General features: G+C 60.9%; 45 protein-coding genes and 2 tRNA genes (1 of these 47 cut by a window edge). 12 read left to right on the top strand and 35 right to left on the bottom strand.

All coding sequences use genetic code 11. The features are described from left to right. The 3 genes from BBJ66_RS03230 to BBJ66_RS03220 form a co-directional block, all read right to left on the bottom strand. Positions 1-356, bottom strand: a 356-nt coding sequence (locus BBJ66_RS03230; RefSeq protein WP_116429605.1) for an FAD-dependent oxidoreductase, incomplete at its 3' end; no start/stop codon positions are given. A gap of 40 nt (positions 357-396) precedes the next feature. After that, positions 397-1,284 carry a 3-hydroxybutyryl-CoA dehydrogenase gene (locus BBJ66_RS03225; RefSeq protein WP_049732901.1) on the bottom strand — a complete coding sequence of 296 codons (888 nt, stop codon included), beginning with the start codon at positions 1,282-1,284 and terminating at the stop codon, positions 397-399. 59 nt (positions 1,285-1,343) lie between these two features. Beyond that, on the bottom strand, positions 1,344-2,528 hold the full coding sequence (locus tag BBJ66_RS03220; protein WP_071084909.1) for an acyl-CoA dehydrogenase: 1,185 nt from the start codon (positions 2,526-2,528) through the stop codon (positions 1,344-1,346). Between the two features lie 107 nt (positions 2,529-2,635). On the opposite strand from BBJ66_RS03220, the gene BBJ66_RS03215 reads away from it, so the two are divergent. From BBJ66_RS03215 to BBJ66_RS03200, 4 genes are all read left to right on the top strand, one after another. Further along, the gene (locus BBJ66_RS03215) at positions 2,636-3,550 is read left to right on the top strand and encodes a LysR family transcriptional regulator (protein WP_071084907.1); all 915 of its coding nucleotides are present in this window, start codon (positions 2,636-2,638) and stop codon (positions 3,548-3,550) included. A 131-nt stretch (positions 3,551-3,681) separates the two neighbouring features. Continuing rightward, on the top strand, positions 3,682-6,465 hold the full coding sequence (gene ppc / locus BBJ66_RS03210) for a phosphoenolpyruvate carboxylase (protein ID WP_244511616.1): 2,784 nt from the start codon (positions 3,682-3,684) through the stop codon (positions 6,463-6,465). 88 nt (positions 6,466-6,553) lie between these two features. Next, positions 6,554-7,516 carry a C-terminal binding protein gene (locus BBJ66_RS03205; RefSeq protein WP_049732898.1) on the top strand — a complete coding sequence of 321 codons (963 nt, stop codon included), beginning with the start codon at positions 6,554-6,556 and terminating at the stop codon, positions 7,514-7,516. 21 nt (positions 7,517-7,537) lie between these two features. Continuing rightward, positions 7,538-8,533 carry a phosphotransferase family protein gene (locus BBJ66_RS03200; protein WP_071084905.1) on the top strand — a complete coding sequence of 332 codons (996 nt, stop codon included), beginning with the start codon at positions 7,538-7,540 and terminating at the stop codon, positions 8,531-8,533. Positions 8,534-8,755: 222 nt separating this feature from the next. On the opposite strand, the gene BBJ66_RS03195 is transcribed toward BBJ66_RS03200, so the two are convergent. After that, positions 8,756-9,793, bottom strand: a complete 1,038-nt coding sequence (locus BBJ66_RS03195) for a class I SAM-dependent methyltransferase (protein ID WP_071084903.1) — start codon at positions 9,791-9,793, stop codon at positions 8,756-8,758. A gap of 230 nt (positions 9,794-10,023) precedes the next feature. Between BBJ66_RS03195 and BBJ66_RS03190 the strand changes: the two genes are divergently transcribed. Then, positions 10,024-11,970 carry a putative bifunctional diguanylate cyclase/phosphodiesterase gene (locus tag BBJ66_RS03190; protein WP_071084901.1) on the top strand — a complete coding sequence of 649 codons (1,947 nt, stop codon included), beginning with the start codon at positions 10,024-10,026 and terminating at the stop codon, positions 11,968-11,970. Between the two features lie 119 nt (positions 11,971-12,089). On the opposite strand, the gene BBJ66_RS03185 is transcribed toward BBJ66_RS03190, so the two are convergent. The 9 genes from BBJ66_RS03185 to BBJ66_RS03145 form a co-directional block, all read right to left on the bottom strand. Next, on the bottom strand, positions 12,090-12,641 hold the full coding sequence (locus BBJ66_RS03185; protein ID WP_071084899.1) for an NADPH-dependent FMN reductase: 552 nt from the start codon (positions 12,639-12,641) through the stop codon (positions 12,090-12,092). A gap of 53 nt (positions 12,642-12,694) precedes the next feature. Beyond that, on the bottom strand, positions 12,695-13,813 hold the full coding sequence (locus BBJ66_RS03180; RefSeq protein ID WP_190238022.1) for an alcohol dehydrogenase catalytic domain-containing protein: 1,119 nt from the start codon (positions 13,811-13,813) through the stop codon (positions 12,695-12,697). Between the two features lie 105 nt (positions 13,814-13,918). After that, complete coding sequence (locus tag BBJ66_RS03175) at positions 13,919-15,133, bottom strand: amino acid ABC transporter substrate-binding protein (RefSeq protein ID WP_190238017.1); 1,215 nt, start codon at positions 15,131-15,133, stop codon at positions 13,919-13,921. Positions 15,134-15,223: 90 nt separating this feature from the next. Beyond that, positions 15,224-16,225, bottom strand: coding sequence for a VOC family protein (locus BBJ66_RS03170; RefSeq protein WP_049732892.1), 1,002 nt, complete (start codon positions 16,223-16,225; stop codon positions 15,224-15,226). Between the two features lie 97 nt (positions 16,226-16,322). Beyond that, positions 16,323-17,639 carry a phosphopyruvate hydratase gene (eno, locus tag BBJ66_RS03165; RefSeq protein WP_071085009.1) on the bottom strand — a complete coding sequence of 439 codons (1,317 nt, stop codon included), beginning with the start codon at positions 17,637-17,639 and terminating at the stop codon, positions 16,323-16,325. 63 nt (positions 17,640-17,702) lie between these two features. Next, positions 17,703-18,281: a cupin domain-containing protein gene (locus tag BBJ66_RS03160; protein WP_049732890.1), complete on the bottom strand. Its 579-nt coding sequence runs from the start codon at positions 18,279-18,281 to the stop codon at positions 17,703-17,705. Further along, positions 18,271-18,978, bottom strand: a complete 708-nt coding sequence (locus tag BBJ66_RS03155; RefSeq protein WP_071084897.1) for an ABC transporter ATP-binding protein — start codon at positions 18,976-18,978, stop codon at positions 18,271-18,273. Before BBJ66_RS03155 ends, BBJ66_RS03160 begins: the two co-directional genes overlap by 11 nt. Continuing rightward, a complete protein-coding gene (locus BBJ66_RS03150; RefSeq protein WP_071084893.1) occupies positions 18,968-20,710 on the bottom strand; it encodes a branched-chain amino acid ABC transporter ATP-binding protein/permease in 1,743 nt (580 codons plus the stop codon). Before BBJ66_RS03150 ends, BBJ66_RS03155 begins: the two co-directional genes overlap by 11 nt. Before the next feature lie 2 nt (positions 20,711-20,712). Continuing rightward, entirely contained in the window at positions 20,713-21,558 is an 846-nt protein-coding gene (locus BBJ66_RS03145) for a branched-chain amino acid ABC transporter permease (protein ID WP_190238018.1), read from the bottom strand. Between the two features lie 364 nt (positions 21,559-21,922). On the opposite strand from BBJ66_RS03145, the gene BBJ66_RS03140 reads away from it, so the two are divergent. Then, positions 21,923-22,924: a LacI family DNA-binding transcriptional regulator gene (locus BBJ66_RS03140; protein ID WP_049732887.1), complete on the top strand. Its 1,002-nt coding sequence runs from the start codon at positions 21,923-21,925 to the stop codon at positions 22,922-22,924. Between the two features lie 185 nt (positions 22,925-23,109). On the opposite strand, the gene BBJ66_RS03135 is transcribed toward BBJ66_RS03140, so the two are convergent. The 13 genes from BBJ66_RS03135 to BBJ66_RS03075 all read right to left on the bottom strand — a co-directional run bounded on the left by BBJ66_RS03135 (position 23,110) and on the right by BBJ66_RS03075 (position 31,638). Beyond that, a complete protein-coding gene (locus BBJ66_RS03135; protein ID WP_244471273.1) occupies positions 23,110-23,610 on the bottom strand; it encodes a carboxymuconolactone decarboxylase family protein in 501 nt (166 codons plus the stop codon). Between the two features lie 172 nt (positions 23,611-23,782). Continuing rightward, positions 23,783-24,562, bottom strand: a complete 780-nt coding sequence (locus BBJ66_RS03130) for a fumarylacetoacetate hydrolase family protein (RefSeq protein WP_071084891.1) — start codon at positions 24,560-24,562, stop codon at positions 23,783-23,785. Positions 24,563-24,723: 161 nt separating this feature from the next. After that, on the bottom strand, positions 24,724-25,059 hold the full coding sequence (locus BBJ66_RS03125) for a hypothetical protein (protein ID WP_190238019.1): 336 nt from the start codon (positions 25,057-25,059) through the stop codon (positions 24,724-24,726). Between the two features lie 463 nt (positions 25,060-25,522). Next, positions 25,523-25,598, bottom strand: a tRNA-Phe gene (locus BBJ66_RS03120). A gap of 281 nt (positions 25,599-25,879) precedes the next feature. Beyond that, positions 25,880-26,092 carry a DNA gyrase inhibitor YacG gene (gene yacG, locus BBJ66_RS03115; RefSeq protein ID WP_049732883.1) on the bottom strand — a complete coding sequence of 71 codons (213 nt, stop codon included), beginning with the start codon at positions 26,090-26,092 and terminating at the stop codon, positions 25,880-25,882. Between the two features lie 33 nt (positions 26,093-26,125). After that, the gene (locus BBJ66_RS03110; RefSeq protein ID WP_010028866.1) at positions 26,126-26,746 is read right to left on the bottom strand and encodes a Maf-like protein; all 621 of its coding nucleotides are present in this window, start codon (positions 26,744-26,746) and stop codon (positions 26,126-26,128) included. A 55-nt stretch (positions 26,747-26,801) separates the two neighbouring features. After that, positions 26,802-27,020: a translation initiation factor IF-1 gene (infA, locus tag BBJ66_RS03105; RefSeq protein ID WP_003545338.1), complete on the bottom strand. Its 219-nt coding sequence runs from the start codon at positions 27,018-27,020 to the stop codon at positions 26,802-26,804. 123 nt (positions 27,021-27,143) lie between these two features. Beyond that, entirely contained in the window at positions 27,144-27,629 is a 486-nt protein-coding gene (locus BBJ66_RS03100; protein ID WP_184343762.1) for an arsenate-mycothiol transferase ArsC, read from the bottom strand. Beyond that, positions 27,626-28,099: a UPF0262 family protein gene (locus BBJ66_RS03095; RefSeq protein WP_049732881.1), complete on the bottom strand. Its 474-nt coding sequence runs from the start codon at positions 28,097-28,099 to the stop codon at positions 27,626-27,628. Before BBJ66_RS03095 ends, BBJ66_RS03100 begins: the two co-directional genes overlap by 4 nt. A 4-nt stretch (positions 28,100-28,103) precedes the next feature. Beyond that, a complete protein-coding gene (gene hisD / locus BBJ66_RS03090; RefSeq protein WP_049732880.1) occupies positions 28,104-29,402 on the bottom strand; it encodes a histidinol dehydrogenase in 1,299 nt (432 codons plus the stop codon). A 115-nt stretch (positions 29,403-29,517) separates the two neighbouring features. Further along, positions 29,518-29,949, bottom strand: a complete 432-nt coding sequence (locus BBJ66_RS03085; protein WP_071084885.1) for a DUF2948 family protein — start codon at positions 29,947-29,949, stop codon at positions 29,518-29,520. 96 nt (positions 29,950-30,045) lie between these two features. Next, entirely contained in the window at positions 30,046-31,338 is a 1,293-nt protein-coding gene (gene murA, locus BBJ66_RS03080; protein ID WP_071084883.1) for a UDP-N-acetylglucosamine 1-carboxyvinyltransferase, read from the bottom strand. A gap of 105 nt (positions 31,339-31,443) precedes the next feature. Next, positions 31,444-31,638 carry a hypothetical protein gene (locus BBJ66_RS03075; RefSeq protein ID WP_049732877.1) on the bottom strand — a complete coding sequence of 65 codons (195 nt, stop codon included), beginning with the start codon at positions 31,636-31,638 and terminating at the stop codon, positions 31,444-31,446. Between the two features lie 156 nt (positions 31,639-31,794). On the opposite strand from BBJ66_RS03075, the gene BBJ66_RS03070 reads away from it, so the two are divergent. Next, positions 31,795-31,869, top strand: a tRNA-Thr gene (locus tag BBJ66_RS03070). Positions 31,870-32,912: 1,043 nt separating this feature from the next. Beyond that, positions 32,913-33,155 (top strand): DUF982 domain-containing protein, encoded by a 243-nt coding sequence (locus tag BBJ66_RS03065; RefSeq protein WP_049732818.1) that lies wholly within the window; start codon positions 32,913-32,915, stop codon positions 33,153-33,155. 369 nt (positions 33,156-33,524) lie between these two features. Here BBJ66_RS03065 and BBJ66_RS03060 read toward each other — a convergent pair whose 3' ends face one another. Both BBJ66_RS03060 and BBJ66_RS03055 read right to left on the bottom strand, forming a co-directional pair. Further along, positions 33,525-33,785 (bottom strand): hypothetical protein, encoded by a 261-nt coding sequence (locus tag BBJ66_RS03060; RefSeq protein ID WP_049732817.1) that lies wholly within the window; start codon positions 33,783-33,785, stop codon positions 33,525-33,527. A 57-nt stretch (positions 33,786-33,842) separates the two neighbouring features. Continuing rightward, positions 33,843-34,103 (bottom strand): BON domain-containing protein, encoded by a 261-nt coding sequence (locus BBJ66_RS03055; RefSeq protein ID WP_049732816.1) that lies wholly within the window; start codon positions 34,101-34,103, stop codon positions 33,843-33,845. 174 nt (positions 34,104-34,277) lie between these two features. Between BBJ66_RS03055 and BBJ66_RS03050 the strand changes: the two genes are divergently transcribed. Continuing rightward, on the top strand, positions 34,278-34,559 hold the full coding sequence (locus tag BBJ66_RS03050; protein ID WP_071084881.1) for a hypothetical protein: 282 nt from the start codon (positions 34,278-34,280) through the stop codon (positions 34,557-34,559). Between the two features lie 101 nt (positions 34,560-34,660). After that, positions 34,661-36,721 carry an ATP-dependent helicase gene (locus BBJ66_RS03045; protein ID WP_071084879.1) on the top strand — a complete coding sequence of 687 codons (2,061 nt, stop codon included), beginning with the start codon at positions 34,661-34,663 and terminating at the stop codon, positions 36,719-36,721. A gap of 13 nt (positions 36,722-36,734) precedes the next feature. Here the strand turns inward: BBJ66_RS03045 and BBJ66_RS03040 are convergent, their stop codons facing one another. The 5 genes from BBJ66_RS03040 to mscL form a co-directional block, all read right to left on the bottom strand. Further along, positions 36,735-37,787 (bottom strand): enoyl-CoA hydratase/isomerase family protein, encoded by a 1,053-nt coding sequence (locus BBJ66_RS03040; RefSeq protein ID WP_071084877.1) that lies wholly within the window; start codon positions 37,785-37,787, stop codon positions 36,735-36,737. Positions 37,788-37,856: 69 nt separating this feature from the next. After that, positions 37,857-39,815, bottom strand: coding sequence for a putative bifunctional diguanylate cyclase/phosphodiesterase (locus BBJ66_RS03035; RefSeq protein WP_049732813.1), 1,959 nt, complete (start codon positions 39,813-39,815; stop codon positions 37,857-37,859). 125 nt (positions 39,816-39,940) lie between these two features. Beyond that, positions 39,941-40,975 (bottom strand): UDP-glucose 4-epimerase GalE, encoded by a 1,035-nt coding sequence (galE, locus tag BBJ66_RS03030; RefSeq protein ID WP_049732812.1) that lies wholly within the window; start codon positions 40,973-40,975, stop codon positions 39,941-39,943. Between the two features lie 193 nt (positions 40,976-41,168). Then, on the bottom strand, positions 41,169-42,335 hold the full coding sequence (locus BBJ66_RS03025) for a pyridoxal phosphate-dependent aminotransferase (RefSeq protein WP_071084875.1): 1,167 nt from the start codon (positions 42,333-42,335) through the stop codon (positions 41,169-41,171). A 397-nt stretch (positions 42,336-42,732) separates the two neighbouring features. Further along, entirely contained in the window at positions 42,733-43,170 is a 438-nt protein-coding gene (gene mscL / locus BBJ66_RS03020; RefSeq protein WP_049732903.1) for a large conductance mechanosensitive channel protein MscL, read from the bottom strand. 221 nt (positions 43,171-43,391) lie between these two features. Here mscL and BBJ66_RS03015 point away from each other — a divergent pair, with 221 nt between their 5' ends. Next, entirely contained in the window at positions 43,392-46,895 is a 3,504-nt protein-coding gene (locus BBJ66_RS03015) for a PAS domain-containing hybrid sensor histidine kinase/response regulator (protein ID WP_071084873.1), read from the top strand. A gap of 9 nt (positions 46,896-46,904) precedes the next feature. Here the strand turns inward: BBJ66_RS03015 and BBJ66_RS03010 are convergent, their stop codons facing one another. Further along, on the bottom strand, positions 46,905-47,462 hold the full coding sequence (locus tag BBJ66_RS03010; RefSeq protein ID WP_071084871.1) for a TetR/AcrR family transcriptional regulator: 558 nt from the start codon (positions 47,460-47,462) through the stop codon (positions 46,905-46,907). Between the two features lie 130 nt (positions 47,463-47,592). Here BBJ66_RS03010 and BBJ66_RS03005 point away from each other — a divergent pair, with 130 nt between their 5' ends. After that, positions 47,593-48,786: an MFS transporter gene (locus BBJ66_RS03005; RefSeq protein ID WP_071084869.1), complete on the top strand. Its 1,194-nt coding sequence runs from the start codon at positions 47,593-47,595 to the stop codon at positions 48,784-48,786. A gap of 43 nt (positions 48,787-48,829) precedes the next feature. Here BBJ66_RS03005 and BBJ66_RS03000 read toward each other — a convergent pair whose 3' ends face one another. Continuing rightward, positions 48,830-48,917, bottom strand: the end of a protein-coding gene (locus BBJ66_RS03000) for a methyl-accepting chemotaxis protein (RefSeq protein ID WP_071084867.1). It continues 2,270 nt past the right edge of the window; only the last 88 of its 2,358 coding nucleotides appear in the window; the start codon falls outside the window, past its right edge — the gene reads right to left on this strand; its stop codon occupies positions 48,830-48,832.

The raw sequence follows: 48,917 nt of genomic DNA, 5'->3' as shown, positions 1-48,917 counted from the left end.
GAGACGATGTAGTTGCCGTGATTGTTCATCAGCGGCGGCATCAGCATGTTCGGCAGGCGGATCGAGCCGGCCGGGCCGAGCAGCAGGAAGTGGTCGGCGGTGACTTCGGTCTTGAAGGGATGCTCACCCTCTTCGCGCCAGCCGGGCAACAGCCGGTCGATACCAACAGGATCGACGACCGCACCCGACAGGATATGGGCGCCGACCTCAGCCCCCTTCTCCAGGACGACGACCGACAATTCCGGATTGACCTGCTTCAGCCGGATCGCCGCAGAAAGACCGGCCGGACCACCGCCGACGATCACCACGTCGAATTCCATGCTCTCGCGGCTCTCGTCTGCGTGTTCTTCGGTCATGATAAATGCCTGATAATCTCGATGTTGGAATGCGATGGGGTCAGCGAGTTGGCCGAGCCGGCGTGTAGCTGTAGTCATAGAACCCGCGTTGCGCCTTGCGACCGAGCCAGCCGGCCTCGACATATTTGACCAGCAGCGGGCACGGGCGGTATTTGCTATCGGCCAGCCCTTCGTGAAGGACCTGCATGATGGAAAGGCATGTGTCCAAACCGATGAAGTCGGCCAGTTCAAGCGGCCCCATCGGATGATTGGCGCCGAGTTTCATGCCGGTGTCTATGGCTTCCACGTTTCCGACCCCCTCATACAGGGTGTAGATCGCTTCGTTGATCATAGGGATGAGGACGCGGTTTACGATGAAAGCCGGAAAATCCTCGGAGACGGTGACGGTCTTGCCGATGGATTCGGCGAAATCCCTGGCGATGGCAAACGTCTCTTGATCCGTTCCGATGCCGCGAACCAGCTCGACCAGCTTCATAACCGGTACCGGATTCATGAAGTGTATCCCTATAAAGCGATGGGGCCTGTCGGTCGACGCGGCGAGCCGCGTTATGGAGAGCGACGATGTGTTCGTCGCCAGGATCGCCTCGGGCTTCAGGACGGGGCAGACGCCCGTAAAGACTTTCCTCTTGACGTCTTCATTCTCGCTGACCGCTTCGACGACCAAATCGGCGCTCGCCAGATCCGAGAGCGAGAATGCTCCCTTTATTCGGGAGATCGCCTGCGCAGCCGCCTCGCCCGGCATTTTGCCGGATTCGACCTGCCGTTCGAAATATCCGGCACTTGCTTCGATGCTCGCGCGAACCCGATTGCCATCGAGGTCGTAGACCATTGCCTCGTACCCGTGTTTCGCCACGACTTCCGCGATGCCAGTCCCCATCTGGCCGGCGCCGATGACGGCGACGGTAGATATCTTATTCGCTATAGGCATGCTGCCTCTCGTTGATCCGGAGATTGAAGGACGATCTCTGCCAAACAGTTTATGGGGAATTAGAAGAACGCCTGGAGGCCCGTCTGGGCCCGCCCAAGGATCAGGGCGTGGACGTCGTGGGTGCCTTCATATGTGTTGACCGTTTCCAAATTCTGCGCATGGCGCATGACATGGTATTCGATCTGAATACCGTTGCCGCCATGCATATCCCGGGCCTGCCGCGCGATATCCAGCGCCTTCCCGCAGTTGTTGCGCTTGACGAGCGACACCATTTCCGGGGCCATCTTGTGCTCATCCGTCAGGCGGCCAACCCGAAGCGAACCCTGCAGTCCGAGCGTGATCTCGGTCATCATATCGGCGAGCTTCTTTTGATAGAGCTGCATCCCTGCAAGCGGCTTGCCGAACTGCTTGCGGTCCAGACCGTATTGACGAGCGCGGAACCAGCAGTCCTCGGCCGCTCCCATGACGCCCCAGGAGATGCCGTAACGGGCGCGGTTGAGGCAGCCGAACGGCCCCTTGAGGCCGGAAACGCCGGGCAGGAGCGCATCCTCGGTAACCTCGACACTGTCCATCACGATTTCGCCTGTGATCGAGGCACGCAGCGAAAGCTTGCCGCCGATCTTCGGAGCCGAAAGTCCCTTCATGCCCTTTTCGAGAACGAAGCCGCGTATTTCATTGTTGTGGGCCTCGGACTTTGCCCAGACGACGAAGACATCGGCAATCGGCGAGTTCGAGATCCACATCTTCGAGCCGCGCAATCGGTAGCCGCCTTCAATTTTCTCAGCGCGGGTTTTCATGCCACCGGGATCAGAGCCGGCATCAGGCTCGGTCAGGCCGAAACAGCCGATCAGCTCACCCGAGACGAGGCCCGGCAGGTACTTCTTCTTCTGCTCGTCGGAGCCGTAGGCGAAGATCGGGTAGATGACCAGCGAGGATTGCACGCTCATCATCGAGCGATATCCGGAGTCGATACGTTCGACCTCGCGAGCGACAAGGCCGTAAGCGACGTATGATGCGTTCGCGGCCCCGTATTCTTCCGGCAGCGTTATACCGAGAAGACCAGTCTGCCCCATCAACCTGAACAGCTCCGGGTCGGTCGTTTCGTCGAGATAGGCGTCGTGGACGCGCGGCAAGAGTTCGGATTCAGCGAAAGCCGCGGCGGACTCGCGGATCATCCGTTCATCTTCGGTCAGCTGGTCATCGAGCAGAAAGGGGTCATTCCAAGAAAAGGCCAAGATCGTCATCCTCCCGTTGAGGTTTTTGGCAGTTCGATTTGGTGGAATGAAAGCCGTTTTTCCGGCATTGCGAAAGCGAGGTTTACTCATTGGCCCATGAGCTATAGTAATAGCCTATGGCAAACCTTTCGCGACGACTGCTTCCCTCGACCTCCGCTCTGGCGGCCTTCGATTCCGTCGCACGGCTGAGCACCTTCTCCGCGGCGGCCGCGGAGCTTTCCCTGACGCAGGGCGCCATCAGCCGGCAGATTGCTACGCTGGAAGAACAGCTGGGCGTTTTGCTGTTCGAGCGCACCAGCCGCGGCGTCATTCTCACAGAGGCCGGCACCGATTATGCGCGGGCTATTGCCAGCGCTCTGGCGGAAATCCGCTCCGCTTCATTGCATGCCATGACCAAACAGCATAACGATCAGCTCAATCTCGCCATCTTGCCAACATTCGGCACCCGCTGGCTGATGCCGCGCATTCCGCAGTTTGTCGCCAGACATCCGGAGATCACATTGAACTTCGCGACGCGCATAGGAGTGTTCGATTTCGACCGCGACGACATCGATATGGCCATCCATATCGGCCAGCCTGACTGGCCGGGTGCGGAAAGCACATTTCTCATGGAGGAAATGGTGGCACCGGTCGCCTCCCCGTCTTTTCTCAGTTCGCATCCCATCTTGAAGGCCGAAGATCTGCTTCGCCTGCCGCTACTGCAGATGGCGTCCCGTCCGGGGGCCTGGGGCCATTTTTTCGAGAGCCTCCAGGTCAGCGGCACCCCATCGCAGGCCATGCGGTTCGAACAGTTCAGCAACGTGGCCCAGGCATGCATCGCCGGACTGGGGCTCGCGTTGATGCCGCTTTTCCTCGTCGACTCCGAACTCGCGAATGGCCAGCTCGTTCAAGCCTTTCCGCATCAGGTCAAAAGCCCCAGCGCCTATTATGCGGTTGCGCCACTCAGCAGGAAGGACTTCCGTCCTGTCGTGGCGTTCCGTGCATGGCTTCTGGAAGAGGCAGCGCGTTATCAGAAAGACGTTGCCGGCTGATGTGGATTGGTTGCAATAGCGGCCGGTAATCCGGGCCTATTGGACCGCTACCCAAGTTCGATTGCGAGCGTTCTTGACTCATCGGCCAAATCCTGCCAGTTTATGCTAACGTTAGCACAAGGAATGCGCATTTGCACCTTCAGTTGAAGAAAGCAAGCCTGCAGGGCAGACACCTTTCGGCCAGCAGAGCCCTGGTGAAGGACGTTCGGCTCCTTGGCCGCCTGTTGTGCGACGCTATTGAAGCAAGCGACGGCAAGGAGGCCCGCGAGATCGTGGAACAGGTCCGCACGCTCTCGGTGACCGGCCACAGAAAGACCAGCCCGCGGTTGAGCGACAAGCTCGCCCCGTTTTGCGCGGACATGCCTCCCCGCACCCTCAAGCGCGTGATCCGCGCCTTCAGCCAGTTCTCTCAGTTGGTGAACATCGCCGAAGACGCTCATCAAGCCAGAGTGCAGCGCTTCGGCATCGTCGATGGCGAACCTGCCATGTCGGGAACGATTGCCAGATCGCTTTCCGTTCTGGCCGCCGCCGGGGTAGAGGCGGAAGATATCCGCAAGCTGCTGTCTGAAGCGGTCGTCTCGCCTGTTTTCACGGCACACCCGACCGAGGTTCGGCGCAAGAGCGTTATCGACATCGAGCAGGAGCTTGCCCGATGCTTGGGCCGGCTCGATCAGGCCGGCCTGACTGCAAAGGAGGCGGATCGATATCAGGAGGATTTGGAAAGAGCGACGACAACGCTTTGGCAAACGAACAGCTTGCGAGGTCGGCGACTGCAGGTCGTGGATGAAATCCTCAATGGCTTGTCCTATTACGACAGCACCATTTTCCGCGTTATTCCGGAAGTTTATGAAGCTCTCGAAAATCAACTTCGCGCTTCGTCTTGGAGCCTCGGTCAAGGGGCGCTGCCGCCGTTCCTGCGCATGGGTTCGTGGATCGGCGGCGACCGCGATGGCAACCCCTATGTCAACGGCGAGACCCTGAGGGAGGCGCTCCGGCTGCAGAGTGAGAGGGTTTTCTCTTTCTATCTCGGCGAACTGCACAGCCTCGGAGCGGAACTTTCCCTGGATGATCGGTATGTGAAGGTCTCGCGGGACCTTCAGCGCCTAGCGACCGACTCTCCCGATCGATCGGAGCAGCGCCGGCACGAGCCATATCGCCTGGCGATCTCGGGTATCTATGCTCGCCTGGCGGCCACAGCCCGTAAGTTTGGCAGCACGGAATTGGTGCGCGAACCCGTGGCGATTGCCCCTTCCTACCCGTGCCCTGCTGAGTTCGCCGACGACCTGGCGACGATCAGCAAATCCCTGACAGCCAATGGCGCAGAGAAGATCGCTGCTGGAAAATTGCGCAGGCTGCAACGCGCCGTGGACGTCTTCGGATTTCACCTTGTCAGCCTCGACCTGAGACAGAATTCCGAGGTCCATCAGCGGGTTGTTCACGAGCTTTTCGAGAAGGTGCGACCTGGCACCGGCTACGAGGCGCTCACCGAGGGTGACAAGATGCGCCTGCTCACCGAGGAGCTCCGCTCATCTCAGCTGCTGATTACACCGCTCAAGACCTATTCGGCCGAGATGATGTCGGAGCTTTCGGTGCTGCGTGAAGCCGCCGAAGCCCACCAGCATTATGGCCGCGCCAGCATCCCGAATTACATCATTTCGAAGGCCGCAAGCCCTTCCGACCTTTTGGAGGTCATGGTCTTGTTCCGCGAGGTGGGGCTGTTCCGGCCCGATGAGCCTGACGCGGCGTCAGTCAACATCATACCGCTTTTCGAGACAATCTCGGATCTTTCAAGGTCGCATGACGTGATGCAGACAGTTTTGGCCAGCGAGGCCTATCGGCCATACCTGGAAGCGCTCGGCGGCAAACAGGAAATCATGCTCGGCTATTCCGACAGCAACAAGGATGGCGGTTATCTGACGTCGGGATGGGAGCTTTATAAGGCAGAGATGGCCTTCATTCAGCTCTTCGAGCGTGAACGCATTCGCCTCAGCCTGTTTCACGGCCGCGGCGGTTCCGTCGGACGCGGCGGCGGTCCAAGCTATGAAGCCATCACTGCCCTGCCTCCCGGCGCGGTTGCCGGATCGATCCGGCTGACGGAGCAAGGTGAAGTCATTGCAGCGAAATATTCCAATCCGGCACTCGGTCGCCGAAATCTCGAACTTCTTATCGCCGCGACGCTGGAAGCGTCCTTGCTGCCTTCCGACGCACAAGAGCCGGATCCCCGCTATCTTGATGCCATGGAGGAGCTGTCCGGCCTGGCTTTTGCCGCCTATCGCTCTTTGGTTTACGAAACCGAGGGATTCGAACGGTTCTTCTGGGAAGCCACGATCATCGGCGAAATCGCCAAGCTGAATATTGGCAGCCGCCCAGCCTCACGCAGTTCGTCACGCCGCATCGAAGACCTTCGTGCAATACCCTGGGTGTTCGGCTGGTCACAGAGCCGTATCATGTTGCCGGGCTGGTTTGGATTTGGCTCGGCCGTCAGACAGTGGCTGGCCAGACATCCCGATGGATTGCAAACCCTCCAAAGGATGCATCGGGACTGGCCTTTCTTCCAGACGCTGATTGCGAACATGGAGATGGTGCTGGCCAAAACCAACATGGCGATCGCGGCCCGGTACGTGGACCTTGCCCCCGACGCTGCCGGCCATGAGAAAATCTTCGCGCGCATAAAAGACGAATGGGAAGCGACGACGGCCGCGCTCTTCGGCATCACGGATCAGGCCTCGCTGCTGGAGAACAATCCGGCGCTGAAACAGTCGATCCATCACCGCTTTCCCTGCCTCGATCCGCTGAACCACATGCAGATCGACCTTCTTCGCCGTCACAGAGCCGGCGAACGCGACCAGGATACGGAAGAGGCGCTGCATCTGACCATCAACGGAATTGCCGCCGGGCTGCGAAACAGCGGCTAGCGAGCCGCCAATGCGGATGGCGTAAGCCTATTTTTCTTGACCTCGGCAAAAATATTGCGCTAACGTTTGCACAAACTGGGAGGAAATCATGACACGGACCGTGCTGTTGACGGACTACGCCTGGCCGGATGACAAGGTGGAGCGCGAAGTGATCGAGGGGGCCGGTTTCACCCTCGTCAGCGGCCCTGCCGAGCCGTCTTCGTCTGCTGAGATCGACGCTTTGGCGGCAGAGCATCGGCCGGACGCCATCCTGACCTGCTGGGCTCAGGTCAGCGAGAGGGCGATCGATGCGTCCCCCAATCTGAAGATCGTCGCTCGCCTCGGAGTCGGCCTGGACAATATCGCTGTCGATGCGGCGACCGAGCGGGGGATTTGGGTCACCAACGTTCCCGACTATTGCGTCGCAGAAGTGTCCGACCATGCCGTCGGTTTTGCAATTGCCTGGGCCCGCGGCCTGATCCACTTCGATCGCGACGTTCGCAAGGGCCGCTGGGACCCTGCTTCGGCAAATCTCCGCAGGCTTTCGGAGCTGACCTGCGGCATCGTCGGCTTTGGTCGCATCGGCCGTGCGACGGCGGCAAAAATGCAGGCACTCGGTTGCCGGGTGGTTGCACACGATCCCCATGCCTCGAATATCCCTGCCGATGTGGAGCTTGCCGACTTCGACACGCTTCTGGCCAGGAGCGATATCGTCATTGTCCATGCGCCGCTTTCGCCTGCGACGCGTCATCTGATCAACAAGGACGCCATCTCTAGGATGCGTCGTGGAAGCCTGCTGATCAACGTTAGCCGAGGCGGCGTCGTCGACACTGCCGCGGTGATCGAAGGCTTGGACTCCGGCATTCTGAGCGGCGTCGGCCTGGATGTCCTCGAGGATGAGCCACGCGTTCCACCGGAGCTGATCGCTCACCCCGGAGCGATGATCACCCCACACGTCGCCTTCTCCTCGGATGCCTCGCTGATCGAGCTGCGTCGCCGGGCAGCGGAGGAGGTCGTCAGGGTTCTCTGCGGAGAGATGCCTGAACAAGCCCGCAACAGCCCCCGCCGCTAACGCCGCAAGGACACTCTATTCATGTCTGTAGCCGAGACGACGATTTTCGACGATTTCTTGCTGAAGAGCGGCTTGAAGAGCGCTTCCGAGGAAGCGATCTACAAGCCCCTGACGGGTGGTGTTTCCTCGGATATCTACCGTGTGGAGCTTCCCGGCCGGCTCATCTGCGTGAAACGCGCACTTGCCAAGCTTAAGGTCTCTGCCGATTGGCAAGCGCCGGTGTCGAGAAATGTTTACGAATGGAACTGGATCTCCTTCGTCGCGCAGCATTTCCCTTCTGCCGTTCCGAAGCCTCTCGCGCACGACGCGTCCTCCGGTGTTTTCGCAATGGAGTTTCTTGCCGGCGACGAGTATCCGCTTTGGAAGACCGCCCTGCTCCACGGGAGCGTTGACCGAAAGGCGGCAGAGGCGACGGGCCAGCGGATGGGACAGATCCATTCCGTCAGTGCCCGGACATCTGGATTGCCGCAAAAGTTCGACTCCGGACCGAACTTCTACGCTCTCCGGCTTGAGCCATACCTGGTGGCGACTGCCGTCAAACACCCTTTCGTCAGCGATCGCCTTGCGGAGCTGGTTCGGCGCACGGCCGAAACAAGGCTGGCGCTGGTCCACGGCGACGTCAGCCCGAAGAACATCCTGCTGGGGAAGAACGGCCCCGTGTTCCTGGATGCCGAATGCGCCTGGTTCGGCGATCCGGCTTTCGATTTGGCATTCTGCCTCAACCATCTGCTGTTGAAGAAGATCGTTGTTGGAAAGGCGGCATCCCAGCTCGCATCGTCATTCGCGGCTTTGACGGCAGCCTACATGGATCAGGTCGACTGGGAGGATCGGGACGCTCTCGAGGCGCGGGCCGCAAGCTTATTGCCCGCCCTCTTTCTCGCCCGGGTCGACGGCAAATCGCCCGTCGAATACATCACCGACGAATGTCAGCGCGAAACGGTTCGCAAAGCCGCTATCCCGCTGATCGTGTCGCCTCGGCAAAAGCTGGTTGACGTGGCACAAGCCTGGTTTCCATAACGGAAGCCACTCCTCAGGCAGCGGCATTATTTCTTTGCCGCTGAATATCTCCGGCTCTGCTCATAGCCGTTGACGATAGCGGTGAGCGTGGCACGCGCCATTGCAGGTCGGCCCACGTACGGCCAAAAGCGCGTCGTGATCTCTGGGATTCGCTCCTCGCGCTTTAGCTCTTTGTTTTTGCGCATGTCGCGCAAAACCGCTGCGCACTTTTGCGCGACATGCTTAGGGCTGTCGTTCAATTTCACAGTAGACAACGCTGCGGTTCGCGCCGGGCCAAACAGACACCTTCACATCCGCCCCAGTCACGCTCTCGTTGGCGATCACGCCCATCTCGCGTTCTGACCGCAACAGCAGCGCCCAGTTCATAAATGTCTCCATATAACCATCGACGTCCGTCTCCGGGGAGAAGTTGGCGAACAGGAAGATGCCGCCAGGCTTAAGCATACTGACGCACTTCTTGGTCAGCTTCACGGCCACCGCGTCCGGCAGATAGTCATAGAGACCCGCGGCATAGACGAAATCGAACATTCCCAGCGCATGCCTTCCGCCGAGCAGCGATTTGACCGACCCGTTGACCGCCTCGACGGATGTGCCGGCGAAATCGCGGGCTACGGTTCCAACGCTCACCGGGTCCTGATCCAAAGCCACCCAGCGTTTGATCGCGCCGGCGCCGAGCGCGCGCGACAAGGGCCCCTCCCGAAGATGCCCCGACGCGATGGCCAGGACTTCGGTGGAACCAGGCCGAGCCGAAGCGATTTCGTCTACGCGGCGCGCCAGAATGTCCCGACGCTCCCTTACCGCGACGGATGACGAAGCATTTCGAGTATAGGCGTAGATCGAACGTCCCAAGGTGCTCGACGATGCCACGGCGTCCTCGACCTCAGGCCTGCCGTAGATGAAGTCGAGAAGACGTGCATCGCCGGAATAGCCGCGCGGCTTTTCAAACGACCAGCGGGTCAAAGGATCTTGATGCAGATAGTGAGCAACTGGATGAGATTGCGCGATCGGAACGATGACGTCCCACACCTGCGGATGAAAGCGACGCCGTAACTGATGCAAGGCTTCAGCCAGACGCTCGATTATCGCATTAGGCGCAACGCCGGATTTGAACTGACGGGCTGACACGTCCAGGCTGATGGCAAGCTCCGCCTTCGCGACAACAAGGTCGCTGGGATTTGGCGCAGCAAACCTCCTTGCGGCCTTACGCATTTCACCGGGCACAACAAGACTTTCACCATCCAAGACAAGATTTCGTGCCATATCGAGACCTCGTTGACATCGCGTTAAGCATAATCAACCTCGAAATGGGATGCGACTGGAATCTACACGGGATAGGAGTAATTCTACTATTGCGGGCGGGAACCTGCTCCTCTACGAATGTTAAGTAATAAGACAAACCAGTCGCAGGTTGCCGAATGACATTTTGGAGGGCGCCGAAGCATGGGTTACTTTTTACCTTCTTTAGATCGTAACCAGGCTGGTATCGTTGCATGAACGCGTCTTACGCTCCTGTGCAGCGCGATGAATCAACCGGCGGCTTTTCCTTTTCCGAGGCTTGCAAGTCTCTAGAAGCTGAAAATGATGCTGTCCAAAGGCAAAGCTCACGGCATGGTCTTTGGATCGCGGTCGCCGTTTACGTGTCCTTCGCCGTTCCCGACCAATGGCTTATTCCTGACGTTGCGCCTGTGACGATCGCCGCGCGATTCGTGGTTGCGACGATCGCGCTGTTGGTTTTCGAAGCCTTGCGACTGGCAAAAGCGAAAACCGTCTGGCTGGACGTCACATGCGCCTCTGCACTGCTTGTGGGTTATGTGGGCTGGCTTTACCCGGCGATCGGCACCCGTGACGTCACGGCCATGTCATACTACATGATTTTTGGCGCCATCTTCATGATGGGCGCCAACCTGTTTTTCACTTTTCCGTTTCGGCTGTCGGTGATTACCTCCAGCTTCGTGCTCTGCGCATTTTTCATTACGATCGAGGTGGTTTTTCCTTCGAGCCAGACCTACAAGCTTGCTTTTGGAATGTTCTACATTTCTTGCTTTGTCTTCACGACTTCGATCAATTGGCGATTGAATATCGAGCGTCGAAACGTTTTGCTGAACGCGGCGGAGGCTCGCTATCAGCACTGGGAAGCGTCCGAGCGTGGCCGGTCGCTGCTCGAGCTTTCAAATACCGATTACCTGACGGGCATCAGCAACCGACGCGCGCTGGATCGGCGACTCGACGAATGCTGGGCCGCCTGGAAGGACGAACGCCGCGACTTCGTGGTGTTCCTCATCGACGTCGATTTTTTCAAACGCTTCAATGATCGCTACGGGCATCAGGAAGGAGACCGATGCCTGACTGTCATCGCCAATGCGCTGAAGGCGGTTGTAGAATCGTCCGGCGGCATGATCGGCAGGTATGGCGGCGAGGAGTTCATCGTGGTCATGCCGGCTGGGATTCCCAAGTTCGCGATGAACCTGGCCGAAAAGATCAGAATGGAAGTCGAGCTTCTTGCGATTGCGCACGACGGGCGTCCGGATGATAGCCCGATCGTAACCGTCAGCATTGGCGTCGCCTTCACCCGCGAGAAGGTGGGGGAGAAAGTCGAACGACTAGTGCGTGAGGCCGATCTTGCTCTCTACAATGCCAAAGCAAGTGGCCGAAACTGCATTCGCAGGTTTGATCCGTTGCTGCCCCGCCCTGACGACAATGCCGGTAAACTCGTCCCGTTGCTGACGGCCGCCATTGATCGCAAACTGGTTTCTCTCGTTTACCAACCAATCTTCGACGTGACCAACGACAAAGCAAGAGCCGTCGAGGCTTTGATGCGGCTTCGGATGCCGGACGGCACCGCGGTCTCGCCGAAGACATTCATTCCGGTTGCGGAGCGTACGGGGGCAATCCTCGAATTGGGTAAATGGGCGATCGAGACGGCATGCCGCGATATACTGATGACCGATCGCATGGCGACCGTCAGCGTCAATGTGTCGCCCATACAGCTGCGTTCTCCCGGCTTTGCTGCGAGTGTTGCCGATATTCTTGCCCGGTGCGGGGTCTGCGGGTCGCGGCTGGCCTTAGAAGTCACCGAGGGCCTTGATATGGATATGCAGTCGGAGGTGCTTAAATGCATTGCAGATCTGCGGGCTCTCGGCGTCGAAATCTGGCTTGATGATTTCGGCTCCGGCTTCGCGGGCCTCTCGTGGCTGAGGGCGATCGAGTTTCAGACGGTCAAGGTCGACCGAACCTTCCTGCACGACTGCTCCAACCCGCGCGGGTTGACGATGCTTCAGGACATGATTGCCCTCATCCGTAATCGTGGCAATACGATCCTGGTGGAAGGCGTCGAAACGGCAGCACAATTGTCCCTGCTCAAGGATCTTCGCATTGACCGCGTCCAGGGCTTTCATATGGGAATGCCGGTTAGCGCTGAACTTCTGAGCGCGGCATAACTCGATCCTCAGGGGCCTCGAAGACGGTTGATTGCAGATGCGACGTCGCCCGCGATCTTGAGTAAAAGCCATCGCGCTGTTTTCCGCGATGGCAATTGCGACTTCGCCTCTGGCTCGGCTCAGAACCGAGCGACCCAGCTTTCGAATGCAACGAGGAAGCTTTCAATGAATTTCTGGGTTCCTTCGTTGAGGAATACACCATAATCACCGACCAATTTGTCGGCCGTGCTGAGGTAAACTTCAGGCTGAGGCATGGTCGGCACGTTGATGTTGGTCAGCATAAGCCTAAGCTGAAGTGCGGCGGCGGCGCCACCAATGAGGCCCGGAGAAGCCCCGGCCACCGCACCGGGCTTGTGATCCCACACGCTTTTCCCGAACGGCCGGGAACCGACTTCGATCGCATTCTTCAAGGCCGCGGGTACGGATCTATTGTATTCCGGCGTCACGAAGATTGCGCCATCGCAAGCCTTGATGCGCTCACGGAAGGACGTCCACTCCGTCGGCGGCGTGTCCGTCTCCAGGTCCTGATTATAGAGCGGAAGATCACCGATCGGTACGATTTCCAGATTCAGTCCGTCGGGCGCCACTTTCTGCATTGCACGGGCAAGCTTCAGGTTGATCGAAGCCTGACGAAGGCTTCCGACCAGGACCGCGATATCTTTCATGGACATGTTCTCTCTTCTCGCGTGAGGTAGGCGCCGGCTATCGCCGGCGCCGGTCATTGTTACTGACAGGAGGCAGGGATCGGCGGGACGACCACGTAGTTGCTGAAGCCGCCATCGCGCTCGCCAATGCCGGAGATGGCTTCGTTCACTCGCTCGAGCGGATAGATCTTGTGCTCGAGATACGACAGGTCGAGCGCGCCGGTGCGGACCATGTCGGCCATTTCCTGCCCCTGGGCAGCGCTGAACCAGTTCGAGCCGATGAGCTGAACCTGCTCGTCCATCAGCCACTTCACATCGACCGGAACATCTTCCGCGACGCCGCCAACGACAACCACACGGCCGCCGCGACGCACGCCGCGCATCGAGTCGACGACGGTCGCGGCGGGGGCTCTGGCACCCAGCGCACTGATAACGAAATCCACTCCCTCGCCGCCGGTCTGGGCCTTCGCCCATTCTCCAGTCGAGCCTTCGCCGAGCATGATCGTGTCGATGCGGTCGGGAGCGATCGCCTTGATACGGTCCATCAGCTCCTTGTTTCTGCCGGTGCCCAGAATTTTGGAGAGGCCCATTGCAAGAGCGAGCTTGGTGGCCGCGACGCCGAGCGTGCCGGTGATCCCGTCGATCAGGCAGACCTGGCCGGGTCCGGCCTGTGCATTCTTCAGGGCGCCGTAGGATGTCCCGAGGTAACCGAAGCGACCGGCCTGTTCGAAGCTGAGATTGTCCGGCAGGCATACGAGTGAGTATTCCGGGGCCGTCATGTACTGGCTGAAGCCGCCGTAGGGATAAAGATCAAAGATTCTTTGACCGTCGCGGCTGGTGCTGAAGTACCCATTCAAGGTGTAGTAGCGGCATTGACTGCGGTTGCCTGAGCGGCACGCCTTGCAGGAACCGCAGGATCTCAGAGGGCTGACATAGACACGGTCGCCAATTTTGACATTGGTGACCGCTTCGCCGACTTCGGCGACGACCCCGGCCGGGTCCAGGCCAAACACCGCCGGAAACTTCGGCAGCGGCTGGTGGGGAAACCAGGTCGGCCAATTGTTGATGACGTTGGCCATGTTGGGCACGATACCGCAGGCCCTGACCTGCACCAGGACGTCGTTGGGCCGGGGCGTGGGAACCGGAATCTCATCCAGCGACATCGGCTGATGCAGAGCATGCAGCCGAGCGGCGATCATAGTCTTAACCATTAACTCCTCCATAGGGACATCGGTCGGACCTTGCCCGACCGAATGCATTTTTTCAGTTTCAGACAGGTGCGCGGCAGTGCCGTGCGGCTTTCGTCAGAGGGCCAGAAACTCCTTCCCAGCCGGTCGGAAATCCGCAGGCCAGACAGTCACCCAATCCTTCCCTTGAACTTGCTTGACCTTCGTCGAAGGCTTGCCGGCATTAAACTTGCCGTCGAAAGTCCTTGGACCGACGACCGTCTCGACGGTGTTTGCGCGCAACCACGCAGCCATCGCGGCATCGTCCAACGTCCCTGCCCCTTCTGCCGCCGCTGCAAGGATTTGCCACGCGGCATATTCGACAGCGGCCTGATACTCGGCGTGCGGATACGGGAAGCCCGCCGCCGCCGCCTTGCTGTCATAAGCGGTTACGAATTCCTGAGCGCCGTGATTTTTGAGGAACGGCTCGTGCTCTTCGAACCAGGTCAGCGAGGTCAAGCCGTTGGCTTTGGGGTGCGCTGCGGTCGGGCCGGGTGCCGGGAACAGGTAGAATTGATTCCGTGGCTGGTATTCGATCCGGCTCATGGCATCGAGAAGCTGCACGGCCTCCATGCCGATCGCACCGGACCACAACAGATCCGGATCTGCCGCCTTGATGCGGTTGGCGATGGCGCCGAAGTCCTTGGTGCCGAACTCGTATTCAAGCTCCAGCACGTTCTTGATGCCACGCTTCTCGGCGACCTGTTGGCCGCCCTTGGCGATCGTCAGAGCCGACGGGAATTTGCTGGTGATGAACGCGATCGTCTTCGGCGGAGTCGGCAGGCTGGCATAGGCATCGAGAACGACCTCAGTGTCGGTCAACTGCGGCTCGGCCCCGATCGGAAGAGACGGGAACTGCAGCGGATAGGGTGCGAGACTCGGGTCCCCGAGGCTGCTTTGAACAAGCATCTTCTTGAACCGGGCGGCGACGCCCATGGCTGCGATAATCGAGGATGTGCCATACGGCCCCATCAGCAGGTCTACCTTATCGGCCGTCACCAGGCGCTCATAGAGCGTTCGAGCATTGGCGGGAAGCGATTGGTCGTCGAGAAGGACGAACTCCACCTTTCGTCCGAGAATACCGCCTTTGGCGTTGATCTGTTCGACGAACAGTTCTGCCGCGAGCTTATGGATGGCGCCGACGCCCGCAAGCGGTCCTGTCAACGGCAGCGTTCCTCCGACTCGGATCGGCCCTGCTTGCGCGAAAGCCCTCGGCATCGAGCCGAAAGCTGCCACGGCGGCGGCAGATCCGAGAAATGCACGTCTGTTCAATATAATGGAGTTCGTACTCATCTCATCCTCCCAAGTGCTTCCAGCATGTCATCGTGCTCACGACTGTCGCAGCACGTCAGTCTCCTGCCATCCGCGATACGGCAGCAGGTCTCAGCTCTTCGCCAGCTCTTCTGCGTAGCGTTCCAGCGTCATAGGGTTCGGCATTTTGTCGGGGTGCTTCAGCGGTACTCCGGTAAATTCGCTGGCCTCGAAGAACCACTTCGACACCGCCGGCATCCCCCAATGCACATTGGTGCTCAGGGATGCCGCGTCCCAACGAATGGGCTCCAATTCCGCGTCAATCGTGGTGTAGTGGCTGTTGAAGAACTCCACCCGATGTCCATCCGGATCGCGCAGATAGACGAACAGGACTCCCGATGGTCCATGGCGCCCGGGGCCGCGCTCGACACTGTCTCCATATCCATAACGGCTGGCAAAGTCGCACACCGCGAAGATATCGCTGCTTTCCCCAACCGTGTAGGCAAAATGATGCAACTGCGGGCCGATGCCGGGCACCAATGCCAGATCGAGGCAGACACCTTTGCGATACATGAAGTTCGCGATGAGATTGTCTCCCGCCGCGATATATTCAGACGTCCGGAAACCGAGTTCGCCGTAGAACGCGCTTAGACCGAGCGGATCGGCAACCATGACCTGGCAATGGTCCAGGCCCTGGGCCTTGGCGCCACGATGTTCATGCACCTCGAGAAACTTGCGGGGATGGACGCTCATGCTGGAGCAAAGCTCGATGCGAGCGCCCGACGGATCGCTGACCAGCAACGTGCGTCCCTGATTTCGAACTTCGACCCATTCCGCCGGCAGCCCTTTCTCGTCAAAGAAGACCTTGGCCTTGTCGAGGTCCTCCTCCAGAAATACCCGATACCCGATCCGCCTGCATGTCGGCCGCCCGCCGGCAGGCGCCAGGACGAGGCTGTGATGGCAGGCTTCGGACAATCCGCGGAGATATGAAACACCATCCGCGAATTCCGTTTCAACCAGGCCGCCGACATTCACGTAGAAATCGCGGCTAAGCTCCACATCGTTGACTTCAAGCACGACGTGGCTGAAGCGCGTGATGTTGAAGGGAGGTTTCAAATTAACAGCCGGAAGCATGTTGTCCTCATCTGCGTTGCTAACGTTAGCATAAAATGGCCGATTGTTTTGTCAACGTCCGTTTTTGAGCGAGACCCGCAACCGGCCCATCCAAATCCTAACCTACCGCGGCAACCGCGGCCGGCTTTTCAGCCAAGTCCAGCGCCGACCAGCCGGCGAATGAAGCCTCTTTTCCAAGCGCCTCCTCGATCCGGAGAACCTCGTTCCACTTGGCCATCCGTTCGGACCGGGAGAACGATCCGACCTTGAGCTGCCTGGCATCCCAGCCGACCGACAGATGGGCGATCGTCACATCTTCCGTCTCACCGGATCTCGCCGAAACGATTGTCCGAAAACCCGCCTTTTTGGCAACCGAGAGCGCGTCGAACGTCTCTGTGATCGTGCCCGCCTGGTTCGGTTTGATCAGAACCGCATTGGCGCTTTTATCCTTGATCGCTCCGGTCACCCGCGCCGCATTCGTGACGAAGAAGTCGTCGCCGATGATCTGGCAGTTGGAGCCGTAACGGGCGGTAAATTCCTTGAAACCATCAGGATCGTCCTCGGCGAGCGGATCCTCGATCGAGACGATCGGGTAGGCCTTCAACCAGCCGCCAAGCATGTCGATCATCTTGGCCGTATCGAGCTGCCGATCTTCCAGCGCCAGCGAATACTTGCCCTTACGGCCGAATTCGGAAGCCGCAATGTCAAGCGATATCGCAACCTCGGCGCCTGGCTTCAGCCCCGCGGCCTCGATCGAGCGCACCAGGGCATCGAGAGCCTCTTCGTTGCTGGTGAAGGCTGGCCAGTAACCTCCCTCGTCCGCCACGCCCTGGAGCTTGCCGGCACGTTTCATAATCTCACCCGCAGCGCGGTAGACTTCTGCGGTCCACTCCAAAGCCTCCGAGAATGTCGAGGCGGCGGGGCACATGATCATGAAATCCTGGACGTCGACCCGGCGCGCCGCGTGTGCTCCACCGCCGAAAATCTGGATTTCCGGCAGCGGCATGGTAATTCCCTTGTCGGAGCCTGCAAGATATCGCCAGATCGGTTGATCGGCCGCCGCCGCTGCGGCGTGAAGCAGCGCCATCGATGTTGCCACCGATGCATTTCCACCCAGCCTGCTCCGGTTCTTAGTGCCGTCAAGCTCGATGATGGCGTGGTCCAGCTCGGCTTGATCCCTGGCATCCCGGCCAACCAGCAGCTTGGCGATCTCGCCGTTGACGGCAGTCAGGGCCTTGTTGATGCCCAGGCCGGCAAAGGCGCTGCCGCCGTCACGAAGGTCGAGAGCTTCGCCGGTACCGGTCGATGCGCCGGCGGGTGCGATGGCCCGACCGATGGCACCGGAGGCCAGCTCGATTTCTACCTCGACGGTGGGCCTGCCACGAGAATCCCAGACGCGGCGGCCCTGCACTTTTCGGATTTCGGTGTTGGTCATGTTCAGTTGGTCCACATGGTCAGATTGAAATTTTGGCTCATCGAGGCCTCGGAGGCCGTCCTCTTAATCCGTCGTATCGGCGGTCCGTGCGCCAACCAGCACCACGGCGATGGTTGCCGGTCCGTCGCTTTTGTTTCGCCAGGCATGGCACGTTCCATTCTGTACGAAGGCGTCGAACTGGCCCAAGCGGGTCTCGTTGCCATCGTCGAGTTCCATCCAGATCTCGCCGTCGAGAACGATTCCATAATCGACGGTGGGCGTTTGATGTTTGCCATCCGGTTCGAAGCGTTCGGCCAAACCGGGACTGACCGCCAGATTCTCCGCCATAGCTGCCGGACCGTCAAAGTCCGGCGACATAAAAACGGCATCCGGTGGGAACGTTAGCACTAGAAACCGCGTTTCGCCGGGCTCCGGGACGAAGCTTGTCACCTGCGAAGTGGGATCGGTTCCGTTGAACGGCACGGCCGTCGAAGCCGACGTCGACCAGATCATCCGCGACACCAATCCGGGCACCGTCCTGAATATGTCCGTGCGCGGCACGGCACCGTCCTCAGCGAAGCTGGCAGCACCCTTATTGCCGTGCTCGGTCACAACGCGCCTGATATGCACGGGAACTCTCCCGCTCGACGTTTCAGATGCCAAGATAGGCCTCCCTGATGCTTGGATCGTTGATGAGAACCTCAGGCGTTCCGGAGGCCGTCACGCGGCCCTGCTCGATCACGTAGGCCTGATGGGCGATTTCCAGCGCCTTGTTGACGTTCTGCTCGACGAGCAGAACGGCTACGCCTCGCTCGTTGATCATCTGGATGATTTTGAACATTTCCCCGACGATCAACGGCGACAGCCCGAGCGACGGCTCGTCCATGAGCAGCACGCGCGGCTTGGCCATCAGGCCACGGCCGATTGCAACCATCTGCTGCTGCCCGCCCGACAAGGAGCCCGCCAATGAAGCCTGGCGCTCTTTCAAAACCGGGAAAAGCTGAAACACCTCAGCGAGCGTGGCGTCGCGCTCCGCACGAGCGAGCGAGCGGTAGGCACCGAGCAGCAGGTTATCGAGGACCGTCATTGCGGTGAAGAGACGGCGCCCTTCCGGGACCACCGCTATGCCGTAGTCGCAGACCCGGTGGCTCGGCACTTTGGAAACGTCGTTACCCTCGATAACGATCTTTCCTTTGTGCGGCCGAAGAATGCCGGCGATGGCGTTTACCAGCGTGCTCTTGCCTGCGCCGTTCGGGCCGACGACCGAAACGATCTCGCCTGACCTTACACTGATGGACAGGTCCCACAGAGCGATCGCATCTCCGTAGCCGACCTCGATCCTATCGACCTCAAGCAGCATGACTGCCTCCCAGATATACGCGGACCACTGCCGGATCCCGCATCGTTTCGCTTGGTTGTCCAAGCGCCAGAACTTTGCCCTGATCCAGCACCGCGACACGGTCCGCCAGCGCGACAACCGCCCTCATGAGATGTTCGACGAAGATGATCGTCGTACCGCCGGCCCTGATCCGCTTGATCATTTCGACCGCGTGGTCGACCTCGGCCGGATTCAAGCCGCAAAGCACCTCGTCGAGCAGGAGCAGCCGCGGTTTTGCAGCCAGCGCCCTGGCGAATTCGACAAACTTCCGGTCATGCAGGTTCAGTGCGTCGGGCAGAACGCTGGCCTTGTCGGCCAGGCCGGTGAAGGCGAGCGCCTCCCTGGCGACTGCGTCGGTCGCAGCCGCGCCCATGCCATCCGCACCGCCGAATTTCGCGCAGAGCTCAACGTTTTCGAGGACGGTCAGATTGTCGAACAAACGCGGGATCTGGTAGGTCCGCGCCACGCCCTGCTGCGCGATCCAGTGCGGTGATCGACCGGAGATCTCCTCGCCCTCGAGAGTGATCGTACCTGAGGTCATGGCGTAGTGGCCGCTGATCATGTTGATCAGTGTGGATTTGCCGGAGCCATTCGGCCCAACCAGGGCCAGGATTTCGCCGCGCCAGACGTCCAGGCTCACGCCGGTCAAGGCGCGGATACCGCCAAAGGACTTGGTGACATCCTCGCATTTGAGCAGCACCGGATCCGAACCTGCCGCGGTTGATGGGGCGAGCTCAGTAACGGCCTGGGCAGCCGCCTTAGCTGCGCCAATTCCGCTGCGTTTGCCGGCGAACCTGCGAATAAGGCTGGGAACGATGCCTGACGGCAGCACCAGAATGACGACGATCAGCGCAAGGGCCACGCCCGCACGGCCGAATTCCGCATGAGCGCCGCTGACGATAGCGCTCTGCAGCACGGTGATCATGACCGCGCCGATCGCAGGCCCGGCCCAATGGCGCGCACCGCCAAGAATGCTCATGAGCACGACATAGAGGGGCACGGTCACAGCAAATGTCTCACCAACCGTGACGTATCCGACATATACGGCGTGGATCGCACCCATTGCACCAGCAAGCGCCGACGAGACGGCAAACGAGATCAGCTTATAGCGGAACGTCGGAACGCCCTTCACCTCAGCGACGTCTTCATCGTCGTGGATTGCCAGCAAGCCCAGACCGAATTTGCTGTGAAAGATGAAGTATGAGGTGGCCAGCGCCGCAAGAGCCGCGATAAGCCCGAACATGTAAAGGGAACCGGACGCCGTCGCGCCGATCATCGGGATTTCGATCCCCGAGAGGAAGACGCCTGTGCCGGAGTCCAGAGAGGTGTTCGACACAATGGCCGCGATGACAAACGTCACCGACAGCGTCAGCAGCGCGAAAAACTCACCGCGCAGAGCGCCTGAGCGAAAGACAACCAAGCCAATCAGAACGGCGACCGCGGCCGCCAGCAGGGCCGCGGCAGGAATCGTGGCGACGAAAGGCCAGGACAACTGCGTCGTCAACGTGGCCGTCGTATAGACACCAATCCCGAAGAATGCGGCGTGACCAAAGCTCCAGTAGCCCGTGTAACCGCTGAGGATGCCCCAGCTCGTTGCCAGCACGACCCAGAAGAAGATGATGTACAGGTAGGAAAGGTAGTAATCCGCCATTCCCAGATAAGGCAGCGAGGCCAAAATCGCCACGATCGGTGCTGTGATGAGAAGCTTTTTCATGGTCAAATCACCGGTTTACGCAGGAGGATGACGATGAGCACGCTGAATGCCACGAGCGGCGCCCAGGCGGGATTGACGACGGACATGGTAAGGCTCTCGGCCACGCCAATCAGCACTCCGGCACCCAGCGCCCCGATGGGGCTGCCCAATCCGCCAATGATGGCGACAGCAAATACGACGCCGATCCAGGCCTCGATTTGAGATGGCGCCAAAGTTCCGATCAGGGCAATGAAGACGCCGGCGATCCCGGCTGTCGCCGAGCAAAGGCCGGCCAGAATATATGACACACGCGTGGCATTGATTCCGAATGCCGACGCTACGGGGGCGTCATGGGCAGCGGCACGCAGCGCCTTGCCGAGCATGGTCCTGTTCAACGCGTACCAGGCGCCCCCAGCAAGCACGCCGGCGCAGACAAAGGCCGAAAGGTCCAGCACGGGCACGAAGATCGGGCCGAGCCGGATGGTGGCCTGGGCATAGGGTGTTTCGTAACGAAGGAAGTCGGCCGACCAGACCCATTGGATCAGCGACTCGATCAGGATCGTGACGCCGAACGTCACCAGCAGAGAGGCGAACTCCTTCACCTTGAAGTGCACGAACACGCTGTGCAGGGCAACGCCGAGCGCAAAGAACAGCGGTGCAATCAGAAGAGCGCTCAAGAATGCCGGAACGCCATAAACGGTGCCGAGCTGGTAGGTCAGGTAAGCGCCAAGGAAAGCCAGCGCGAAGTGGCTGAGATTCACCAGCCTCAACAGGCCCCAGCTCAGGCTGAGACCCATCGCCAGCAGGCCATAGATCCCGCCCAACAGGACGCCGCCAACAGCGGATTGCAAGAAGAGAGCGGCGGTCATCGGGATCCACGCCCTGCTGAGGTGATGACCGATGCCAGGAATACCAGAACACCCATACGTTATGCCTCCTCCCGTTTGCGCTAACGTTCGCACAAACATTCGTCCCACAGCACAGCCCTCATGTCAACGGCTTTGACGACGTTAATTGGCACCCAAGCTCCGCGGCGACCGCTGCGCCGTTGGCACGGCAAGCCCGGGACCGGGATTAATGGCCTGAAATATTTCTATTTTATCCGGCAATCCATCATCGCGACCGAGTAGCACGGGCAAAAATAAAATCATTGCTACTTAAACGGTATGGAAGGTTTGACATCTGCGACATCAATGCTATCGTTGGCCAAAGCGATCATTCGAGCCAGGCACAATGGTAACAATTAAAGACATAGCCGCGATACTTCAAGTTTCCCCCTCGACCGTCGGCCGCGCTCTTGCCGACGATCGCCGCATCAGCGCCGAGATGAAGCGAAAGGTGAACGAAGCGGCAGCTCAGGCGGGGTATGTTGCCAATCGCGCCGCACGGATGATGCGCGGCGTTCAGAGTAATCTCGTCGGGCTGATCGTTCCAGATATCAGGAACAGCTTTTATTCAACGATCGCCCATGCTCTCTCGCGCTGCCTTCTATCGGCGAATTACCAACTGACTTTGTGTGAAACCGACGACGACCGCATGCACGAGCTTCGTCACATCAAGGAACTCACAAGCGTCAACGTCGCCGGGATCATTCTCGTCCCGAGCGCCAAGCCTCATCCCGATTCTGCGCGGATCCTGAAGATGACGCCTCATATCCAATTGCTGCGAAAGGCACCGCTGCTCGGCGACCAATGGTTTGGGATTGATGACAGACGGGCGCTTTACGAGAGCACTGAACATATCATCAATGCAGGTCACAAACGGATCGCTTATATCGGCGGCACGGAAGAACTGCCCACCGGCGCGGCGCGAGTGCAGGGCTTTCGGGACGCCGTCAAAAGCTCCGGCCGAGCCATCATCGTTCACGAGGAGCTGGGCGCGCCCTCCTCGCCCGAATTCGGACGGGAAGCCGTGCGCCGCCTGCTTTCCCTGAAGGATCGACCGACAGCGCTTGTGATCGGTGCGGTACAAAACACCTCCGGAGTCATTGACGAAATCCAGGACCAGGCCTTGAGCGTTCCTCGAGATATTTCGGTCGTCGGATTTGGCGATGAGCTCGGATATCGGTGGTGGGGTCCGGGACTGACGACCGTCCAGTTGCCCGTTTCGGAGTTGGCGACCGCCTGCGGGCTTTGGTTCCTGCACCACCTGCAGAACAAGGGCGACCTCAGCAAGCCCTATAGCTTCATTTCCCCGCCCCAACTGGTCATTCGCGGCAGCACCGGCGCTCCATAGGTCGGTAAACGCCTGCTCAAGAGCGGAGAGGTGCACGTCTCACGCAACGTGCACCTCTCTTGTTTGGCCGTGATTCATCCGCCAGCCCAGGGCAAGACGCTGATAGCTCCGGATTGCGAAGATGAGCCGCCGCCAAAATCATGTGGCAAGCCAGCGAGGTTAAAAGCGCCCCGTTGACCGATCCATCATCGATACCCCTCTTCGAGATCGATCTTCAGCGCGCCCATCAGACGAACACCGGAGTTATACCAGGCAACGTTGATGGCGAGCTCGACAAGCTGCTTTTCGGTCAAAAACCTCGCCAGCTCCTTCCATGCCTCATCGGAAACATCGACGTTGAGCGTCGACTCCTTGGCAAACGCCATTACGGCCTTTTCCTGTTCGTCAAAAAGCTCGGAAGTTTCGAAGTTCGGTATCGCGTGAAATTGCTCCTCCGACAGCCCGGCCTTGAGGCCATGAGAATGATGGTGCCTCACCTCGTATTCGGAATTTGTGCAATAGCCGACGGTAAGGATGGCCATTTCTCTTAGCTTGGGACTGAGATCGGCTGCACGCACGGCATTGGCGTAAGTCAGGAAGTCGTTGAGGATCGCCGGGGCATTGGCGAGCGCAAGGAAGATGTTTCCCGTTGGAACTTTCCTTTCGTTCAGCAGGCGCGCGTTGAGCGCCGGCTCCGTCTCGGCCAACTCCGAATTCGAGACATATCTTACTCGTGCCATTTCTCCACCCTTAGTTTGCGGTCGTAAATCGACTTGCCCAAATCGCCCAGGCAAGCGCCTCAAACGCAGCCAAGTGCTAACGTTTGCATAAATAGCATTCCGAGACCTGAGGTCAATCGGAATCTTTCCGCATGCAAAACTAGGCCTGGCGAGAGGCGGCGACGACAGGATTGTTCAAGATGCCGATGCCGGGAATTTCGACTTCGAGCTCGTCGCCCGGCTGGATTGGGCCAACGCCGGCCGGCGTGCCGGTCATGATCACATCGCCCGGCAGAAGCGTCATGAAACGGCTGAGATAGGCAACGATGTCGGCCACCGAGTAGACCAGATCTCGCGTGTTTCCCGACTGTTTGACCGTCCCGTTTTGACGAAGGACGACGTCCAGATCGGTCGGATCAAGATCGGTGATGATGGCCGGGCCCATCGGGGCAAAGGTATCGTAACCCTTGCCTGCCAAAAGGCAGCCGAACTTGCTTTCCTGGCGTTGAATGATGCGATCGCTGATATCGTTGCCGCATGTGTAGCCAAGGACGTGCTGCAGGGCATCTTCCTTACCGATATGGCGTCCGCCCTTGCCGATGATGGCGACAAGCTCAGCTTCATAATGCACGATTTCACCGTCGCACGGATATTCGATGGCATCTCCGTTTCCGCTCGCTGCCGTGCTGGGTTTCATGAACAGAACCGGCAGCGTCGGCTGCTCTTTTCCGGATTCACTGGTGTGCTCTCGGTAATTGTAGGCAACCCCAAAAATCCGGGGTCGATCGACCGGGCATAGCAGCCTGACGTTGGACAGGTGATCCACCTCGCCGGTCCGCTCGATAGCCTTGAAGGGATCGCCGGCGATCCGTTCGACCCTGCCTTGGGTTTCGACCCCGTAATGTATGCCATCGGCGGACTGGTAGCGCACAATCTTCATATCGACCTCCTTTTTTGCTAACGTTAGCGCACGCCCTGTACCTCGTCAACGCCTGGCTCGGCTGTGCATCTGTCGATAATTATCCGGGGCGACAGCGCCAACTTCGGCCATCCCTCGACAAGTCGAGCGCTCCGGAAGCAGGACTGGGATTAGGTCGCCACCTAGTTCAACGGCACATAGGCGGAGGTCTTGTCGCCGTTGTCGCGCACGTGGCCGAGGCCCGGAAAGGGAAGGTACGCGCCGCCGATCATGTTCCGGCTCCTTGCTGCGTCGTCGAAGACGCGCCAGTGCTCGCGTTCGGCCTCAGCCTGGTCAACATCGTATCCGATCGTGACCGTTGGGTCGGCAAACTGCACTGCGGCGACATGGACGATATCGCCCCACAGGGGAAGCCGTATGGGGCCTAATAGAGTGCCGGCGCCCGCATCGACCAGCACCAGTTTCTGACTTCCGTCTTCCCGCGAGACATTCATGTTCAGGGGCTTTGGACGGATCATTATGCGTAATGCGCCCTGGGCACGCAGTGGCGGACACGATGGACCTGGACCAGTTCGTCGCGGCGTCGCACGTGCTGTTCACTCCGTCCGGGGTGTCGTCGACGGCCGGCGGAGCCCGCATGGGCGCACAAGGACGGTCGCGGCGGTCATCAATCACCTTGCAGATGCCATGAGGATCGTCGCGGGAAGCGACCTGCTGACCTGCGTGCGAAAGGGTTTCATGAATGGACCTGGCGGAGCGCGTGCAGCCCAGCACGGATTAATCTGTCGGGAGATACCATTTGAGACGGAGAAGCTGATCTACAAGCTTGTCTGGCATGAGCGGCTTCACACTCATCCCGCTCACCAATAGTTCCGAGTGTATGCGGAACCTCGGAGAAGTCAGACAGCTGATCTTGGAGCCGCAGAGAAATCGCTTTCTGCCGATCGACGCGCCAGACCTGACGAACTGAAAGAAAAAGAATGGTGCCCAGGACCGGAATCGAACCAGTGACACGCGGATTTTCAATCCGCTGCTCTACCAACTGAGCTACCTGGGCTAACCTGCTTCCGATGGATCTTCTTTAGAAAAAGAACCGCGGGGCCTTGGTGCGCCCCAGAAGCGAGCGGGGTTATAGCATCTTGTTCGCCCATGGCAAGCGTCAAATGACTCTTTTTTGACGGTCTTGCGCGTTTTGCGGATTCATGAGGAAAAATAAGAGGTTCGCGAAGTGATCCCCTAGAGCGGTGCAGCTTTTGATGGAAGCGCGGTACCGCTCTAGCTTCTTGTTTCTACGCAATTCCGGACGGAAAACCGCTTCGCACTTTTCCTGGAATTGCTCTAGTTTTCCTCGTCCGGATATTCGGCCTTCGTCTCGTCGTCGGCAACCGGAATGGCATAGGCGCCCGTCAGCCAGCGGGAGAGATCGACCTCGCGGCAGCGGTTGGAGCAGAAGGGGTAATGTTCGCGGTGTGAGGGTTTGCCGCATTCGGGGCAAGGGCGCGCCTTGCGCAGCGGTTCGACCTTGGCGGCGGCTTTCTTGTCTTCGGGCATGATCGGTCCGTCCTAGTTCAGGAGCCGCGGGCTTCAGCCCTCCGGCCACCGGCTATGCACGTCGAAGCCTTCGCCGGTCAGAAGTACAATGGTTTCATACAGCGGCAGGCCGACGACATTGGTGTAGGAGCCGACCATCTTCTGCACGAAGGTGCCGGCCAGCCCCTGGATGCCGTAGGCGCCCGCCTTGCCGCGCCACTGGCCGGAGGCCAGGTAGTTTTCGATCTCGAAACCGGAGAGCCGCTTGAAGCGCACCTTGGTCTCGACGATCTTCTGGCGGATCTTGCGATCCGGCGTCACCAGGCAAACGCCGGTATAGACGAGATGGTTGCGTCCCGACAAAAGATGCAGCGAACTCAACGCCTCGTCGGCGAACTCGGCCTTGCCGAGAATGCGCCGGCCGACGGCGACCACCGTATCGGCGGAGAGGATATAGCTGCCCTTCCAGGTGATATCGCCCTTGATGGCGGCAAGGGCGGCTTCCGCCTTCTCGGCCGAAAGCCGGCGCGCCAGCGAACGCGGATGCTCCGACTTCTTCGGCGTCTCGTCGATATCCATCGGCATCAGCCGCGATGGTTCAATGCCGGCCTGGTTGAGCAGGTCGACGCGGCGGGGCGAGCCCGAGGCCAGAATGAGCTTGTATTTCAGCGCCATGGAACCTCGACCATCGGCAGACGGGGGGAACCCCTTTGCAAGACCTTGGACAAGCTTACTTGAAACGGTAGGTGATGCGGCCCTTGGTCAGATCGTAGGGCGTCATTTCCACAAGCACCTTGTCGCCGGCAAGAACGCGGATGCGGTTCTTGCGCATGCGGCCGGCGGTATGGGCGATGATCTCATGTTCGTTTTCGAGCTTCACGCGGAACGTCGCATTCGGCAGAAGTTCGGTGACGATTCCAGGGAATTCGAGGACTTCTTCTTTCGGCATATAGTGGTTTTCTTCCTGTGGGTTGAAGAGGCAGCGCAGCGCGCGCCCTTAAAATTTGGGCGGAAACTACACAATCAACGAAGGTTTGTGAACCTTGTTGATCAGGCTTTCCTTTATTTGTTTTCATGCCGATTGCGCGGCAATGCCATTTCGTTTGAGCAGCCGGCTTTCGATGAGGCCGGTGAGGTGATCGCGGACCTCGCGGTAGCTCTCCAGAATCTGCTCGCGCGTGCCGCTGACAACCGTCGGATCCATGGTCGGCCAGTAGACGACATCGATCGCATTCGAGCGCGTCAGCTCGAGGGCTGCGTGATGGGCCGGCGGCGACAGCGTGATGATCAGATCGAAATAATCGTCCTCGAGTTCCTCAAGCGTCTGCGGCAGGCGGCGCCCGAGGGAAAGCCCGATCTCATCGAGCACAACATCGACGAAGGGATCGCGCTCGCCGGCGCGAACGCCGGCCGACCTTATATAGATATTGCTCGGCAGAATGCTACGGGCGATGGCTTCGGCCATCGGCGAGCGGATGGCATTCATCCCGCACATGAAGAGGATGGCGCCCGGCCTCTTCCCCTCCTCGATGTCGGCGGCGCGATCCATTGCCGTCATCCGCGCCAGTGGAGCACGCAGACCAGGGTGAACAGGCGCCGGGCGGTGTCGAAATCAACCTCTATCTTGCCGGCCAACCTGTCCTTCAGCGTCTGCGAACCTTCATTGTGGATGCCGCGCCGGCCCATGTCGATCGCCTCGATGCGGCTTGGCGTCGCCGAACGGATCGCTTCGTAATAGCTCTCGCAGATCATGAAGTAATCCTTGACGATCCGCCGGAAGGGGGTGAGCGACAGGATATGGGTGGCGACATTGCCGCCTTCCTCAGTGGTGATGGCGAAGACCAGCTTGGAATCGACCAGCGATATGTTCAGCCGGTAAGGCCCGCCGGCATGGCCGATCGGCGCAAAACTGTTCTCCTCGATCAGATCGAAGATGGCGACGGCGCGCTCATGCTCGACATCGGGCGTCGAACGGCCGATCGTATCGTCGAGGACGACGTCGCAAAGCCGGAAAACGCCCGCCGCCATCCCCTCACCTTTCGAGATTGAGGCGGATCGCGACCGATCGCGCATGGGCATCGAGGCCTTCGGAGACGGCGAGCGCAATCGCTGCCGGGCCGAGGGTGCGCAGCTCGCCCGGCCCGAGCCGCAGGATCGAGGTGCGCTTGACGAAATCGAGCACCGAAAGGCCGGAGGAGAAGCGCGCCGAACGCGCCGTCGGCAGCACATGGTTCGAACCGCCGACATAATCGCCGATCACCTCGGGCGTATGGGCGCCGATGAAGATCGCGCCGGCATTGCGGATGCCGTCAAGCAGCCGGTCGGGATCGGCGACGGCAAGCTCCAGATGTTCGGCGGCGATACGGTTGGCCAGCGGAATGGCCTGCTGCAGATCGGAAACGAGGATGACCGCGCCGAAATCGCGCCAGCTTATTGCCGCCGTCTCGGCGCGGTTCAGCGTCTTCAGCTGGCGTTCGACCGCCTGCTCCACCGCCTTGCCGAATTCGGCATTATCGGTGATCAGGATCGCCTGGGCGCTGACATCGTGCTCGGCCTGCGCCAGGAGATCGGCGGCGATCCAATCCGGATTGTTGTCCTTATCGGCAATGACCAGCACTTCGGAAGGGCCGGCGATCATATCGATGCCGACGGTGCCGAAGACATGGCGCTTGGCGGCAGCGACATAGGCATTGCCGGGGCCGGTGATCTTGGCGACCGGCGCTATGGTCTCGGTGCCATAGGCAAGAGCGGCGATCGCCTGGGCGCCGCCGACACGATAGACTTCGGTGACACCGACAAGCTTGGCGGCGGCAAGCACCGCCGGATTGACCGCCCCGCCGGTGGCGGGAACGGCGATGACGATGCGATCGACGCCGGCGACCTTGGCCGGCACGGCATTCATCAGCACCGAGCTCGGATAGCTGGCGGTGCCGCCCGGAACATAGAGCCCGACGGCCTCGATCGCCGTCCAGCGCGAACCGAGGCCGACGCCGAGATCATCCTCGTAGATATCGTCCTTCGGCAGCTGTCGGCGATGATGAGATTCGATGCGCAGCGCCGCAAGCTTCAACGCCCCCAGCACTTCCGCAGGCACCGCCTCGACGGCCGCGTCGAACTCCTCAGGCGTGACGCGCATCGGCACGGCGGCGAAATCGATGCCGTCGAACTTCCGCGAATATTCGGCAAGCGCCACATCGCCGCGGGCCCTGACATCATCGATGATGGCGCGAACGACTGTGTTCACATCCTCGGAGACTTCACGCTTCGTCGTCAGAAAGGCGGCAAAACGCTGCTCGAAACCTTCCGATGCCTGATCCAGCCAGATTGCCAAGGCCGATATTCCTTCTCAACTCGAAACTGCGATGTTCAAACGTCAAGCGTCAAACACTCATTGTTTTATGCATGTCGTTATCCCGGAACCGCAGCACACTTCCGGGCGACATGCATTAGCGGTGACGAGGCTTGGACGAAGCCTCCCAGGCACCGCCGATATCGGCGAGCTGCACCTCAATGCATTCGATATCGAGCGCAATCGAGGCGGTGCCGGACAGCGACAGCTCGATCGTGCCCTCCGGCCCCTCGCCCTTCTGCTCGAAACGCAACGCCAGCAGCGACAGCACCTCGTCCCGCTTGCCACGATCGATGCCGAGCGAGCGCACGGCCAGCACCCGCTTGAACACCAGGGCGGCGCGGCGACGCTCGAAACCCCGGCGCTTGCGCTCGGCACCTTCCCAGACGAAACGATTGACGGCAAGGGCGAACTGCGCGTCGCGCGGCGACCAGTCGATATCACCGACCTTGAAGACGCTGTCCTGCATATGCGCGGAAATGATCGCGAGGTCCTCGTTATCGAGCGCAACAAGCTTCAGGTCGGTCATTCAGGCTTAATCCCCAGCAGGCACCGCCGGAATGGCGATGCGTAGACAAGGGAAATAAGATGCTGCGGGCAATTACGCAACCGGGATGAGCGCTGCTTACTCGCTGATGCGCTCGACGACGGCGCCGCAGCGGGTTAGCTTTTCCTCGAGCCGCTCGAAACCGCGATCGAGGTGATAGACGCGAGAGACCGTGGTTTCGCCCTCGGCGGCAAGGCCGGCGATGACGAGCGAAACGGAAGCGCGCAGATCGGTCGCCATGACGGGCGCGCCGCGCAGCCGCTGGACACCCTCGATCTTCGCCGTCTGGCCGGAGAGCGTGATCCTGGCGCCGAGGCGGGCAAGCTCCTGCACATGCATGAAGCGGTTTTCGAAGATGGTCTCGGTGACGTGCGAGATGCCGGAGGAGCGGGTCATCAGCGCCATGAACTGCGCCTGCAGATCTGTGGGGAAACCCGGGAAGGGATCGGTGACGATATCGACCGGCTTGATGCCGGCGCCATTGCGCCTGACGCGCATGCCGTTGTTGGTCGACGAGATCTCGGCGCCGGCGCGGCGCAGCGTCTCCAGCGCGGTGTCGAGCAGCGCCACATCGGTATTTTCGAGCACGACGTCACCGCCGGCCATGGCGACCGCCATGGCATAGGTGCCGGTCTCGATACGATCCGGCAGCACGCGGTGGCGGGCGCCGGAGAGCGAGGTGACGCCTTCGATGGTGATGGTCGCGGTGCCGGCGCCGGAGATCTTGGCGCCCATGGCGTTCAGGCAGTTGGCGAGATCGACGACCTCTGGCTCGCGGGCGGCGTTGCCGATGACCGTCGTGCCGCGGGCAAGCGTTGCCGCCATCATCATCACATGGGTGGCGCCGACCGAGACCTTCGGGAAGGTGTAGCGCGCGCCGATCAGGCCGCCATTCGGCGCCTTGGCGTTGATATAACCGGCTTCGATCTCCATGGTGGCGCCGAGCGCCGTCAGGCCCTCGATGAAGAGATCGACGGGACGCGTGCCGATGGCACAGCCGCCCGGCAGCGACACGCGGCAATGGCCTTCGCGCGCCAGGAGCGGGCCGATGACCCAGAAGGAGGCGCGCATCTTCGAGACCAGTTCGTAGGAAGCGGTGGTATCGACGATGGTGCGGCAGGTGAAATGGATCGTGCGGGCGTAGGAATCCTCCTGGCGCTCGCGGCGGCCGTTGACGGCAACATCGACGCCGTGATTGCCGAGGATGCGCATCAACAGCTCGACATCGGCCAGGTGCGGCACGTTTTCCAGCGTCAGCGTATCGCTGGTCAGAAGCGAGGCGATCATCAGCGGCAATGCGGCATTCTTGGCGCCGGAAATCGGAATGATGCCATTCAGCTCATTACCGCCGACGATTCTGATACGATCCATGTGCGCTTACGGGCCGCGCCCGCCTTTCCTGAAAGTTCTGCCTTGAAAGAAGGTGAGGTGTTTAGGGGATTTCTTGCGAGGCTTCAATTCGTCCGGGACGGAACATTACGATTCGTCCATTTTTGCGGCGGGCAGTCCACTTGTTTCATCGGCCTGGCCGGAACGTCGAGCGCGCACCTGCTGTTTGCGTCTTGAAAGATTTTCCCGGAGTTTTTCGGCGGCGCGCTCGCGGCGCAGTTTCGCCTGTGCCTCGATTGCCTCTTTGCGGCTCTGCTGGCCGGTTTCGGTCTTGTCGTTCATGCCACAGGATTAGCCGAATTCGCGCCGATCCAAAAGGCCCTTGCAGCCCAATCCACGCGAAGTTGGAATTTGCTGCTTGCGCTTGCCGCCAAGCTGTGGCAATAGCCGCCCCGTTCCCGCGATTTGAGCCACCCGGCTCGCACGGGTCCTGGTCCTGCTGCCGTAGCTCAGTGGTAGAGCACACCCTTGGTAAGGGTGAGGTCGGTGGTTCAATCCCACTCGGCAGCACCAGTTTTCTTCAGTGACATCATAGCGATACCGCAGCGCCTGCGCTTTCATACGCTGCGCCATTCAGCATGAAAAAGCAGAACAGAACGCGAATTGCGCGGAAAATCCGTGCAGAGTGTTTCATGAACGCTCTTTCGAGACACTTGCGCCCAGCTAACGATCTCCGCGTCAGCAAGACAACTGCGATAAATCCCTTCTGTTGCTGCAGGACAAAATTGACTTTTGGGATCCCTATCCGCTCGAGCTTTCCAAAGATCGGATTTTGAAGTTCTCAGAATGAACGCCTGAGCCCGTCAGGCGGGATAACACTTTACTCCTGACTTCCCACTAAAAGTCTGGCGCTCACGGCAAATCTCCCAAAAAATCACGATTGTCTTTTGGCACTATTTCGATCATCTCGACGTGCTGGGGATATTCACTTGCAATCAAGTCAGCGAAACCGCCCAAAGTCAGTGGAGATAATTCGCTTTGAAACTTTTTGCATGGCTCTCCTGGCTAAATTGTTCGAATAAATGGACGCCCTTCCCTTCCGAAGAAAGAGGAACCCTTGGCGGAATAGTTATGCGACGACGCGGTATGAGATTTCCATTGATTGAAACTCGTATGCCGACAGCAGATGAACAACGTGAGGCACAGCTTTACTACGCCATTCGTTAGGTGGGTGGCTGCGCGTTGCCAGACAGAGAGCTGGCTCGGGAAATTTGGACAGCACGGATAAGGCTGGCATGACCAGCGCCCCGCAGAGAAAAGCAGCCTGGATCAATTTTCGATCTAAACCCATGTCGAGCCCTTAGCTTTTCGAGCATGATAGCGGTAGCAACGCTCGAACACATACAACCTATCTGCGACTAGTCGAAATTCTCCCAGCGCGCACGCCCCCCGCGATCCCTCCCACACCAACTGACATTTCGCCTCATCAGCAACAGACGATTCACCATTGTTGGCCGTGAAAATCCCGCTAGAATGGCTGTTATGGCGGCGGCTCCGCGGAGGAATAGGGAGGCGCTGCACCCTTTGTTTCTGTCGACAATCGTGGAGGAGCATTGATGGCAACTGAAAAGTGGAACAGCCCGGTCAAGGTCGGTTTCGAAGGAGCCGATCTCAGAACGGTCAATGGTCCGTTCGATGCGTTGAAATGCCTGGCGGATTTCTGGCCGAACTCGCGCGGGCTGCGTTATATCAAGGCCCGCAGCACCTGCCGGGCAGCGCTCGATGGGCGCAAGAGCGTGGAAGAGGCGAGAGCCGAGTTTCTGGCGGCGGCCGAAGAGGCGAAGCTGAAGCTGCACTAAAGTATGTCGCGCAAAAGTGTGCAGCGGTTTTGCGGCAACGACATGCGAGGAAATAAAGAGCTAAAGCGCCAGGAGCGAATCTGAAAGATCGCGACGCGTTTTAGAGCGCCGAAGCGTCCGACAGGACGCGAAAGCACGCTCCGCCCCGTTGAACCTACTCAGGCCGGCATTTCCGTAACGGAATGTGCCGGAACGGTGCAACGCTTTAATTTACTTAACCCTGCATCGAACTTGTGGCGGGTTTTGGTGCAACGGGCATTGCGCCTGGGACAGGTGTATTCCTAGAAGACGCCCAGCCATCATGATGATGGTCAGAGGCTCGTCACCTCTGCGGCAACGCAGGCGAGCCTCGTTTGAGCAGGACTGTTTTCAGCAGTCCGCGGCGCCCTCATTCTCCACCTCGATATAACCGACGCCGATGATCGTGCCATCGCCCGCGCGGATGAAGGAGGGGAGATAGTGCGGCTCGGCCGGCGTGCAGGCAACGGCGCCGGTATATTCGTTGAGAGCGATCTGGTCCTTCGGCAGCGCGGAATAATTCGTGCCGGTTTCGAGCGAGGCATAGGCGGAGCCGGCAAAGGCAGCGGCCGATATCACGGTGATTGCCGAGAGGCGAGGAAGCGACGGCATGAGGGTCTCCAGCGTTTCGATCCGGCATTTCAACCCGCGGGAGGGCACTTGGTTCCCTCAGCGCCGCAACAGGCGACTGTGCACATAACCTCGGCCGACGATACTCTCGGCGACCGCGACCGCCCGCTCGACATCGCCGCGCCGGCGCACGAAACCGTCGAGGATGACATAGGAACCGAGCACGCCGACGGTAATCTCCTCAGCGTCGAGATCTGCGGCGGCATGAAGGGCGCTCTCCACCGAAGCGCGTGTCGCCGCCTCGCCATGGCCCTGCCGGCCGGGTTCGTCATGGTCGGGGAATACAGGAAACCCGATCACTTAAGCCTCTCCTGAAGTTGGTATGTCAGGTTAACGCCGCAACAGCGCTTTCGTTGCGGTCCGCCGGTCTCGGCCGGATATTCGCGCGTATTTCTGCGGGAGCTGGTGTGGCTACCCTTGGCGGAAGCTTTCGCGGTTTCCATATTTAGTCGCAGTCGGAAGAGGGATGACGACATGAAAGTGCTGCTGCCCGCCTTATTCCCCGGGGCTTTGTTTGCCGGGGTCTTGCTCGCCGGCTGCTCGTCAGCCGATACGCCGGCGCTGGACCCCATTCCCGGCAGCATCACCTATGGCGGCCAGCCGCGGACGAAGCTCACCAAATCGCCGGTCGGCAGCGCTGTCCACCACCAGTTCTACGACGGGACCGGCCAGCGCGTTGAGGAAACTTATATTCTTCAGCCGGATCGCAGCCTGAAGCTGGTGCGGCGCGTGGTGGGGCCGGATTTCCCCGATTGAGACTTGCGCCGTTCCAGGCTTGACAGCAGCTGAAATCGCGAACATTCAAGGAACATCTAATCTTCCCCAGTGATTCTGCGGGAGCCCGACCGGACGGCTGGATGTATCTCGAAAAGCTCAATCCCCAGCAGCGCATGGCCGTCGAGCACGGCACGCTCACCGACGGCAGCCATATTGCCGGGCCGCTGCTGGTCATCGCCGGCGCCGGCTCGGGCAAGACGAATACGCTGGCGCATCGGGTTGCCCATCTGATCGTCAAGGGCGCCGATCCCCGCCGCATCCTGCTGATGACCTTCTCGCGGCGGGCCGCCGCCGAGATGGCGCGCCGCGTTGAGCGCATCTGTCGGGATGTGCTGGGTGCGAATGCCGGTGTGATGACGGATGCGCTTGCCTGGTCCGGCACCTTCCACGGCATCGGCGCGCGGCTGTTGCGCGATTATGCCCAGCAGATCGGCCTCGATGCCGATTTCACCATCCATGACCGCGAAGACAGCGCCGACCTGATGAACCTCATCCGGCACGATCTCGGCTTCTCCAAGACGGAAAGCCGGTTTCCGGCCAAAGGCACCTGCCTTGCCATCTATTCCAGGGCGGTGAATTCCGAGACGGCGCTCGACCAGGTGCTGCGCGACGCCTTTCCCTGGTGCGCGGCCTGGGAGAAACAGCTGCGCGAACTTTTCGCCTGTTACGTCGAGGCCAAGCAGAGCCAGAACGTGCTCGATTACGACGACCTCTTGCTCTACTGGGCGCAGATGGTCGGCGAGAGCGTGATTGCCGAGGATATCGGCAGCCGCTTCGACCATGTGCTGGTCGACGAATATCAGGACACCAACCGACTGCAGGCCTCGATCCTGATGGCGCTCAAGCCCCAAGGCCAGGGGCTGACCGTCGTCGGCGACGACGCGCAGTCGATCTATTCCTTCCGGGCGGCGACGGTGCGCAACATTCTCGATTTTCCCGCCGCCTTCAGCCCGGCCGCCAATATCGTCACGCTCGACCGCAACTATCGCTCGACGCAGCCGATTCTGGCCGCGGCCAACGCCGTCATCGACCTCGCCTCGGAGCGCTTCACCAAGAATCTGTGGACCGAGCGGCAATCGGCGGAGCGGCCGCGCCTCGTCACGGTGCGCGATGAGGCCGACCAGGCGCGGTATGTCGCCGACATGGTGCTCGACAATCGCGAGGAAGGCCTCAAGCTCAAGCAGCAGGCGGTGCTGTTCCGCGCCTCGCATCACAGCGGGCCGCTGGAGGTCGAGCTGACCCGACGCAACATTCCCTTCGTCAAGTTCGGCGGGCTGAAATTCCTCGACAGCGCCCATGTCAAGGACATGCTGGCCGCCCTGCGCTTCGCCCAGAACCCGCGCGACCGGGTGGCGGGCTTCCGGCTGATGCAGATCCTGCCGGGTGTCGGGCCGTCGACGGCCCAAAAGGCGCTCGACCTGATGGCCGAGGATGCGAGCCCGCTCGCGGCGCTGGCCGCCATGCCGGCGCCGCCACGCTCCGGCGAGGACTGGACGGCATTCGTTTCGATGCTGCAGGAGATGAAGTCGGGCAAGGCCGGCTGGCCGGCGGAAATCGAGCTGGCGCGGCAATGGTATGCGCCGCATCTGGAACGGCTGCATGAGGATGCGGCGACGCGGCAGGCCGATCTCTTACAGCTCGAGCAGATTGCCGGCGGTTATGCCTCGCGCGAACGTTTCCTCACCGAACTCACCCTCGATCCGCCGGATGCGACCAGCGACCAGGCCGGCGTGCCGCTGCTCGATGAGGATTATCTCATCCTCTCGACTATCCACTCGGCCAAGGGCCAGGAATGGACGAGGGTCTTCATGCTGAATGTCGTCGACGGCTGCATTCCGAGCGATCTTGCCGTCGGCGCCAGCGCCGAAATCGAGGAGGAACGCCGGCTGCTCTATGTGGCGATGACCCGCGCCCGCGATAGCCTCGACCTCGTCGTGCCGCAACGCTTCTTCACCTATGGGCAGAATGCGCAGGGCGACCGGCACGTCTATGCCTCGCGCAGCCGCTTCATTCCGGCGACGCTGCTGCAATTCTTCGAGGCCTGCAGCTGGCCGCAGGTGAAATCGGAGACCGCCGCGCAAGCGCATGTGCGGCAGATGCGCATCGATGTCGGCGCCCGCATGCGCGGCATGTGGCGATAAATCGAGTATCGTCTCAGAGAGATAGCGGCGGTTCGGCCGGCTTCAGGAAATGCTCGATCCTTGCAGCTCCCACCGCCTCGACGGACGCCGGCGACCATTTCGGATTGCGGTCCTTGTCGATGACGGCGGCGCGGATGCCTTCGAAGAAATCCGGATTATCCAGCATCTGCAGGCAGGCGCCGAGTTCGCGGCCGAGGCATTCGGCAAGCGAGGCGCTGCGGCGGCCGGCTCTCAAGAGCGCCAAAGCGAGTTTCAGGCTGGTCGGCGAGCGTGTCAGCAGCACGCCGCGGGTCTCGGCGGCGAAGTCGCCCTCCTCCTCGGCAAGGGCTGCCAGGATCTGCTCGACGCTGTCGAAACGAAAGGCGCGATCGATCATCGCCGCGTTCCGCCGCAGCCGGCTGTCTTCGGCAGGTTCCGCAAGCCCCCGCAAGAGGGCATCGACATCGCTGGCCGCGTTGCCGCGCGGCAGGGCCGACAGCGCCTCGACCACCGTGCCGAGGCGCGACGAGGCGATCTGCAGATCGGCCAGCCCGGCATGGATCGCATCGGCGGCACCGATATCGAGCCCGGTCAGCCCCAGCCACGTTCCGGCCTCGCCCGGCGCCTTCGGCAACAGCCAAGTGGCGCCGACATCGGGGACATAGCCGATGCCGGTTTCGGGCATGGCCAGGCGGGTGCGCTCGGTGACGATGCGGTGGCGGCCGTGCGAGGAGAGGCCGACGCCGCCGCCCATCGTGATGCCGTCCATCAGCGCGACATAGGGTTTGGGGTAGACGGCGATCATATGGTTGAGGCGGAATTCCTCGCGCCAGAAGGCGCTCGCGAGGCCGTCGCCGGTGCGGGCGCTCTCATGCAGGGCGCGGATATCGCCGCCGGCGCAGAAGCCGCGCTCGCCCTCCCCCGTCGCCACGACACTCGCCACCTCGGCATCATCGGCAAAGCTATCAAGCGCCTCGGTGATCATCCGGATCATCGGCAGCGTCAGGCTGTTCAACGCCCGCGGCCGGTTGAGCCGGATGATGCCGGCAGTACCCTGCCGCTCGATAATGACTTCGCCGTCCTGCATGGTTCACCTCATCCGTTACGACTAGGAATAGCCGACGATGCACCATCGCTCCAGTCGAATTAGGTCGGTTCAGGCAGACAGCGAATCCCGAGCGGAGGCGGCGGCCTCGCAGCGGGCGGCATAATCGATGGCCAGCTCCAGCGGCAGCGGCCGCGAGAAATGATAGCCCTGCGCCAGGCGAACGCCCATCGCCTTCAATCCTTCAGCGATCGCTTCGCTTTCGACGCCTTCGGCGACGGAGGCGATGCCGAGATTCTGGCAGAGACTGGCGACAGAACGGGTAATGTTCATACAACGGGCGTCGCGATCGAAATTCATCACGAAGGCCTTGTCGATCTTCAGCTTGTCGAAGCCGAGGCGATGGATATGGCTGAGGCTCGAATAGCCGGTGCCGAAATCGTCGAGCGCGATCGAGATGCCGGCAGCGCGCAGCATCGAGATAACCTGGTCGGCGGTGTCGAAATCGGAGAGCAGCGCCGTCTCGGTGATCTCGAATTCGATGCGCCGGGGATCGATGCCGGAGCGGGTGATCATGGCAAGCAGCGCCATCGAGGTCTCATGGTCGCAGATATCGCGCGCCGAAAGATTGAAGGAGAGCTTGAGATGGCGGGGAATGATCGCCAGCGCTTCGAGCGCCTTGGCAAAGAGGATGCGCGTCATCCGGCCGATGACGGCGGTGCGTTCGGCAGCCGGGATGAAGGCTGCCGGGCTGATGCGGCCGAAGCGGGCGCTGTCCCAGCGGGCGAGCGCCTCGTAACCAACGACGCGGCCGCTCTTCAATTCGACGATCGGCTGATAGTCGAGTTTCAATTCCCTGGCGAAATCGCCTGCCTGCAGCTCGAGTTCGATCAGGTGGCGCTGCGTCAGGATCTTCTCATGCTCGGCTGAAAAGAATTCGACGCCGCTGCTGCGCTTGCTCTTGACCTGGTAGAGGGCAAAATCGGCTTTCTCGTAGAGATCTTCGGCGGTGTATTCGCCGGCGTCGGGATAGACGATGCCGCAGGAACCGAAAACGCGAACCGAGCCGTCGGGGATTTCGAAAGGATCGCGGACGGCGGCGCAAAGCGCCTGGCCGAGATCGGCGATTGCCTGGCGTGTCATCGAACAGGGGAAGATGATGCCGAACTCATCGCCGCCGAGACGGGAGACGATGCCCTCTTCGCCGAGCAGCGCGCTGAAACGGCGGGCGGTCTCCTTGAGCACGAGATCGCCGGCGGCATGGCCGAAGACATCGTTGACGGGCTTGAAGCCATCGAGATCGAGAATGCCGATGACGGGCGGCCGAGACGGGTGCTTCTGCAGCCGCTGTTCCAGCGAGAGAAAGAAACTGCGGCGGTTGGCAAGGCCGGTCAGCTGGTCGTGCAGGGCGTTGCGGCTGTTGACGAGGTTCAGCTCTTCGGCTTCCGCCCGCTTCTGCTTCAACTCCTCGGTCATTCGCACGAGGCCGACGAAGTTCTGGAAATAGCTGTCGATCACCCGGAGAAAGGGCAGGATCAGGAAAAGACCGCTGACGGCGGTCGCAACGAAAACCGGATTACCCGAGAACATGAAGGTCACGACCATGGCCGAGAAGGTGATGATCGTGGTCAGCACCGCCGCCAGCGGCAGATGCATCAGACAGAAGATGCAGGAAATCCCGGTCACGACCAGGAAATAGGCGATCTGGCCCTGCTGATACGCATCGCCATATCGGTAGAGCGCGATCGCCCAGCCGCCAAAGGCAACGCACAGGATGCAGGCGCCCGCTATGGTGACCTTCATCAGCCGGTAGGCCCGCTCGGCGGTGATGTCCTTGCCTCTGGTCTCCCACCAGCAGAGCCGGAAAATACAGACGATGCTCAAGCCGACCGGAATATAACAGGAGAGCCAGAGGGGCGCGGATTGGAGATGGGTGATCGCCACCGCAAGCGCATTGATGATCAAGAGAACATAGAGAATGGGGATCTGCGACGACAGGGCCTGGAACTGCGCCGTCAGAAAAGTCGGATTGTCTTTTTGCAGCCTCAACGAGGCTAGAAAGTTCCTCATCTTCTCTTGTTTCCGTTGGCCGGGGCCAGGAGATGCTCGATTTTTCCCTATTCACGTCATGTCATGCAGGTCCCGCAGGCACGGGGATGATCAACGCGCTGATGCGCGCTCTCGCCGGAAGCGCTTTAGAAAGATGCGGCGGCGAGTGCCCGGTGGATGCTGTGCAGGTCGTCGACGTTTCTGTTCGCCAGGAAGAGTTCCCAGTCGAGCGAGCTTTGCACGATGGTTTCCAGCGAATCGTGCCTGGGCTTCCAGTCGAGCACCTGCCGGGCCAGCGAAGCGTCGGCGACGACGCTCGCCGAATCGCCGGCACGGCGCGGCGCCATGTGGATCTTGAAGGAATGGCCGTGCAGGCGGGTGACCATGTTCAAGACGTCGAGCACGGAATAGCCGCTACCATAACCGCAATTGGCGACGAGCGAGCCCTTGTCCCTGCGCAGATGCTGCAGTGCTTTCAGATGGGCATCGACCAGATCGCTGACATGGATGTAGTCGCGCACGCCGGTGCCGTCATGGGTCGGATAATCGATGCCATAGACACTGACGCTGTCACGCCTGCCGAGCGCTGCCTCGCAGGCAACCTTGATCAGGTGGGTGGCGCCTGAGGTCGACTGGCCGGCACGGTGGTCGGGATCGGCGCCGGCGACGTTGAAGTAGCGAAGCGCGACATAGTTGAAGTCATAGGCGGCAGCGGCATCGCGCAGCATGAATTCGGTCATCAGCTTCGACTGACCGTAAGGATTTTCCGGATTGAGGACGGCCGTCTCCTTCACCGGCAGATCGGTCTTTTGCTGACCATAGACGGCTGCGGTCGAAGAGAAGACGAAGTTGCGGATGCCGGCTTGGACCGACGCGGAGAGCAGCGCGCGGGTCTTGCCCGAGTTGTTGTCGTAATAGGAGAGCGGATCGGCGACCGAGACCGGGACGACGGCGGAGCCGGCGAAATGGATGATCGCCTCGATGTCGTTTTCGATGAAGATCTTCTTCAAGATGGCGGGATCGGCGACGTCGCCGAGATAGAAACGCGCCGCCGGTGCCACAGCCCAGCGAAAACCCGTGGAGAGGCTGTCGAGCACGACCACATCCTCACCCGCATCGAGCAGCGCCCAAACCATGTGACTGCCGATATATCCGGCGCCGCCCGTCACCAAAACCGCCATGTCCCGCATCCCTGCTTTGTTTTATAGCAGGGGCATCAGGCCCGGTTTTTCTTTCCAATTTTCTTATCGAATGGCCGTTGGAGGCCCTTTGAACCGGTATGTTTGGACTTGTGGTTAGAGGCCGATTTCAGGCTTTGCTCAAGTTTTATCGATCGGCCGATTCCGGCACGAAATCGCTTGGGTCGACCCCTTCTCAGCGCTTGAGGATATAGTCGCAGAGACGCTCGGCGGCGATCGCCACCTGGGCGGGATCGCGCAAAAAACAGGCGCGCAGGAAGAGTTCGCCGCCGGCGCCGAACGCGGCTCCAGGAGCAAGGCCGACGCCTGTCTTGTCGACGATGTCGATCGCAGTACCGCGGCTGTCGGTGACGCCGTCGATCTTCAGGAAGGCGTAAAGCGCGCCGTCCGGCTTCAGCGTTTCGACGCGGTTGGTGGCGACGAGAGCATCGCAGAGAATATCACGGGCGCGGGCCGCCTTGGCGATATTGGCGGCAACGAAATCGTCGCCCTGATCAAGGGCTGCGACGGCGCCCTTCTGCATGAACTGGGCGACGCCCGATGTCGAATACTGGATGAGGTTTTCGAGCACCTGGCCCATCTCGGGCGGGGCGACGACCCAGCCGACGCGCCAGCCGGTCATCGACCAGTTCTTCGAGAAGGAATTGACGAAGATGATCTTGTCGTCGGGCTCCGTCACATCGAGGAAGGAGGGCGCCCGGCCGCCGGCGAAATAATAGAGGGCGTAGATTTCATCCGCCATGATCCAGAGGTCGTGCCGGCGGGCCAGCGCCAGAATATCGGCAAGATCCTTCTTCGTCGCCGTCCAGCCCGTCGGGTTCGACGGCGTGTTGACGAAGATGCCCCTGGTCTTCGGCGTGATGGCGGCTTCGACGCGGTTCAGATCGACCGCCCATTTGCCGCCTTCGAACTGCAGCTCGACGCCGACGGAGCGCGCACCGGCAATCTCCAGGGCGGCGGCGATATTCGGCCAGGCGGGGGTGAGATAGACGAACTCGTCACCCGGCGAGGTCAGCGCCTGCACGCAGAGCTGGATCGCCTGCATGCCGGAGCCGGTGACATAGAAATGCTCGACCGGAAGCCGGATTCCGAAATGCCTGTGGTAATAATCCGAAAGCGCCTGGCGAAGCTCGGGAATGCCCCGCTGCCAGGTGTAGAAGGTCTCGCCTGAAGCAAGCGCGTCCATCGCCGCCCTGCTGATGAAATCGGGCGTCGGCAGGTCGCCTTCCCCTACCCAGAGCGGCAGCAGGCCTTCGCGGCCACGGGCATAATTGACGACTTCGACGATCCCGCTTTCTGGCGCCGCCATGGCGCGCGGGCTGAGGCTCTTCACGATCGACATGCATATCTCCAGTTTCCGCCTTCATAGTGGATTTGCGCCGGCAAATCCCATGATATCCAGTGATGGCATATCGATTTTCGTGATGAATGGCAGGGGCGGAGTGAAGCACCCTTGGAGATCGACGCTTGCCCCTCATCCGCCTGCCGGCACCTCTGCCGGGGTCGAGCCACGGGTCTCGACCCGTCCTTCGGACCCCCGCTCGCGGGGCGAAGGGGATGCGGCAACCTCTCCGTCCCTCGCTAGGCTCTCGCAGGGCACGTCCCCTCGCCCCGTTTACGGGGAGAGGGGGAGGGGAAAATCACGCGCACGGACGGCAATGGGCATGCGGGGGCGGGAGCGAAACATCCGGCGCAATGTGCCTCAGTCCGCCGCTTGAAGCCGCAGCCTCCAGCCTCGATCAGGCCGTCGGGCGGCTGGCCAGCAAATCGCGGATCTCCGTCAGCAGCTGAACATCAGCCGGCGGCGGGGGCAGCTCTTCCGGTGCTGCCTTTTCCTGGCGCTCGACCTGCAGGCGCAGATAGTTCACACCCTTGACCATCAGGAAGATGATCCAGGCAAGGATCAGGAAATTGATGAGAACGGTGAGGAAGCTGCCATAGGCAAAGACCGCCCCTTGGGCGCGGGCGGCGGCAAGGGTCGGGGCGTTGACGGCCGAGGAAAGCGGCAGGAAGTAATTCGAAAAATCGAAACCGCCGAAAATGGCGCCGACGATCGGCATGATCAGGTCGTCGACCAGAGATTTGACGATGCCGCCGAAGGCGCCGCCGATGATGACGCCGACCGCCAAATCCATAACATTGCCGCGGGCGATAAAGGCCTTGAATTCGTTGAGCATCGGATCCGTCTCCCTTCGATCCATTTCAGAGAGTATGCGATGGATTTCATTAGCTACATCTTCATTGCAATTAATCAATCGGCAATCGCAATTATTCGGCAATACGCCCGGCGGCCTTTGACTTAAGGCCTAGATGGGCGGGAATTTTCAACGCGACTGAAATGACTTAAGCTGATCTACGTTGCGGGAGGTCCCGGCGGCTTTCCGCCGGCGGAGGGTCAATGCTTCCAGGCTGGGTCATATTCGCGTCTGCCTTCGGCTATCTGCTTCTGCTTTTCGCCGTGGCAAGCTATGGCGACCGCAAGAAGCGCGGCCCGGGCGCGCTCGAAGGCGGATGGCCGGTGGTCTATGCGCTGAGCCTGGCGATCTACTGCACCTCCTGGACCTATTTCGGCAGTGTCGGGCTTGCGGCGCAGCGCGGCCTGGAATTTGCCGGCATCTATATCGGACCCATCCTGGTCTTCACCCTCGGCATGCCGCTGCTTCGCCGCATTATCGAACTCGCCAAGGCGGAGAAACTCACCTCGGTCGCCGATTTCGTCGCCGCGCGCTACGGCAAGAACCCGACGGTCGCCACCATCGTGGCGCTGATCTCGCTGATCGGCACCATTCCCTATATCGCGCTGCAGCTGAAGGCGATTTCCAGCACCGTCAGCGCCATGGTCAATCCGTCCGATTACGGCATCGGCAGCGGCAATCTCTACTTCCTCGACCTGCCGCTCTTGGCAACGCTGGTGCTGGCCTGCTTCGCCATCATGTTCGGCACCCGGCACACGGATGCGACGGAGCATCAGGACGGGCTGATCCTGGCCGTCTCGATGGAATCCGTGGTCAAGCTCGTCGCCTTCCTGACGGCCGGCATCTGCGTCATCTGGTTTCTCTTCGACGGCCCGGCCGATCTCTGGCAGAAGACGGTCGACAACGGCCTCGTCATGTCGGCGCTCAGCTACCACACGCCGATCAGCCGCTGGATCACCCTGATCGCCCTGTCGGCCTTCGCGATCATCCTGCTGCCGCGGCAATTCCACGTGACGGTCGTCGAAAACCGGACGCCGAAACAGCTGAAACTCGCGGGCTTCCTGTTTCCGAGCTACCTGATCGCGATCAATCTCTTCGTGCTGCCGGTGGCGATCGGCGGCCTGCTGACCTTCGGCGGTGCTGGTAACGCCGATTTCTACATGCTGTCGCTGCCGCTGGCCGGCGAGATGCCCGTGGTGTCGCTGATCACCTTCATCGGCGGCTTCTCGGCCGCGACGGCGATGGTCATCGTCGATTCCGTGGCGTTGTCGATCATGGTGTCGAACGACATCATCATGCCGATCTTCCTGAGGCGCAAACTCGCCGGCCGCGCCAGCCAGCGCGACAATTTCGCCAAGACGCTGCTCAACATCCGCCGCAGCGCCATTTTCGCCGTGTTGTTGTTCGGCTACGCCTATTACCGCTCGACCGACAGCACCGCCGGTCTTGCCTCGATCGGCTTGCTTTCCTTTGCAGCGATCGCGCAGATCGCCCCTGCCCTCGTCGGCGGGCTGATCTGGCGGCGGGCCAATGCACGCGGCGCGATCCTCGGGCTGACCTCGGGCTTCGTCATCTGGGTCTACCTCTTGTTCCTGCCCTCGCTCGGCGGACCCGATTATTCCTATGTGGCAAGCGCCGTGCTCGGCTTCATCTTTCCCGGCACCACGCTGTTTGCCGCGCCCGACGCCGATCCGCTGGTCAATGCGACCGTCATGAGCCTGCTCGTCAATACCGCCTTCTTCATCGTCGGCTCGCTCACCCGCAATGCCAGGCCGCTGGAACGGATCCAGGCCGGCATCTTCGTCAAACGGCATTCGCGCTCGCAATTTGCCACGCGCGGCTGGAAGACGCGCATCAGCGTCGGCGATCTCAAGGCGGCGATCTCGCGCTATCTCGGCGAAGAGCGCATGCAGCGCTCGTTCACCACTTACGAACAAAGCTCCGGCCGCAAGCTGGAGGACGAACAGCCGGCCGATATGGCGCTCATCCATTTCAGCGAGCAGCTGCTCGGCAGCGCCATCGGCTCGTCCTCGGCCCGGCTGGTGCTGTCCTTGATCCTGCAGAAGACCGAGGACGCCTCTTCCGACACCGCCTGGCTGCTCGACCAGGCGAGCGAGGCGCTGCAATATAACCAGGATATGCTGCAGACCGCCCTTTCGCAGATGGACCAGGGCATCGCCGTCTTCGACAGCTCCAACCGGCTGACGATCTGGAACCGGCGCTTCCGGCAATTGCTGGACCTGCCGGAAAGTGCCGGTCAGGTCGGCTTCCCCTTGGCCGATATTGTCAAAACACTCAGCGAGCGCGGCGACATCGCGCCTGGCGATCTCAGCCAGACGGTTCGGCATTTCCTGACGCTCGACAAGCCCTTCGCACTGGTGCTTGGTGGCGGTGAGCGGATCATCGAGGTGCGCTCCAACGCGATGCCTGATAAGGGCATTGTCGCCACCTTCACCGATATCACCCAGCGCGTCAGTGCCGACCAGGCGCTGAAACAGGCGAACGAGACGCTGGAGCAGCGCGTCGCTGAACGCACGGCCGAGCTGACCCGCGTCAACCACGAACTCGGCGAGGCGCGGGCCGCCGCCGACGAGGCGAATATCGGCAAGACCCGTTTCTTCGCCGCCGCCGGCCACGACATCCTGCAGCCGCTGAACGCCGCCAGGCTCTATTCCTCGGCGCTGGTCGAACGCATGGCGCAATCCGATAATGGCCCGATCGTGCGCAACATCGATTCGGCGCTGGAATCGGTCGAAACCATTCTCGGCGCCGTGCTCGATATCTCGAGGCTCGATACCGGCGCCATGCGGCCGCGGCTGGCTGCAGTCGCGCTTTCCGATCTGCTGAAGCGGATCGAGACCGATTTCGCGCCGATCGCCCGCGAAAAACAGCTGAAGCTGGTGGTCATGCCGACATCGCTCAGGGTGCGCTCCGACCCCAATTTGCTGCGCCGGCTGGTGCAGAACCTCGTTTCCAACGCCATCAAATATACGATCACCGGCAAGGTGCTGGTCGGGGCGCGGCGGCGCGGCAACCAGGTGATCATCCAGGTGATCGATTCCGGCATCGGCATTCCGCCGTCGAAATTCCGCACCGTGTTCAAGGAATTCGCCCGGCTGGACGAAGGCGCGAAAACCGCCTCCGGCCTCGGGCTCGGCCTTTCGATCGTCGACCGCATCGCCCGCGTGCTCAACCATCCGGTCGAACTGCAATCGACGCATGGCAAGGGCACGGAGTTCCGCATCGCCATGCCGCTCGACGTCTCGCGCCCGGCCGAGGCGGCAGCGGCTATCGCTCCCACTGAGCGGCCCGGGCAGCCGCTCAAGGGGCTGAAGATCCTCTGCATCGACAACGAGCCGAAGATTCTCGAAGGCATGCGGCTGCTGCTCAGCGGCTGGGGCTGCGAGGTCGCGGCGCTCGATTGCCTCGCCGACGTGATCGCAAGCGACGGCCGTGACGGGCCGCCGGATCTTATCATCGCCGACTATCATCTCGACGACGGCACCGGCATTGCCGCGATCCTGCATCTGCGCCGGCAGTTCGGCGCCGACATCCCCGCTTTGCTGGTTACCGCCGATCGCACGCCTGAAGTGCGCAGCGAGGCCGAGCGGCAAGACATCGCCGTTCAGCACAAACCGGTGCGGCCGGCGGCGCTGCGGGCCTATATCACCCAGATTTCCGGTCTCAAGCGCGCGGCTGCGGAGTAAGAGCCAGGCTCAATCCGTCGTGGTCATGACGCGTGCGACCAGATCGAGCACCCGCGCGGCATCCGGCACGTCGCCGAACAGGATGCGATACATGATCGGGGCCACCACCTCGTCCATGACGCGGTCGACATCCGGAAAGACCTCGCCGCGGGCCTTTGCCCTCTCGGCGATGACGACGATCTGCTGGCGGGTATATTCTGCGCATTTGCAGGCATTGGCGCCCGCCTGCGCCGCCAGCACGTCGCGGATCATCTCGCGGCCCGGCCCGGAGGACATTTCCTCGGCATATTGCTCGGCCCAGGCTTCAAGGTCGGCCTTGCCGCTGCCGGCGTCGACCGGCTGCATATCCGGGCGCAGCCGTTCGACGGCGACATCGGCGAGAAGCTGCTGCAGGTCGCCCCAGCGGCGGTAGATGGTCGACGGGGTCACACCGGCGCTGGCGGCGATCAGCGGGATCGTCACCTCGGCGCGGTTCATCTCGTCCAGCAGCTCGCGGACCGCCTTGTGCACCGATGCCTGAACCCGGGCGCTTCTGCCGCCCGGACGGAGATTCTCTTTTACTGCCATGCCTGCACCCGTTCCCGATCTCCATGGTTCAAAATCTTTGACAGAACCATAAACGCAAAGAATTTGCCTTTACTCTGCATTCGCCCTACATGGATCTAACGCAACGGCTTAGCTTTAAGAGGGCTTATATATGGTCGCCGCAGCCAAATCCACCGGGAATGCGCAGAGCCCCTCGATCGGTTTTCATGCGCTGACGCTCGCCGCCTTCTTCGGCGCTTCCGCGGCGCCGACGCCGCTCTACCGGATTTATCAGGAGAATTTCTCGCTCTCGCCGCTGCTGATCACCGTGGTCTTTTCCGTCTACGCTTTCGCGCTGCTGGCGGCGCTGCTGACCGCCGGTTCGATCTCCGACCATCTCGGCCGCAAGCCGGTGATCTTCTTCGCGCTGGTGCTCGAAATCATCGCCATGGCGCTCTTCGTCGTCGCCAGCGGCCCGGGCTGGCTGATCGCGGCGCGGATCGTCCAGGGTGTTGCAACCGGGATCGCCGGCGCCTCGCTCGGCGCCGCTCTGGTCGATGTCGACCGGGCAAAGGGGCAGATCGTCAATTCGATCGCGCCGCTTTGCGGCATGGCGGTGGGCGCGATCGGCACCAGCGCCCTGATCCAATACGGCCCCTTCCCGATGCATCTCATTTATGCGCTGCTGCTCGCCACCTTCACCCTGCTGGCGGCCGGCATCTGGCTGACGCACGAGACCGGCGGCACACGGCCGGGCGCGCTCGATTCGCTGATCCCCAGGGTCACCGTTCCCCAGCAGGTGAAGCGGCCGCTGTCGCTGGTGACGCCGATCAACATCGCCAACTGGACGCTTGCCGGCTTCTACCTCTCGCTGGTTCCGTCGCTGGTCGCCAGCACGACCGCCAGTAAGGCGCCGCTAACCGGCGGAGCGGTGGTGACTGCACTGATGGTGAGCGGCGCGACCGCCGTTTATCTCAGGCGCAGCAAGTCGGCCTCGGCCAATCTCGGCTTCGGCGTGTCGGCCAAGACGCTCGGCATTCTGACGGTCGTTGCCGGCGTGCATCTTGCCAATGTGCCGCTGCTGCTGATCGGCACGGTCTTCACCGGCGCCGGTTTCGGCACCAATTTCCTCGGTTCGATCGGCACCATCATGCCGCTCGCCAAGGCAGATGAACGGGCCGGACTGCTATCGGCCTTTTACGTGCAGAGCTATCTCGCCTTCAGCCTGCCGGCGATCCTTGCCGGCTTCCTGGCGAAATCGGCCGGTTATGCGCTGACGACAGACATTTATGCGACTGTAATTCTGCTGCTGATGGGCGCCGGACTGCTGGGGCTTCGCGCCGGACGGCGGAAGGCGGCGGCCTGAGGACGGCCGCCGCGAACACCTCCATCCCGTTGAACGGATCGGATCAGAAATCCTCCCAGCCATGCTCGGCCGGAGTTGTCGCCTTCGAGCCGCCGCCGAGCGCGGCCGCCAGCGTCTTCTTCAACGCACGG

The sequence above is a fragment of the Rhizobium sp. RSm-3 genome (assembly GCF_001854685.1).
Taxonomy (GTDB): Bacteria; Pseudomonadota; Alphaproteobacteria; order Rhizobiales; family Rhizobiaceae; genus Rhizobium; species Rhizobium ecuadorense.
The sequence above is the reverse complement of the archived record's forward strand: the minus strand, read 5'-3'. Positions and strand labels throughout refer to the sequence as shown.

Coding starts and splice junctions, on each gene's coding strand:
- BBJ66_RS03180 (WP_190238022.1), bottom strand. CDS start 13,813: ATGATCGCCGCTCGGCTGCATGCTCTGCATCAGCCGATGTCGCTGGAT.
- BBJ66_RS03005 (WP_071084869.1), top strand. CDS start 47,593: ATGGTCGCCGCAGCCAAATCCACCGGGAATGCGCAGAGCCCCTCGATC.
- BBJ66_RS03125 (WP_190238019.1), bottom strand. CDS start 25,059: ATGATCCGTCCAAAGCCCCTGAACATGAATGTCTCGCGGGAAGACGGA.
- BBJ66_RS03195 (WP_071084903.1), bottom strand. CDS start 9,793: ATGGCACGAAATCTTGTCTTGGATGGTGAAAGTCTTGTTGTGCCCGGT.
- yacG (WP_049732883.1), bottom strand. CDS start 26,092: ATGCCCGAAGACAAGAAAGCCGCCGCCAAGGTCGAACCGCTGCGCAAG.
- BBJ66_RS03065 (WP_049732818.1), top strand. CDS start 32,913: ATGGCAACTGAAAAGTGGAACAGCCCGGTCAAGGTCGGTTTCGAAGGA.
- BBJ66_RS03045 (WP_071084879.1), top strand. CDS start 34,661: ATGTATCTCGAAAAGCTCAATCCCCAGCAGCGCATGGCCGTCGAGCAC.
- BBJ66_RS03175 (WP_190238017.1), bottom strand. CDS start 15,133: ATGAGTACGAACTCCATTATATTGAACAGACGTGCATTTCTCGGATCT.
- BBJ66_RS03225 (WP_049732901.1), bottom strand. CDS start 1,284: ATGCCTATAGCGAATAAGATATCTACCGTCGCCGTCATCGGCGCCGGC.
- murA (WP_071084883.1), bottom strand. CDS start 31,338: ATGGATCGTATCAGAATCGTCGGCGGTAATGAGCTGAATGGCATCATT.
- BBJ66_RS03185 (WP_071084899.1), bottom strand. CDS start 12,641: ATGTCCATGAAAGATATCGCGGTCCTGGTCGGAAGCCTTCGTCAGGCT.
- BBJ66_RS03130 (WP_071084891.1), bottom strand. CDS start 24,562: ATGAAGATTGTGCGCTACCAGTCCGCCGATGGCATACATTACGGGGTC.
- BBJ66_RS03100 (WP_184343762.1), bottom strand. CDS start 27,629: ATGACGGCAATGGATCGCGCCGCCGACATCGAGGAGGGGAAGAGGCCG.
- BBJ66_RS03145 (WP_190238018.1), bottom strand. CDS start 21,558: ATGACCGCCGCTCTCTTCTTGCAATCCGCTGTTGGCGGCGTCCTGTTG.
- BBJ66_RS03085 (WP_071084885.1), bottom strand. CDS start 29,949: ATGACCGACCTGAAGCTTGTTGCGCTCGATAACGAGGACCTCGCGATC.
- BBJ66_RS03155 (WP_071084897.1), bottom strand. CDS start 18,978: ATGCTGCTTGAGGTCGATAGGATCGAGGTCGGCTACGGAGATGCGATC.
- infA (WP_003545338.1), bottom strand. CDS start 27,020: ATGCCGAAAGAAGAAGTCCTCGAATTCCCTGGAATCGTCACCGAACTT.
- BBJ66_RS03220 (WP_071084909.1), bottom strand. CDS start 2,528: ATGACGATCTTGGCCTTTTCTTGGAATGACCCCTTTCTGCTCGATGAC.
- BBJ66_RS03025 (WP_071084875.1), bottom strand. CDS start 42,335: ATGTCGATCGTGAAGAGCCTCAGCCCGCGCGCCATGGCGGCGCCAGAA.
- BBJ66_RS03050 (WP_071084881.1), top strand. CDS start 34,278: ATGAAAGTGCTGCTGCCCGCCTTATTCCCCGGGGCTTTGTTTGCCGGG.
- BBJ66_RS03015 (WP_071084873.1), top strand. CDS start 43,392: ATGCTTCCAGGCTGGGTCATATTCGCGTCTGCCTTCGGCTATCTGCTT.
- BBJ66_RS03140 (WP_049732887.1), top strand. CDS start 21,923: ATGGTAACAATTAAAGACATAGCCGCGATACTTCAAGTTTCCCCCTCG.
- BBJ66_RS03150 (WP_071084893.1), bottom strand. CDS start 20,710: ATGAAAAAGCTTCTCATCACAGCACCGATCGTGGCGATTTTGGCCTCG.
- BBJ66_RS03200 (WP_071084905.1), top strand. CDS start 7,538: ATGTCTGTAGCCGAGACGACGATTTTCGACGATTTCTTGCTGAAGAGC.
- BBJ66_RS03170 (WP_049732892.1), bottom strand. CDS start 16,225: ATGCTTCCGGCTGTTAATTTGAAACCTCCCTTCAACATCACGCGCTTC.
- eno (WP_071085009.1), bottom strand. CDS start 17,639: ATGACCAACACCGAAATCCGAAAAGTGCAGGGCCGCCGCGTCTGGGAT.
- BBJ66_RS03010 (WP_071084871.1), bottom strand. CDS start 47,462: ATGGCAGTAAAAGAGAATCTCCGTCCGGGCGGCAGAAGCGCCCGGGTT.
- BBJ66_RS03060 (WP_049732817.1), bottom strand. CDS start 33,785: ATGCCGTCGCTTCCTCGCCTCTCGGCAATCACCGTGATATCGGCCGCT.
- BBJ66_RS03205 (WP_049732898.1), top strand. CDS start 6,554: ATGACACGGACCGTGCTGTTGACGGACTACGCCTGGCCGGATGACAAG.
- BBJ66_RS03040 (WP_071084877.1), bottom strand. CDS start 37,787: ATGCAGGACGGCGAAGTCATTATCGAGCGGCAGGGTACTGCCGGCATC.
- BBJ66_RS03075 (WP_049732877.1), bottom strand. CDS start 31,638: ATGAACGACAAGACCGAAACCGGCCAGCAGAGCCGCAAAGAGGCAATC.
- BBJ66_RS03035 (WP_049732813.1), bottom strand. CDS start 39,815: ATGAGGAACTTTCTAGCCTCGTTGAGGCTGCAAAAAGACAATCCGACT.
- BBJ66_RS03215 (WP_071084907.1), top strand. CDS start 2,636: ATGGCAAACCTTTCGCGACGACTGCTTCCCTCGACCTCCGCTCTGGCG.
- BBJ66_RS03190 (WP_071084901.1), top strand. CDS start 10,024: ATGAACGCGTCTTACGCTCCTGTGCAGCGCGATGAATCAACCGGCGGC.
- mscL (WP_049732903.1), bottom strand. CDS start 43,170: ATGCTCAACGAATTCAAGGCCTTTATCGCCCGCGGCAATGTTATGGAT.
- galE (WP_049732812.1), bottom strand. CDS start 40,975: ATGGCGGTTTTGGTGACGGGCGGCGCCGGATATATCGGCAGTCACATG.
- BBJ66_RS03095 (WP_049732881.1), bottom strand. CDS start 28,099: ATGGCGGCGGGCGTTTTCCGGCTTTGCGACGTCGTCCTCGACGATACG.
- BBJ66_RS03110 (WP_010028866.1), bottom strand. CDS start 26,746: ATGGCGCTGAAATACAAGCTCATTCTGGCCTCGGGCTCGCCCCGCCGC.